61 protein-coding genes (1 of these 61 cut by a window edge) are annotated in these 55,837 nt (G+C 59.0%); 37 read left to right on the top strand and 24 right to left on the bottom strand.

The genetic code is table 11. The features are described 5' to 3' along the window. A protein-coding gene (gene def, locus DXY16_RS00310; RefSeq protein WP_115118423.1) for a peptide deformylase crosses the window boundary here: on the bottom strand, positions 1–526 show its 5' portion. Its footprint begins 80 nt before the window's first position; the window shows 526 of its 606 coding nt (coding positions 1–526); it begins with the start codon at positions 524–526; its stop codon lies beyond the left edge, outside the window. 146 nt (positions 527–672) lie between these two features. Between def and DXY16_RS00305 the strand changes: the two genes are divergently transcribed. Beyond that, a complete protein-coding gene (locus DXY16_RS00305; RefSeq protein WP_371410842.1) occupies positions 673–2,580 on the top strand; it encodes an alpha/beta hydrolase family protein in 1,908 nt (635 codons plus the stop codon). Here DXY16_RS00305 and DXY16_RS00300 read toward each other — a convergent pair. Then, complete coding sequence (locus DXY16_RS00300) at positions 2,565–3,263, bottom strand: class II aldolase/adducin family protein (RefSeq protein WP_115118421.1); 699 nt, start codon at positions 3,261–3,263, stop codon at positions 2,565–2,567. The genes DXY16_RS00305 and DXY16_RS00300 overlap by 16 nt on opposite strands. Next, positions 3,256–4,356 carry an S-methyl-5-thioribose-1-phosphate isomerase gene (gene mtnA, locus DXY16_RS00295; RefSeq protein ID WP_115118419.1) on the bottom strand — a complete coding sequence of 367 codons (1,101 nt, stop codon included), beginning with the start codon at positions 4,354–4,356 and terminating at the stop codon, positions 3,256–3,258. The genes DXY16_RS00300 and mtnA overlap by 8 nt, the downstream gene beginning before the upstream one ends. Before the next feature lie 40 nt (positions 4,357–4,396). Here mtnA and DXY16_RS00290 point away from each other — a divergent pair, with 40 nt between their 5' ends. Further along, positions 4,397–5,425: a metallophosphoesterase gene (locus DXY16_RS00290; RefSeq protein ID WP_244281458.1), complete on the top strand. Its 1,029-nt coding sequence runs from the start codon at positions 4,397–4,399 to the stop codon at positions 5,423–5,425. On the opposite strand, the gene DXY16_RS00285 is transcribed toward DXY16_RS00290, so the two are convergent. The 5 genes from DXY16_RS00285 to DXY16_RS00265 form a co-directional block, all read right to left on the bottom strand. Further along, positions 5,416–6,687, bottom strand: a complete 1,272-nt coding sequence (locus tag DXY16_RS00285; protein WP_115118417.1) for a SufS family cysteine desulfurase — start codon at positions 6,685–6,687, stop codon at positions 5,416–5,418. The two genes, DXY16_RS00290 and DXY16_RS00285, sit on opposite strands and share 10 nt — an antisense overlap. Continuing rightward, a complete protein-coding gene (gene sufD / locus DXY16_RS00280; protein WP_115118415.1) occupies positions 6,684–7,925 on the bottom strand; it encodes a Fe-S cluster assembly protein SufD in 1,242 nt (413 codons plus the stop codon). The genes DXY16_RS00285 and sufD overlap by 4 nt, the downstream gene beginning before the upstream one ends. A gap of 2 nt (positions 7,926–7,927) precedes the next feature. Further along, the gene (gene sufC, locus DXY16_RS00275; RefSeq protein ID WP_115017526.1) at positions 7,928–8,722 is read right to left on the bottom strand and encodes a Fe-S cluster assembly ATPase SufC; all 795 of its coding nucleotides are present in this window, start codon (positions 8,720–8,722) and stop codon (positions 7,928–7,930) included. A gap of 80 nt (positions 8,723–8,802) precedes the next feature. Continuing rightward, positions 8,803–10,242 carry a Fe-S cluster assembly protein SufB gene (gene sufB, locus DXY16_RS00270; protein ID WP_115118413.1) on the bottom strand — a complete coding sequence of 480 codons (1,440 nt, stop codon included), beginning with the start codon at positions 10,240–10,242 and terminating at the stop codon, positions 8,803–8,805. A 5-nt stretch (positions 10,243–10,247) separates the two neighbouring features. Continuing rightward, positions 10,248–10,607, bottom strand: coding sequence for a ferredoxin-thioredoxin reductase catalytic domain-containing protein (locus DXY16_RS00265; protein WP_115017530.1), 360 nt, complete (start codon positions 10,605–10,607; stop codon positions 10,248–10,250). A 224-nt stretch (positions 10,608–10,831) separates the two neighbouring features. On the opposite strand from DXY16_RS00265, the gene DXY16_RS00260 reads away from it, so the two are divergent. The 13 genes from DXY16_RS00260 to DXY16_RS00200 all read left to right on the top strand — a co-directional run bounded on the left by DXY16_RS00260 (position 10,832) and on the right by DXY16_RS00200 (position 20,215). Continuing rightward, positions 10,832–11,029: a hypothetical protein gene (locus DXY16_RS00260; RefSeq protein WP_115118411.1), complete on the top strand. Its 198-nt coding sequence runs from the start codon at positions 10,832–10,834 to the stop codon at positions 11,027–11,029. Further along, entirely contained in the window at positions 10,998–11,639 is a 642-nt protein-coding gene (gene sufR / locus DXY16_RS00255) for an iron-sulfur cluster biosynthesis transcriptional regulator SufR (RefSeq protein ID WP_115118409.1), read from the top strand. The genes DXY16_RS00260 and sufR overlap by 32 nt, the downstream gene beginning before the upstream one ends. Next, positions 11,632–12,015, top strand: coding sequence for a hypothetical protein (locus DXY16_RS00250; RefSeq protein ID WP_115118407.1), 384 nt, complete (start codon positions 11,632–11,634; stop codon positions 12,013–12,015). Before sufR ends, DXY16_RS00250 begins: the two co-directional genes overlap by 8 nt. Positions 12,016–12,069: 54 nt before the next feature. After that, the gene (locus DXY16_RS00245) at positions 12,070–12,672 is read left to right on the top strand and encodes a phycobiliprotein lyase (RefSeq protein ID WP_115118405.1); all 603 of its coding nucleotides are present in this window, start codon (positions 12,070–12,072) and stop codon (positions 12,670–12,672) included. Between the two features lie 104 nt (positions 12,673–12,776). Then, entirely contained in the window at positions 12,777–13,541 is a 765-nt protein-coding gene (locus DXY16_RS00240) for a phycobilisome rod-core linker polypeptide (RefSeq protein ID WP_244281457.1), read from the top strand. A gap of 169 nt (positions 13,542–13,710) precedes the next feature. Continuing rightward, positions 13,711–14,787, top strand: a complete 1,077-nt coding sequence (locus DXY16_RS00235) for a DUF4912 domain-containing protein (RefSeq protein ID WP_115118401.1) — start codon at positions 13,711–13,713, stop codon at positions 14,785–14,787. A 4-nt stretch (positions 14,788–14,791) separates the two neighbouring features. Next, on the top strand, positions 14,792–14,980 hold the full coding sequence (locus tag DXY16_RS00230) for a hypothetical protein (protein WP_115118399.1): 189 nt from the start codon (positions 14,792–14,794) through the stop codon (positions 14,978–14,980). A 143-nt stretch (positions 14,981–15,123) separates the two neighbouring features. After that, positions 15,124–16,488, top strand: a complete 1,365-nt coding sequence (locus DXY16_RS00225) for a phospholipase D-like domain-containing protein (RefSeq protein WP_115118498.1) — start codon at positions 15,124–15,126, stop codon at positions 16,486–16,488. Positions 16,489–16,774: 286 nt separating this feature from the next. Beyond that, the gene (locus DXY16_RS00220) at positions 16,775–17,047 is read left to right on the top strand and encodes a Nif11-like leader peptide family natural product precursor (protein WP_115118397.1); all 273 of its coding nucleotides are present in this window, start codon (positions 16,775–16,777) and stop codon (positions 17,045–17,047) included. Positions 17,048–17,637: 590 nt separating this feature from the next. Next, positions 17,638–17,892, top strand: a complete 255-nt coding sequence (locus DXY16_RS00215) for a Nif11-like leader peptide family natural product precursor (protein WP_115118395.1) — start codon at positions 17,638–17,640, stop codon at positions 17,890–17,892. Positions 17,893–18,227: 335 nt separating this feature from the next. Continuing rightward, the gene (locus DXY16_RS00210) at positions 18,228–18,479 is read left to right on the top strand and encodes a Nif11-like leader peptide family natural product precursor (RefSeq protein ID WP_115118393.1); all 252 of its coding nucleotides are present in this window, start codon (positions 18,228–18,230) and stop codon (positions 18,477–18,479) included. Between the two features lie 472 nt (positions 18,480–18,951). After that, complete coding sequence (locus tag DXY16_RS14225) at positions 18,952–19,566, top strand: hypothetical protein (RefSeq protein WP_137006985.1); 615 nt, start codon at positions 18,952–18,954, stop codon at positions 19,564–19,566. Positions 19,567–19,570: 4 nt separating this feature from the next. Beyond that, positions 19,571–20,215 carry an OmpA family protein gene (locus DXY16_RS00200; protein ID WP_170953759.1) on the top strand — a complete coding sequence of 215 codons (645 nt, stop codon included), beginning with the start codon at positions 19,571–19,573 and terminating at the stop codon, positions 20,213–20,215. A 33-nt stretch (positions 20,216–20,248) separates the two neighbouring features. Here the strand turns inward: DXY16_RS00200 and DXY16_RS00195 are convergent, their stop codons facing one another. Then, on the bottom strand, positions 20,249–20,677 hold the full coding sequence (locus DXY16_RS00195) for a hypothetical protein (RefSeq protein WP_115118387.1): 429 nt from the start codon (positions 20,675–20,677) through the stop codon (positions 20,249–20,251). A 47-nt stretch (positions 20,678–20,724) separates the two neighbouring features. Continuing rightward, a complete protein-coding gene (locus DXY16_RS00190; protein ID WP_137006984.1) occupies positions 20,725–21,201 on the bottom strand; it encodes a hypothetical protein in 477 nt (158 codons plus the stop codon). Between the two features lie 854 nt (positions 21,202–22,055). Between DXY16_RS00190 and DXY16_RS00175 the strand changes: the two genes are divergently transcribed. Both DXY16_RS00175 and DXY16_RS00170 read left to right on the top strand, forming a co-directional pair. Continuing rightward, positions 22,056–22,451, top strand: a complete 396-nt coding sequence (locus DXY16_RS00175) for a hypothetical protein (protein WP_115118378.1) — start codon at positions 22,056–22,058, stop codon at positions 22,449–22,451. A 125-nt stretch (positions 22,452–22,576) separates the two neighbouring features. Continuing rightward, on the top strand, positions 22,577–24,238 hold the full coding sequence (locus tag DXY16_RS00170; protein WP_115118376.1) for an alpha-D-glucose phosphate-specific phosphoglucomutase: 1,662 nt from the start codon (positions 22,577–22,579) through the stop codon (positions 24,236–24,238). 61 nt (positions 24,239–24,299) lie between these two features. On the opposite strand, the gene DXY16_RS00165 is transcribed toward DXY16_RS00170, so the two are convergent. Genes DXY16_RS00165 through DXY16_RS00155 form a run of 3 tightly spaced genes read right to left on the bottom strand, consistent with a single transcriptional unit; the run spans position 24,300 to position 29,131 of the window. Further along, on the bottom strand, positions 24,300–24,617 hold the full coding sequence (locus DXY16_RS00165) for a hypothetical protein (RefSeq protein WP_244281455.1): 318 nt from the start codon (positions 24,615–24,617) through the stop codon (positions 24,300–24,302). Continuing rightward, on the bottom strand, positions 24,617–28,027 hold the full coding sequence (locus DXY16_RS00160; RefSeq protein WP_115118374.1) for an efflux RND transporter permease subunit: 3,411 nt from the start codon (positions 28,025–28,027) through the stop codon (positions 24,617–24,619). The genes DXY16_RS00165 and DXY16_RS00160 overlap by 1 nt, the downstream gene beginning before the upstream one ends. 9 nt (positions 28,028–28,036) lie before the next feature. Continuing rightward, entirely contained in the window at positions 28,037–29,131 is a 1,095-nt protein-coding gene (locus tag DXY16_RS00155; protein WP_115118494.1) for an efflux RND transporter periplasmic adaptor subunit, read from the bottom strand. A 131-nt stretch (positions 29,132–29,262) separates the two neighbouring features. On the opposite strand from DXY16_RS00155, the gene DXY16_RS00150 reads away from it, so the two are divergent. Continuing rightward, the gene (locus DXY16_RS00150; RefSeq protein ID WP_115118372.1) at positions 29,263–31,479 is read left to right on the top strand and encodes an AAA family ATPase; all 2,217 of its coding nucleotides are present in this window, start codon (positions 29,263–29,265) and stop codon (positions 31,477–31,479) included. A 52-nt stretch (positions 31,480–31,531) separates the two neighbouring features. Here the strand turns inward: DXY16_RS00150 and DXY16_RS00145 are convergent, their stop codons facing one another. The 3 genes from DXY16_RS00145 to DXY16_RS00135 all read right to left on the bottom strand — a co-directional run bounded on the left by DXY16_RS00145 (position 31,532) and on the right by DXY16_RS00135 (position 33,523). Further along, positions 31,532–32,155: an alpha/beta hydrolase gene (locus tag DXY16_RS00145; RefSeq protein ID WP_170953758.1), complete on the bottom strand. Its 624-nt coding sequence runs from the start codon at positions 32,153–32,155 to the stop codon at positions 31,532–31,534. 198 nt (positions 32,156–32,353) lie between these two features. Continuing rightward, complete coding sequence (locus DXY16_RS00140) at positions 32,354–32,890, bottom strand: thymidylate synthase (RefSeq protein ID WP_115118368.1); 537 nt, start codon at positions 32,888–32,890, stop codon at positions 32,354–32,356. Beyond that, on the bottom strand, positions 32,891–33,523 hold the full coding sequence (locus DXY16_RS00135; RefSeq protein WP_244281454.1) for a 4'-phosphopantetheinyl transferase superfamily protein: 633 nt from the start codon (positions 33,521–33,523) through the stop codon (positions 32,891–32,893). It lies immediately after the preceding gene. A 47-nt stretch (positions 33,524–33,570) separates the two neighbouring features. Between DXY16_RS00135 and bcp the strand changes: the two genes are divergently transcribed. Next, complete coding sequence (gene bcp / locus DXY16_RS00130) at positions 33,571–34,038, top strand: thioredoxin-dependent thiol peroxidase (RefSeq protein ID WP_115118366.1); 468 nt, start codon at positions 33,571–33,573, stop codon at positions 34,036–34,038. On the opposite strand, the gene DXY16_RS00125 is transcribed toward bcp, so the two are convergent. Together DXY16_RS00125 and DXY16_RS00120 are read right to left on the bottom strand one after the other, a co-directional pair. Further along, entirely contained in the window at positions 34,031–34,636 is a 606-nt protein-coding gene (locus DXY16_RS00125; RefSeq protein WP_244281453.1) for a type III pantothenate kinase, read from the bottom strand. The genes bcp and DXY16_RS00125 overlap by 8 nt on opposite strands. A gap of 77 nt (positions 34,637–34,713) precedes the next feature. After that, positions 34,714–35,478 (bottom strand): phosphoadenylyl-sulfate reductase, encoded by a 765-nt coding sequence (locus DXY16_RS00120; RefSeq protein ID WP_115118490.1) that lies wholly within the window; start codon positions 35,476–35,478, stop codon positions 34,714–34,716. Positions 35,479–35,547: 69 nt separating this feature from the next. On the opposite strand from DXY16_RS00120, the gene DXY16_RS00115 reads away from it, so the two are divergent. From DXY16_RS00115 to DXY16_RS00090, 6 genes are read left to right on the top strand one after another with little or no spacing between them, the layout of a single operon-like run. Then, positions 35,548–36,750, top strand: a complete 1,203-nt coding sequence (locus DXY16_RS00115) for an NAD(P)/FAD-dependent oxidoreductase (RefSeq protein ID WP_115118362.1) — start codon at positions 35,548–35,550, stop codon at positions 36,748–36,750. Then, entirely contained in the window at positions 36,747–38,510 is a 1,764-nt protein-coding gene (gene hflX / locus DXY16_RS00110; protein WP_115118360.1) for a GTPase HflX, read from the top strand. The genes DXY16_RS00115 and hflX overlap by 4 nt, the downstream gene beginning before the upstream one ends. Beyond that, positions 38,498–40,342, top strand: coding sequence for an SLC13 family permease (locus DXY16_RS00105; RefSeq protein ID WP_115118358.1), 1,845 nt, complete (start codon positions 38,498–38,500; stop codon positions 40,340–40,342). Before hflX ends, DXY16_RS00105 begins: the two co-directional genes overlap by 13 nt. 3 nt (positions 40,343–40,345) lie before the next feature. Next, entirely contained in the window at positions 40,346–41,749 is a 1,404-nt protein-coding gene (locus DXY16_RS00100) for a TrkH family potassium uptake protein (protein ID WP_115118357.1), read from the top strand. A gap of 15 nt (positions 41,750–41,764) precedes the next feature. Next, positions 41,765–42,469 (top strand): TrkA family potassium uptake protein, encoded by a 705-nt coding sequence (locus tag DXY16_RS00095; RefSeq protein WP_115118356.1) that lies wholly within the window; start codon positions 41,765–41,767, stop codon positions 42,467–42,469. 5 nt (positions 42,470–42,474) lie between these two features. Continuing rightward, positions 42,475–43,635, top strand: a complete 1,161-nt coding sequence (locus DXY16_RS00090; RefSeq protein ID WP_115118355.1) for an anhydro-N-acetylmuramic acid kinase — start codon at positions 42,475–42,477, stop codon at positions 43,633–43,635. Between the two features lie 48 nt (positions 43,636–43,683). Here DXY16_RS00090 and DXY16_RS00085 read toward each other — a convergent pair whose 3' ends face one another. Then, a complete protein-coding gene (locus tag DXY16_RS00085; RefSeq protein WP_115118354.1) occupies positions 43,684–44,022 on the bottom strand; it encodes a hypothetical protein in 339 nt (112 codons plus the stop codon). A gap of 246 nt (positions 44,023–44,268) precedes the next feature. Here DXY16_RS00085 and DXY16_RS15060 point away from each other — a divergent pair, with 246 nt between their 5' ends. Together DXY16_RS15060 and DXY16_RS00075 are read left to right on the top strand one after the other, a co-directional pair. After that, complete coding sequence (locus DXY16_RS15060) at positions 44,269–44,607, top strand: hypothetical protein (protein ID WP_115118488.1); 339 nt, start codon at positions 44,269–44,271, stop codon at positions 44,605–44,607. Positions 44,608–44,677: 70 nt separating this feature from the next. Then, entirely contained in the window at positions 44,678–44,905 is a 228-nt protein-coding gene (locus tag DXY16_RS00075) for a hypothetical protein (RefSeq protein WP_115118353.1), read from the top strand. Between the two features lie 22 nt (positions 44,906–44,927). Here the strand turns inward: DXY16_RS00075 and DXY16_RS00070 are convergent, their stop codons facing one another. Continuing rightward, the gene (locus DXY16_RS00070; RefSeq protein ID WP_115118352.1) at positions 44,928–45,107 is read right to left on the bottom strand and encodes a hypothetical protein; all 180 of its coding nucleotides are present in this window, start codon (positions 45,105–45,107) and stop codon (positions 44,928–44,930) included. An 82-nt stretch (positions 45,108–45,189) separates the two neighbouring features. On the opposite strand from DXY16_RS00070, the gene DXY16_RS00065 reads away from it, so the two are divergent. Together DXY16_RS00065 and DXY16_RS00060 are read left to right on the top strand one after the other, a co-directional pair. Next, entirely contained in the window at positions 45,190–46,914 is a 1,725-nt protein-coding gene (locus DXY16_RS00065) for an ABC-F family ATP-binding cassette domain-containing protein (RefSeq protein ID WP_115118351.1), read from the top strand. A gap of 115 nt (positions 46,915–47,029) precedes the next feature. Then, positions 47,030–47,209 (top strand): hypothetical protein, encoded by a 180-nt coding sequence (locus DXY16_RS00060; protein ID WP_115118350.1) that lies wholly within the window; start codon positions 47,030–47,032, stop codon positions 47,207–47,209. Here the strand turns inward: DXY16_RS00060 and DXY16_RS00055 are convergent, their stop codons facing one another. After that, positions 47,210–48,340, bottom strand: coding sequence for a trypsin-like peptidase domain-containing protein (locus DXY16_RS00055; RefSeq protein ID WP_115118486.1), 1,131 nt, complete (start codon positions 48,338–48,340; stop codon positions 47,210–47,212). Between the two features lie 166 nt (positions 48,341–48,506). Between DXY16_RS00055 and DXY16_RS00050 the strand changes: the two genes are divergently transcribed. From DXY16_RS00050 to DXY16_RS00015, 8 genes are all read left to right on the top strand, one after another. Beyond that, positions 48,507–48,737 carry a DUF2973 domain-containing protein gene (locus DXY16_RS00050; RefSeq protein ID WP_115118349.1) on the top strand — a complete coding sequence of 77 codons (231 nt, stop codon included), beginning with the start codon at positions 48,507–48,509 and terminating at the stop codon, positions 48,735–48,737. Between the two features lie 60 nt (positions 48,738–48,797). Next, a complete protein-coding gene (locus tag DXY16_RS00045) occupies positions 48,798–49,181 on the top strand; it encodes a hypothetical protein (RefSeq protein WP_115017609.1) in 384 nt (127 codons plus the stop codon). A 227-nt stretch (positions 49,182–49,408) separates the two neighbouring features. Continuing rightward, complete coding sequence (hrpB, locus tag DXY16_RS00040) at positions 49,409–51,988, top strand: ATP-dependent helicase HrpB (protein ID WP_115118348.1); 2,580 nt, start codon at positions 49,409–49,411, stop codon at positions 51,986–51,988. A gap of 87 nt (positions 51,989–52,075) precedes the next feature. After that, positions 52,076–52,216 carry a chlorophyll a/b-binding protein gene (locus DXY16_RS00035; RefSeq protein WP_115118484.1) on the top strand — a complete coding sequence of 47 codons (141 nt, stop codon included), beginning with the start codon at positions 52,076–52,078 and terminating at the stop codon, positions 52,214–52,216. 58 nt (positions 52,217–52,274) lie between these two features. Continuing rightward, positions 52,275–52,517 (top strand): hypothetical protein, encoded by a 243-nt coding sequence (locus DXY16_RS00030; RefSeq protein ID WP_115118347.1) that lies wholly within the window; start codon positions 52,275–52,277, stop codon positions 52,515–52,517. Then, entirely contained in the window at positions 52,507–53,697 is a 1,191-nt protein-coding gene (gene xseA / locus DXY16_RS00025) for an exodeoxyribonuclease VII large subunit (protein WP_115118346.1), read from the top strand. The genes DXY16_RS00030 and xseA overlap by 11 nt, the downstream gene beginning before the upstream one ends. Positions 53,698–53,721: 24 nt before the next feature. Continuing rightward, positions 53,722–53,994, top strand: coding sequence for an exodeoxyribonuclease VII small subunit (gene xseB / locus DXY16_RS00020; protein ID WP_115118345.1), 273 nt, complete (start codon positions 53,722–53,724; stop codon positions 53,992–53,994). Continuing rightward, positions 53,991–54,350, top strand: a complete 360-nt coding sequence (locus DXY16_RS00015; protein ID WP_115118344.1) for a DUF2834 domain-containing protein — start codon at positions 53,991–53,993, stop codon at positions 54,348–54,350. The genes xseB and DXY16_RS00015 overlap by 4 nt, the downstream gene beginning before the upstream one ends. Positions 54,351–54,353: 3 nt before the next feature. On the opposite strand, the gene DXY16_RS00010 is transcribed toward DXY16_RS00015, so the two are convergent. The 3 genes from DXY16_RS00010 to DXY16_RS14970 form a co-directional block, all read right to left on the bottom strand. Beyond that, complete coding sequence (locus tag DXY16_RS00010; RefSeq protein ID WP_115118343.1) at positions 54,354–54,716, bottom strand: zinc finger Ran-binding domain-containing protein; 363 nt, start codon at positions 54,714–54,716, stop codon at positions 54,354–54,356. A 17-nt stretch (positions 54,717–54,733) separates the two neighbouring features. Next, positions 54,734–55,696, bottom strand: a complete 963-nt coding sequence (locus DXY16_RS00005; RefSeq protein WP_115118342.1) for a YihY/virulence factor BrkB family protein — start codon at positions 55,694–55,696, stop codon at positions 54,734–54,736. After that, positions 55,623–55,837, bottom strand: a 215-nt coding sequence (locus DXY16_RS14970) for a hypothetical protein (RefSeq protein ID WP_206749534.1), incomplete at its 5' end; no start/stop codon positions are given. The genes DXY16_RS00005 and DXY16_RS14970, both read right to left, overlap by 74 nt.

Below are 55,837 nucleotides of genomic sequence, written 5' to 3'. Positions count from 1 at the left end.
GGTCAACAAACAACACACCCTTGAGATGATCCATTTCATGCTGAATGCAACGGGCCATCAGGCCATCCGCTTTCATGCTCCGCGGGCGACCCATCTCATCGCGAAAACTCAACTGAATCGCCGTCGGACGCACCACGTCGAGATACACACCGGGAATACTGAGGCAGCCTTCTTCGTAGGTATCGACCGATGCACTGGAGGCTGTGATCTCAGGATTGATCAACACCAGCGGCGGCGAGGTGGCATTCTCAAGATCAAGATCGATCACAAGCAGCTGCTTGTGCACGCCCACCTGCGGAGCGGCCAAACCAATTCCCTTGGCGGTGTACATGCTGCGAAGCATGTCGCGCGCCAGCTCACGCACAGATTCGTCAACCTTGCTGATCCGACGAGCATCCTTGCGTAAGACCTCATCCCCGAGCGTGTGGATCTCAAGCGGAGAGACCTCAAGAGCTTCTTTGGCCACGGCCACGGAGGAGCTGCTCCGTTCAGCTGACCGTGCCAATTGAGCGAAGCTGCGGGCCAAGATCCTCTTCTCGCGATTGGATAGTGTCCGGCCACTTTAGGCAGTGCTGGCCGATACCAGCCCTGGCTGCCTCCACCCTCACCGTCCAGCCTCACCGTTCTGCCCTCCCCAACGCTGTGTCCAACGCTTCTGGTCCTAAGCAGGCCATCCCCCTCGCAGCCGACGTGGCGCTCGGCCGCAGTCCGGTGCTGCGCGATCCACAGCTGGTTGGGGACTGGGTGCTCTGGCTGGAGCAGCGCCCCCAGGAGAAGGGACGCACCACGGCCCTCATCCGCCCCTGGCAGGCAGGAGATCAACAGCCCCAGGAGCTGACACCTTGCCCTTGCAACCTGCGAAGCCGCGTCCACGACTACGGCGGCGGCACCCTTGCAAGCCATGCCGACGGTGACCTGTTGCTTTTGGTTTGGGTCGATGACACGGATGGCTGTTTATGGAGCCAGAGCTGGCAGGGCCTGAGCCAAAACAGGAACCCGCTGAACAGCCTGAAGCCAATCGCACCACCACGACGCCTCACCCAACCGGGATCCCCATTAGCCGACGGGATCATCGACCACCATCGCCGGCGATGGCTGGGGGTGATGGAAGCCGAGGGTCGTGACTGGCTGGTGAGCGTGGATCTTGAGCGCGCCGATCAGACGCCCGCCGTGCTGCATCAACCGCAGGACTTTGCCGGGTACATAACTCTGAGCGCCGATGGGGCTCGGCTTGCCTGGGTGGAATGGCAGCAGCCGGCGATGCCATGGGATTGCAGCACGCTTTGGTGCGCCTGCCTCAATGGAGAGGGGATGCCCGAGCAGCCCTTCCAGCTAGCCGGCGGCACCACGGAGTCCGGCGATCGGGTCTCCGTCTTCCAACCCCAGTGGCTGGAGGATGGACGCCTGCTAGTGGCGGAGGACCGCAGCGGCTGGTGGAATCTGATCCATTGCCGTCCGGAGGCTTGGTCATCAGCCCCGCAGTGGCAAAGACCATGGCCCATGCAGGCGGAAACGGCCATGCCCCAGTGGATCTATGGGATGAGCACCACCGCCTGGGATGGAGAGCAGGTGGTGGCGGCGATCTGCGATCAGGGGCGCTGGCAACTGAACTGTTTAACCAATGACGGGACGATCCAAGCCATTGAGCAACCGTTCGATGACCTGGCAGGGCTGCGGGCAGCAAACGGACGAGCCGTTGCCATCGCCAGCAATGGCAACACAGGCATGGGCCTGCTGGAGCTGGATCTCACCAACGGAGACTGGCGCCACACACCCGCCAGCCCGGCCGTGCTGCCCCCCGAGCAGATCAGTCGTGCGGAAGCGATCTGGTTTAACGGCGCCAATGGTGAGCGCACCCATGCCTGGTACTACCCCCCAACCGGGGCGCACCCCGGACCATCTCCCCTGCTTGTGAAGGGTCACAGCGGACCCACCGCTATGGCCAGAACTGGCCTCAACCTTGCGATCCAGTTCTGGACCTCACGGGGCTGGGGCGTGGTGGATGTGAACTACGGAGGCTCCACAGGTTTTGGCAGGGCTTACCGCGATCGACTGCAACAGGGATGGGGCGTGGTGGATGTTGAGGACTGCGCCGCAGCCGCCCAAGCCCTGATTGCCAACGGCCGAGCCCATCCCGATCAGATCGCCATGGAGGGAGGCAGTGCCGGCGGCTTCACCACACTGGCCTGCCTCTGCTTTACGGATGTCTTCCGGGCCGGGGCCTGCCGATATGCCGTCAGCGACCTCACCGCAATGGCCACTGACACACACCGCTTCGAGGCGCGCTACCTCGATGGCCTGGTCGGTGACTGGCCAGCAGAGCGGGAACGCTATGAAGCCCGTTCCCCCCTGCACCATGCCGACAAAATTCGCTGTCCCGTGATCTTCTTCCAAGGTCTCAAAGACAAGGTCGTTCCACCGGAGCAGACCGAGCGGATGGCCTCAGCCCTGACAGCAAACGGCATTCCCGTGGAAGTGATCACCTTCCCCGAGGAGGGCCATGGCTTCCGAGACAGTGCTGTGCAAGTTGCTGTGCTCGAGGCCACCGAAGCCTTCTTCCGCCGTCACCTGGGAGTTTGATCCGCCTGGCCGTAGTGGAGGCCTCGGAATTGGGCATGGACAGCCTGCATCTGTTCAGCAGTGAGAAGAGGTGGCTCTCCCAATTGCAAGGCCTGCAGATACATGCGCGCCAGTGTCTCCACCTCCACGGCGATGCGCAGGGCTTGGTCAAGGCTGTCGCCAAGGCTGACAAGACCATGGCGGGCCAGCAGGCAGGCCTGACGACCATGCAGCGCCTGAACCGTCATCCGCGACAACTGCTCCGTCCCAAAGGTGGCGTAAGGAGCACAACGGATGTCATCTCCCCCCGCCACAGCCGTCATGTAATGAAAGGGGGGGATGCCCCGGTCATGACAGGCGAGGGCAGTTCCATGAATCGGGTGGCAATGCAACACCGCCTGCACATCGGGGCGAGCCGCAAGCACATCAGCGTGCAGGCGCCATTCCGATGAAGGCCTACGAGAAGGCTCGTTGAGCGGCATTCCGCTCCAATCGATCGCCACCAGATCGGTGGGCTCCATCTGCTCGTAGGGCAGGGAGCTGGGAGTAATCAGCAGTCCTCCTGGGATTCGCTGGGAGAGGTTGCCAGACGTTCCCTGGTTGAGCCCACTGGCATTGAGGCGCCGAGCCACGGACACCAACTCTTGCCGCAAGGCCAGGTCATCGGCAGCGAGCCCATCAGCGCCAGAGGTGACATCAGGCATCGACATACAACCCCTTGAGAGCCTGCTCACTGGCCGGAGCCACGCCTCGATCAGTGATCAGAGCAGTCACGAGTCTGGCCGGGGTCACATCAAAAGCAGGATTGAATCCGTCGCTGCCATCCGGAGTCAGCTGCACGGAATTGACGGCACCGGCAGGATCACGCCCCTGGATATGGGTCACTTCAGCTGCCGCTCTGGCCTCAATCGGGATCTCGGCCACGCCGTCACCGATCGCCCAGTCGATCGTGGAGGCCGGAAGCGCCACATAGAACGGAACATCGTTGTCGTGGGCGGCGAGCGCCTTGAGATAGGTGCCGATTTTGTTGCACACATCGCCGCGTCGCGTTGTGCGATCTGTGCCGACAATCACCGCATCCACCTGACCATGCTGCATCAGGTGGCCTCCGGCGTTATCGACGATCACCGTGTGGGGAACGCCTTCGCGTCCCAGCTCATAAGCGGTCAAGGACGCCCCCTGGTTGCGCGGACGGGTCTCATCCACCCAAACATGAATGTTGAGGCCAGCACGATGGGCCTTGTAGATCGGTGCCAACGCCGTTCCCCAGTCAACGGTGGCCAGCCAGCCAGCATTGCAGTGGGTGAGGACATGCAACGGTTGCTCCTGTCGCTGCGGCGAACGTGCCCTGGCCAGCGTCTGGAGTAATCCCAGGCCGTGGTCGCCGATTGAAGCGCACATGGCCACATCTTCTTCCGCAATCAGAGCCGCTTCCTCCCTGGCCGCCGCGGCCCGCTCCGATGCGGGCAAGGGCAGCACACGTTGACGCACCCGTTCCAAAGCCCAGCGCAGATTCACGGCTGTGGGCCTTGTGGCGTTGAGCTGATCGAAAGCGGTGGCCAGGGCCTCATCCGAGGCATCAACCTGCAGGGCCAGCATCAGGCCGTAAGCACCGGTGACCCCGATCAACGGTGCGCCCCGAACCACCATCGTTTGAATGGCCTCCGCAGCGGCGTGACAAGTGGTGAGAGTGCGCGTGGTGAAGCAATGCGGGAGCAGGGTCTGATCAATCACCCCCACCGACCGACCATCCGCCTCGAGCCAGATGGTGCGCCAGGCCTGACCATCAATATTCATCAGCTGCGGATGCGCAGGGAATGGTCCATGCTGCCCTCCGATGGGGGCCTCCCTGATGCGCTGTGATCGCCGCCAGCTGCTGACGCTTGCCTCCGGGGCGCTTGGCCTGGCCGCGGGTCATTCACTGGCGGGACGAGCGCTCCAGGCCAATGCAGCCGCTGATGCACTCCGCATCGGCCTGATCAGCGACCTCAACAGCAGCTACGGCTCCACCTCCTACATCCCCCAAGTACAGCAGGGTCTCACCCATCTGTTAGCGCTGAAGCCAGCCCTAGTGGTCTGCGCCGGCGACATGGTGGCGGGCCAGAAAAAGGGCCTCAGCGCCCGCAGACTGGACCAAATGTGGGAGGCCTTTGCCCGCACGATCCTCCTGCCAGTGCGTCGACAGGGCATTCCCTTTCTGCCAGCGGTGGGGAATCACGATGGAGCCCCCGGATTCAGCGCCGACCGGCAGGCCGTTCGCCGCTTTTGGAAGCATCGTCGTCAAGCCCTGGGGCTGCGATGGGTCGACAGTGCCGATTTCCCATTTCACTACAGCGTTCTGGATCAAGACGTGTTCTGGCTGGTGTGGGATGCGAGCTCCAGCCGTGTTCCCGAGGCGCAACTGCTCTGGGCCCGCCGGCAACTGATGGGAGCTGAAGCCCGTCAGGCACGGCTTCGGCTGGTGGTGGGGCACCTGCCATTGGCAGGGATCAGTCAGGGACGCGACCGACCCGGCGAAGTGCTCACGGAGCACCACAGGATCAAAAGACTGCTGCAAGAGACAGGAGTCCAGGGGTACATCAGTGGCCATCAACACGCCTGGTACCCCGCCAGCGAGGCCGGACTCGATCTAATCCAGCTGGGGGCAATGGGAAGCGGGCCTCGCCTCTTGATTGGAGATCGCCGTCCGAGACCCCAAAGCTTCACCACCCTTGATCTCGACTGGCAGGAGCACACCCTCGAGGAAACCAGCTATGACGCCGCCACAGGCATGACGCTGGACTGGGATGCCTTGCCAGAGCAGCTACAAGGGCATCGGGGCACCTTGATGCGCAATCGCGCTTTGCGTCCACTCACTCAACTGTGAGCGCGGAGAAAATCCAGCGTGGACGTCAACTCATCAGCAAAGTGGTCGATCTCAGCAACAGTGGTCGTGAAGCTGAGACTGGCCCGCGCTGAAGCAGTCACGCCGTAGTGGCGATGCAGGGGTTGGCAGCAATGGTGACCACTGCGGATGCAGACACCTTCCAGATCAAGCATGGCCGCGATGTCATTCGCATGAACGCCCTCCACGAGAAAGGTGGCCAGGGCTCCTCGATCGGGCTGCTGCTCTGGGGTGGGCCCAAGGATGCGAACACCGTCGATGGCCTGTAGTCGGGAGAACAGATGGGCGGTGAGCTCAGCTTCCCAAGCCTGAATCGCCTCGAGGCCAACGGTCTCGAGGTAGCTGATCGCGGCGCCCATTCCAACCGCCTCACCAATGGCGGGGGTTCCCGCCTCAAATTTGTGGGGCAAGTCCGCCCAAGTGCTGTGATCGAGGAACACATCCTGGATCATTTCTCCACCACCCAGAAAGGGCGGCATCGCCTCCAGTAGAGCCTCTTTCGCCCAGAGGAAACCCATCCCGGTGGGACCGCAGAGCTTGTGGGAGGAGCCGACCAAAAAATCCACCCCGAGCTGATGCACAGCCACGGGTTTATGGGCCAGGCTCTGACAGGCATCGAGCAACACCAGAGCTCCATGCTCAGAGGCCAGGCTGACCACCTCATCCACAGGATTGCAGCAACCCAGGGTGTTACTGATATGCACCAAGGCCACCAGCCGGGTTCGACTCGTGAACTGACGGCGCAGGTCTTCTAGATCAAGGGTTCCATGCTCGGTCACACCGACATGACGGAGCACACATCCAGTGCGCTGGGCCAGCAGCTGCCAGGGCACCAGATTGCTGTGATGCTCCATCACGGTGAGCAGCACCTCGTCTCCAGGCTGGAGATTGGAATCACCCCAGGTGCGGGCTACAAGATTGATCGCCTCGCTGGCATTTCTGGTGAAAACGATCTCGCGGGGACTGGCCGCTGCAATGAAACGAGCCGTGATCAATCGTGCGCCTTCAAACGCCTCTGTGGCACGGGCGCTGAGCTGATGGGCCCCGCGATGCACATTGGCGTTGTCGTTGCTGTAGTAGCGCTGCAGAGCCTCTAGCACTGCTGTGGGCTTCTGGCTGGTCGCCGCATGATCGAGGTAAATCAGTGGCTGTCCCGAACTGGAGCGCTGCGCCAGGATCGGGAAATCGGAACGGGTCCGCTCTGCCAACGACCTAGACGCATTGCACTCAGGTGCTGCGGTCATCGCTCAAGGCCCTCAAGCAGGTGATCGATCACTGGCCAACGCTGCGCCAGAGGCGGCAGGCCATCCACCACCTCCTGGCAATAACCCCGCAGCAACAAAGCGGCAGCACGAGCACTGGAGATTCCACGACTGCGCAGATAGAACATCTCCTCCTCCTGCAACTGGGTCACGGTGGCCCCATGAGCACAGCGCACATCGTCTGCGACGATCTCCAGTTCCGGCTTGGTGTCGATGCGGGCACGATCTGACAACAGCAGATTGCGGCTGAGCTGTGCGGCATTGGTGCGTTGCGCCGCCCTCGGAACGTTGACTGCACCATTGAAGATGCTGTGGGAACGACCGGCGGCGACCGTCTTCTGCAGCTGATCAAGCTCTCCTTCCTCGCCCTCAAAGCGCATGGTCGTATGGGTCGCGAACTGTTGCTCGTCAGCCGTCAGCACGAGACCCTTCAGCACCGTGGAGGCCTGGCCATCCACTTGAACAACCTGAGGTTCAAGGCGCCCCAAGGCCCATCCCCGCGACACCGTGATGAGCTCATAGCTGCTGCGCGGCTCCTGCTCCACCGCCAAGTGGGCCATCAACGCAGAATCCCCCGATCCCTGGGCCACAACGCCATGTCGAACCCTGGCCTCCTGGCCAAGATGCATCTCGAATAAATGGCTATGGGCCGCACCCGAATCAGCCAGGAACACCTCAAGGATCTCCAGCTCTGCTTTCTCCTCAACCACCAACAGGATCCTGGTAGGGCTTAGGGATGCCTCAGCGGCGCCAACCAGCACCTCTAAAGGAGGCACAGAACCACGGATGCGAAGGGCCAGAACCTGCGACGCCAGTGAATGATTGAACTCCACGGGCCAGTGATGGGCCGAGCCGCAGCGCGCGAGGGTGTGACCCAGAGCCTGCTTCAACTCACTCCCGCTCAGCTCGCTCACGCCCTCAGGGAGGGTAACCCCTGCGAGGGGATCGGAGTGGCCATCGAGCACAACACGCCAGCCATTCTCAGGACGCCCGGGCACGTTTTGAGCCGACGCTGCTTCAGCCGAAGCATGATCCAAAGCGGCCAAGGGCAGCGTCAATAAACCCTGTAGGCGGGTCAGATCGGTGAGACGCCAGTCTTCCTGGCGGCGGGTGGGCAATCCAAGTTGGGCCAGGGCCTCTCGCCCGCGGCGCTGAATAGGCTCGAGGGCTCCTGCTGGAGCAGGCAGACGCGTCAACCAGTCGGTCGCAGTCGACACCATGGTTAGGCCACCCCCTGTCCGGTGGACGCCACCTCCTCATCCACCCAGTCGTAACCGGTTTTTTCCAGCTCAAGTGCCAACTCACGCCCCCCGGTTCGGAGGATTCGGCCAGCCGCCATCACATGGACATAGTCAGGGGTGATCTCATCCAGCAAACGCTGGTAATGGGTGATCAACAGCGTGGCGTTCTCAGGCGTGGCCAGCTGGTTGACTCCGCCTGCAACGATTCTGAGGGCATCGATATCAAGGCCGGAATCCGTTTCATCAAGGATGGACACCACCGGATTCAGAAGCGCCATCTGCAGAATCTCATTGCGCTTCTTCTCCCCTCCGGAGAAGCCCTCGTTCACGCTGCGTTCCAGAAAGGCAGGATCCATCTGCACAACGCTGAGGCGTTCGCGCACGTGATCGTCAAAATCGAAAGTGTCGAGCTCCTCAAGGCCCTGCTGTTGCCGGCGCGCATTGCTGGAGACCCGCAGGAACTCGAGATTGCTGACACCTGGGATCTCCACAGGGTATTGAAAGCCAAGGAAGACACCAAGCCTGGAGCGTTCTTCCGGCTCCAGCTCGAGCAGATCAGAACCTCGGTAACGGACGCTCCCACCGGTGACGCGATAGGCAGGGTGACCAGCCAACACCTTCGACAAGGTGCTTTTGCCGCTGCCGTTACGACCCATCACCGCATGGATCTCGCCAGCACGAACCTGCAGATTCACACCGTTGAGGATGGGCTGAGCCTCAACGGAAGCATGCAGATCGTTGATATCGAGCAACAGCTCGGCGTCAGGACGGATCACGGGTGAAAGCGAGTGAGTAAGAAAGAAGGTGTGGACAACAGCGATAAGTGGCAGGGGGGACCACTAACGGGATCAACGGTCTATCCGACAGATCCCTCAAGCTTGAGAGCCAGAAGCTTGTCGGCTTCCGCCGCAAACTCCATGGGCAGCTGATTGAAAACATCTCGGCAGAAACCGCTCACCATCATTGACACAGCCTCTTCGAAACCAATGCCCCGACTCTGGAGGTAGAAAAGCTGATCTTCGGAGATACGACAGGTGCTGGCCTCATGCTCGATTGCTGCCTGAGGCTGTTGGGAACGGATATAGGGATAGGTGTTGGCCGCCGCCTCATCGCCAATCAACATCGAATCGCACTGGCTGTAATTGCGGGCACCCTTGGCACCAGGAGCAATCTGCACAAGGCCTCGATAACTGTTACTGGAGCGCCCAGCACTAATGCCCTTGCTCACGATCGTGGAGCGGGTACGGGCACCGAGGTGAATCATCTTGGTGCCTGTATCGGCCTGTTGGCAGTTGTTCGTGAGAGCAACGGAATAGAACTCGCCGACAGAGTCGGCACCCTGCAAGACACAGCTCGGATACTTCCAGGTAATCGCTGAACCCGTTTCCACCTGGGTCCAACTGATGCGACTTCGTGCACCGCGACACTGTCCGCGCTTGGTCACAAAGTTGTAAATGCCGCCGACTCCGTTCTCGTCACCGGCATACCAATTCTGAACAGTGGAGTACTTAATCGAAGCATCGTCCAAAGCAACAAGCTCCACCACGGCGGCGTGAAGCTGATTGGTATCAAACATTGGCGCGGTGCAACCCTCAAGGTAACTAACGGATGCGCCTTCCTCGGCAACGATCAACGTGCGCTCGAATTGACCTGTATCACCTGAATTAATCCGGAAGTAAGTCGAAAGCTCCATCGGGCACTCCACGCCCTTCGGAATAAACACAAACGATCCATCACTGAAAACTGCTGAATTCAGCGCGGCAAAATAGTTGTCATTACTGGGAACAACTGTGCCGATATAACGCTCAACAAGCTCAGGATATTCCTTCACCGCTTCGCTGATCGAACAGAAAATCACTCCATGCTCAGCGAGCTTCTCGCGATAGGTCGTAGCGATGGAAACGCTGTCAAAAACGGCATCGACCGCGACGTTACTTAAACGTTTCTGCTCACTCAGAGGTATCCCCAGCTTGTCAAATGTCTCCAGAAGTTTTGGGTCAACCTCATCGAGACTTGCCTTCTTCTCTTGCTGGCGAGGAGCAGCGTAATAAATGATATCTTGATAGTCGATCGCGCTGTATCCCAAAGCAGCCCAATCAGGCTCTTCCAGAGTGAGCCAATGCTTGTAGGCACGCAGCCTGAAATCAAGCAGAAATTGAGGCTCCTCTTTCTTGGAGGAAATCAGGCGAACAACATCTTCACTAAGGCCTTTGGCAATCTTCTCAGTCTCGATATCAGTAACAAAGCCATATTTATACGGCTGACTGACAAGATCACGAGTGGAGACACTGGTCATAGGAGTCAACCTGCGGAGGCGTGGATCTCCTCGGTGCTGATCGTCTGCGCATCACCACGGAAAGCATTGTCCTCAGTGAGAAACAACATGCAGTGGCATTCTTTGCGCTCACGCATCGGCACACAGGGGCAGTTCCAGAACGCCTGGGAAACTTCAGCACCCTTGTCTTCGTAATGGCGGCACGGGCAGAGTGCGCCGCCGAGCTCGTCCTTGTGACGAGCCAGACCCTTGAGCACAACAGCAGTCACACCCGGATCACTGCAGAAATACGTTCCGGTGCGCTGGGCGTAGGTCTCAGCGAACTTACGGATCACCTCAAGGCTTTCCGGGGTTGGTTCAGCGGTGCCAGCAGGTGCGTCAGTCATGGACAGCGATGAGTTGAGCAGTCAACGGAAACAGGCCGTGGGCACGCAGGCTTCAGGAGATACGAAACCATTCGGTTTCGTATTTGGAGCCTAGGGCACAGTCACGACAGCTGCCGGTCAAGGCTCATTGTGCCCCCGCAACGCCCCGGATGAGGGGCCATGGACGAAGCTGCGCAACGTTCCTGTTAGCGCCAATCGCACCGACAAGGCCTATCAACGCGCCGGTGGAAGCTGGCGATCTGGGGCGCAAGGCCTGGGAAAAACCGCTTGATCAGGACGTCACCCTCGTCCAAGCCGGTCACGATGACGACCTTCATGCCGGGGGCACTCTGGCGAGAATCCGTCAGTCACCCAATTTGCGTGGCATCGTGATGGAATCACCACCGACCCATGGGCGCACACGCGCAGGCACCCACCCGTGAGACCACTCTCACCCTGCTGCTGAGGCAGGGTGAGACCAGTGCTGCGCATTTGGCCAACCAACTTGGGATTTCAGTGCAGGCCATGCGGCGACACCTGCGCAGTCTTGAAGATGACGGCTTAGTCGAATCAACGCCGATGCCAGCGGGACCCGGCCGCCCCTCGAACAGCTGGCGGCTTACAGACCGCGGCCACCAACATTTTCCCGATGGCAGCGAACACTTCGCTCTTGGCCTGCTCCACTCCATGGCCGCAACGCTGCCGCCCGAGACGATGGTCTCCCTGCTCACCCAACAAGCCATCGACAAAGCAGGCCATTACCGACAACAGCTGGGCTCAGCACCGTTAGAGGAACGCGTGGCCCTCCTAGCCGAACTGCGCCGCCAGGAGGGTTATGTCACCGAACTGCAAGATGCACCTGATGGCCAGGGCTGGTGCCTGAGTGAGTTCCATTGCTCCGTGCAACGCATCGCCGAGGAATACCCGGTGGTTTGTGATCAGGAGCTTGAGCTAATTCGCCAGACCTTTCCCGACTGCCAAGTGGAACGAGTGCACTGGCGACTGAAAGGAGAGCATTCCTGTGGTTTTCGGATCACCCCAGGCGATGACTGACCCATCGTCCACCTCCGCAGAAAGCCCTCTCACAAGGGAAATGGTGGAACAGATCGATGCGTCCATGCTGCCGAGTCTTGAGCGGCATCACCTACGACTGCTTGCCCACTGCCTGGCCAGCTTTCAACAGATGGCGTCGCCTGAATGCAAAGGCCCAATCCCCGCCTTGGCACAGCAACAACGTTGGTGCAGGGATCAACCTCTGCTGAAGAACGATCCCGAGTTTTGCGATCTACTCCTGCGTCAGTTCTCGACAGCGGCTGATCGGCTTGAGTCGATTGCGGATGCCCTGGGGATCACTCCGCTGGAACTGACCCTGGGCGCACTGATCGATCAAGCCGTTGTGGCCTTCAATGCAAGGCAACAGATCACGTAGGCCTGGTCGCCTGCGAACATCCAAAGACCCCCTGGGTCCCCTTCGGAGCTGAGCATGAGCCTTGTCATCCCCGATGCCCTCAGTTTTTTTCAGCTCAGCTGTGGTCGCTGGCGCTCGCAACGCAGCGTTCACCATCTACTGCATCGCCGGGCTGAGGCGGGTGGATCGCTAATTGTTGTCGAGGACCTCGATCCAAGCGATAGCCGCCTGGGCGAATTAGCGGTCGCGCATGGGAAGGAAGCCAGTCAGGTCATCGGCGGAAGCTATGTGCGCTGGAGCGCGTCGATGGCTTGGGACAGAAGCGAGGAGGGCCACGACGGCGAAACAGTGTTTGGGCTCATCCCCACCAGCGACGACGGTCGCAGCGGACTGATGCTGAGAACGATGGGCTACGCAGAAAAAGCGCCGGCGTCATCTCTGTTCGCGATGGATTCCGAGGATGGTCTGATCCTCGAAACGAGCTACGAAACCATGCGTGTGTGGGAACGGTTTAGCTTCATCGGCCCGGATGTGCGCGTTCGCAGCAGCACAGTCGAAGGGCTGTCGAACAACGCCTCGTTCTGTGTCGAGACCCGAGAGCAAGACCTGGGCGAAACCGCATCAGCCCCAAGGGCCCAAGCCTCCGCATCCCAGGCCCTGTCAGCCTTTGGCTGGTAGCAAGCTTGTAGCGAGTATTACGGTCTGTAATCCGTTCTCAGATTGAAGGGATTCGTTCCTGATACCTGCAATTACGATCCCCATCAGTGGACGCTGATGCTCGCGTGGCCATCCCTCTTCTTAAGTACGCACCAATCACTCAGAATTCTCTGAGGGCCGGTGTTCCGAACATTCGCGTCGGGTCCGAAGAGGAATCAAGGGCCTACTCCATGGACATCGCCATGGATGCAGACAATCTGACCACGGTGATCGAAAGCGGTTACCGCCAGATTTTCTTTCATGCGTTCAAGAGCGATCGCGACGTCAATCTTGAGTCCCAGCTGCGTGACGGTCAGATCACCGTCAGGGACTTCATCCGTGGCCTGCTGCTGTCCGAAACCTTCCAGCGCAGCTTCTACAACCTGAACAGCAACTACAAAGTTGTTCGTCATCTGGTTGAGCGTGTCTTGGGCCGCAAGACCAACGGCAAGGGCGAAGAGTTGGCTTGGTCCATCGTGATCGCCACCAAAGGCATCGTCGGCATGGTGGACGAGCTCTTGGACAGCCAGGAATACCTGGATGCTTTCGGATACGACACCGTTCCCTACCAACGCAATCGCATCCTGCCTGGACGCGACCTTGGTGATACCCCGTTCAACGTCAGCACCCCTCGTTACGACGAGTACTACCGCGGCATTCTGGGCTTCCCTCAGATCGTCTTCACAGGCACATCCAAAAGCATTCCGGCTCGGGCCAAGATCACGCGCGGAGGCTCTCCCGCCGATTACATGGCATGGGTGCCGGGGATTGCCATCAGGACAGCCCCATCAATTGGGAATGCCGACATGGACTACATGTCCAAAGTCCCCTATCGCAGCGTCGGCCGCTAGTCGACAGAATCCTTACCACCACAGCGAAAAAGGGGGCATCAAGCCCCCTTTTTTCATGGCCACGGGAAGGTCAGAGCAGTCAGAAGATGCTGACGTCAGCACCCCCTAGTGATCGAAATGCAGCTCTTTCACGCAGACTGATCCCAAAGAAACCTGGGTGAATCCGTCCGTGACGCAAGCACTGTCCTCTCTGGCCCGCCTCACGCTGCGTCAACTGCGCCAGATGGCCAGTGATCTGGGCGTGACTCTCTACAGCAGGAAGAGCAAGCAGGACCTCGTCACGGCCATTGCCAAACGCCAAGACCGCAAGAGCGGTGAGCCAAAGTCGATCGAATCAGGCGTCACAGCAGCAACGCGCTCCGACACGACGACACGGGTTGTGTTCCTCCCACGTGATCCCCAATGGGCCTATGTGTTCTGGGAGATCTCAGACAGCGACCGTAAAGCGGCACAAAACGAAGGCGCTGCTCACCTCAGCCTGCGCCTAGCCGACGTGACCGGCATCCAGGATGGCAGCTCCCATCCCCATACCCTCCAGGAAGTTCCTGTCGACAGCCACAGCACCGAGTGGTATTTGCCTGTTCCTCTCTGCGACCGCGATTACCGCGTTGAGCTGGGCTATCGCGCCGGCTCGACCTGGATCTCTCTGGCCCTCTCCTCTGTGGCGCGCGTTCCAGCTCTGCACCCGAGCGATCAGATCATGGATCAGTTCGTTCCCTTCAGCCTGGATGCAACCCCAGCAACCATTCCAGCCGCCGCTCCAGTTAGCGCTCCCGAGAGCACAGACAGTGGTCTGCACGAGCGCCTGTACCAAACTGCGACCACGCATTTCCGCAGCCGTCGCGTCGGCTCTGAGGTGCTCCATGAGCAGCAGGGCCTGAGCTCCGATCAGCGCGGCTTGAGCGACTCGGGAGCAGGCCTTTGGGCGAGTGGTCGCAATGAGTCCGGCCTGGGTGGAGTCGCTCCCCGCCAGCGCTCCTTCTGGCTCATCGCCGATGCCGAACTGATCGTCTACGGCGCCACCGATCCCTCCGCTCGTCTCACCATTGGAGGAGAAGATGTGCCCCTCTCAAGCGATGGCACCTTCCGCATCCAGGTGCCGTTCCGGGATGGCAAGCAGCTCTACCCCATCGAAGCCACCGCAGCTGACGGAGCCCAGAAGCGCAACATCACCCTCAACTTTGAGAGAGTCACTCCGGAAGACAACACCAATCCAGCCAGCGAAGCGCAGGTTGAATGGTTCTGAACCAATGACCAACGAGCGTTCAGGCTTGCGTTGGTTTGTCGCCATCACCCCCCTTGCCGGGGCGATGGCGTTTCCAATTGTTGTGCCACTCACCATTGCCCGAGTGGGTATTGGAGCAGGCGTGGGCGTGGCTCTCGTTCTGAGCACGCTTTGGTTTTTGGCCATGCTGCGCACTGCGGAGATGCCCCACTGAACCGGAACTGAGCTCAAACCAGATGGGATGTCAGTGCTGACAGCAGTCAGAACAAAACGGGGGAATGCTGGAGCAAGCTCTCGCGAGGATCGGTGATCAGACGTCAGCCGCCTGGACTCCGCATCTTGCTGGTGCTGCTGCCAATGCTTTGTGGATCCTGCAGCCAGGCCGGGGAGCTGCTGGGGGAACCGACAAAGGGGTTAGCTCAACTCCAGCACATTCAGGTCTCCTTCAACCATCGCGACGACGCCCGCTACCGCAGCCCGCTTAACGGCCGTTGGCGCAACGGTGACAACCTCGAGCAGCAACTGATCGAGGCCATCGATCAAGCCCAAGTGGAGTGCCTGGTCGCCATTCAAGAGCTATCCCTACCGGCGATCGCCAATGCCCTCGTCAGGGCCCATCAACGTGGTGTGCGCGTCCAAGTGGTGCTGGAGAACAACTACAGCAAGGCCTGGAGCCAGCAGCACGAGGCGGGCCTGACGCCACATGAGCGCAAGCGGCTTCAACGCCTCAAGCGACTGGCCGATCGCAATGGTGATGGCGTGCTCAGCGCGGAGGAGCGCCTACAGGGGGATGCGATCGCCATTCTTGCGCGAGGAGCTGTGCCTCGAATTGACGACACAGAAGACGGCAGCAAGGGCAGCGGCCTGATGCACCACAAATTCGTGGTGATCGATCGCAACCAGGTCGTCACCGGCAGCGCCAATTTCACAAGCTCCGGTCTGCATGGAGACGCCGATGCCCCCCGCACCAGAGGCAATGTGAACCATCTGATCACGGTGAAGAGCCCTGAACTCGCCTCCCTATTCAGCCAGGAGTTCGAGCGCATGTGGGGGGATGGCCCCGGAGGACAACAGAACAGCCGCTTTGGGCGCGCCAAAGACGCTCCCTCGATCGAGCAGGTCGATGTTGGCGAGGCCAGGATCAAGGTGCTCTTCGCTCCCCATGCCAAACGAAACAGCGAGCACGGCCTTGCACTGATTGGCCAGGAACTGAACAAAGCCCAACGAAGCATCGATATGGCAGTCTTCGTGTTTTCAGCCCAGGATCTGACCGACGCCTTACGACAGCGCGTGAATGAAGGCGTGAAGGTACGCCTGTTGGCTGATCCCGGCTTCGCCAGCCGGCCCTTTTCGGAAGTGCTGGATCTACTCGGTATGGCCATGCCGGATCGCTTCTGCAAACTGGAAGCCGGCAACAACCCTTTTCAAGATCCCCTCCAGACTGTCGGCACCCCACGCTTGGCACGCGGTGACAAGCTTCATCACAAGTTTGCCGTAATCGACAACAAAACCGTGATCACAGGATCCTTCAACTGGAGCCCCTCCGCCGCTCACACCAACGATGAAACCCTGCTGGTGATTGAATCACCAAAGCTCGCCGCGCACTTCACGCGCGAGATGAACCGAATGTGGCGTGGTGCGGAGCTGGGGATCACCGCTCGAATGCGCCGCAAGCTGGAACGGCAGCGCGCCAAGTGCGGGAGTGGGGTGGAGAGGGGGTGAGAAGGTCGAGAGATGAGAAGATTGGCTTGAGAAGTGGCTGGTGGTTTGCCGTCCAGAAATATGGCAGGATGTGCTTCGAATCGTTACATGTCAAGCCCCTTTTGCGGTTAGACTTGTGAATCCTATTTTCTCAAATCTCTTGCAATCTCAGAGAATTTTCATTGCTACAATCACGTCCACAAGCCCAGCAATCTGATTTCAATACCTGGCAACATCAACCACTAACTATCACTAAGGTATGAATTAGATTCCTCTGTTAACACTAAAGCAATCCACCTAAAGCCTGATGTCAGAAGAACAACTCAAAGCCTTCCTGAAAAAAGTCAAAGGAGACAGCAGTCTCCAGGAGAAGCTCAAAGCTGCTACTAATAGCGAGACTGTTGCGATCGTTGCGAAAGAAGCAGGATTCAGAATCTCTTCCGATGACCTGAATCACCCGATCATCACAGAGCTTTCAGAAGCAGAACTGGAGGTCATCACCGGAAGCAAGGGATGCGATCAGACTGGCAACACATGCAGAACTCGAGACACTGCAGACGCATCATGCGAGTTTGCATGAGTCAAAATGATGGATAAATATTGATGGAGTCACGCCCGCCCTGCAATTATAGTTTTTCACTTCTTTAGCCAAGCCCATAAACCCACACATTAGCTTCCAACACCTGCCAGCATTTCTCTTTTAGGGTAACTCATCTTTCTCATTCTGGAAACGAGCAGTATCCTTTCACAACCGCTTCAACAGTAACCCAGACGGGGACAGCATTGTCCACAGAAACAACCGTGATCTTATGAATACTGAAGGGAACAACACCGAGTACTCACTCACCCACGTATTCCAATCGCCAGTCAGGAGATTAATCGAGCAAATCGTTGAACCCATTTGAAAGTCATCCAGTCACACAAGCTCATCCACAACAAACCATAAGGCGCATCAGAGGTCCTTCCGCCAGCCATTTCACCAACCTACAGACCTCTAAGACAGGCCCCACCACCTCTACATGTCGGCAGGAAAGGTCTTACAGAGAGCCGAGAAACCTTTGGCAATGCGATCAGCGCCCATGGCAGTGGCTGGATTGTTAACCTTCTCCACTCAAGCCGGACAATAGTTCTTGCAGGAGGGACAATTGAAGAATAAAAACCCTTTTGCTGATGTCAGAAGAGCAACTCAAAGCCTTCCTGGAAGAAGTCAAAGTAGACAGCAGTCTCCAGGAGAAGCTCAAAGCAGCAAGTGATGCCAATGCTGTTATTTCTATTGCAAAAGAAGCGGGATTTAATATCTCTACCAATGACATTGCCAAGGCTCAATCCGACCTATCAGAAGAAGACCTGGAAAGCCTGTCTGGAGGAACTTGCGTTCAGTTAACTGGATGCGCAGCAAACACCCGGTTAAGCTTTAATTGCTAGTAGATACTTTGACGTTTCCCCATAACAAGCAAAGGCATTAATACAATACACTCAAGACTCCAACCTACAGAGCTTTGCATTCTCAACTGACCGGCGAAATACTTAAAATGCATCTGCATGCTGGTGACATCATATGCATGAACCTCATAGACAAGACCAAGCCAGATTTTGCTACAAAGACCCAAATACAAACAGACTCAACGATTCTGGGGGTAGGAGCTCTGCAGCGCAGAAGGGAGAAGGCCTTGGGCATCACTGGAGCGAATATTTCTTAACCTAAGCCTGACAACTCTGCTTGCTGAAGCGACAATAGAATCATCCAGACCTTATTGCACATGTCAGAACAGCAACTCAAAGCATTCCTGGACACAGTCAAAGGCAACAGCGATCTTCAGGAGAAACTTAAGACAGCAACTTCAGCCGAGATCGTTATTAGCATTGCAAAAGAAGCAGGTTTTATGTTTTCCGCTGAGGAACTCAAAAAAGTTTCTGGATTTGAAGTGCTTTCCGATGATGAGCTAGAAGGCGTCGCAGGCGGCAAATATTGCTCGAAAACGATCTGCGTCAGCCTATTTAGCTGCGCTTAATTCAGCAAGTAGAGGATACGGATCATCGCCTCAAAAGCTCCTGCTCAGGCAAGGGGCTTTTATTTTGACTTACGAAATCACATCAGAAGCGATCAAACAGAAGTCAGAATGGATAAAATAATCTAAATTAAATTTATAGACACAGTTGCCATGACTAATGTTGTCAAAAGGGATGATTGCCACCAATCCTGTTGATGCATTTGGCGTCTGTAGATTCACTGAAACCTCTGGAAAGAATGAAACGAATCTTCTTGACAATCCTATTCGCATTACAGTTTAACCATGCGCAGTCATACTCGTATGACCTTTCTGCTCCTTCTGCGAAGCCAATCACAAATTGAGAAAGCTCTAAACGAAGACGTAGCGCAAGAAGCTATCAGTAAATATTAAAATGTGAAACAGCCTTGAAGAGGCCGCTGCAGCCTGCTAACAAGAATCAGGAATCAACCGCCAACATCATCAAAACAGAATAATGATGAGAAACTGGAAAACTTACCTCCTTGCCATTGTGGTCTTCTCAACAGCTGCAATCGGGCTTGCAAGCTGCAATAACAACACGGGAACCACTCAAGCACCCGCTGATCCAGTCGCAGAGGGAAGAGAGGCGCAGGCAAGCGCAACACCTCAGGAGACCATTGGAGAAGAAGACAATGAAACAAAGCCCCAGAATCAAACAGAGAAATCTTTGGCCATTGAACCCTATGAAATTGAAGGAGTTGTTGTTTCTCTTCTAAACGTGAAGCGATCAAGTGGGAACACGTTGAATGTTTACTGGAAGATGACCAATACATCCGCAGAAGATAAGACACTGGTGAAGTGCTACGCATGGTATTGCGCCTACCAGTTGGCTGCAGGCGCACACGGCAACGGCACTTATATTATCGACAGCATCAATCAGAAGAAGCACTTAGTCGTTAGAGCCAACAAAAAGCCTGTAGCCAGCAGATTCAAAATGCCAATCATTCTATCTCCAAACTCAAGCATCAATGTCTGGGCAAAATTCCCAGCACCGCCTGCAGATGTCAAGACCGTATCGATCTATTTGCCTGGCGTTGCACCAATCGAAGACATTCGCATTACGGAATAAGGACATGCCAAAGCACTACCTTCATAGCCAACAAATGCCTCGAAACTTGCTCTTCCTTATTCTGCTGTTCCATCTACATCTGTTTGGATCAGCCAGTGCTGCGCGGGGCAATCCAACTTCAGGAACAGCCAGTGAAGCTGAAGCAACAAGAGCTCAAGATACGAAGCCCGATATTTCCAATAAAGAGAGAAAAGCATCCATACAAAACCTTGAGTTTGTGATTCAGGATATAGATTATCCTGTCATCAATCTGAACACAATCACCGAATCAGAGAATGAGATCGTAATCGAATTGGCGGCTGACATTCTCTTCGACTTTGATCAAGCTAAGCTAAAATCTTCCGCTTTGACATCCCTAAAAAGCGTCGCACAACGGATCAGCAATTCTGGGCGCGGTGAGATTCGGATTGAAGGACACACTGACTCAAAAGGATCAGACTCTTACAATCAAAATCTTTCAGAAAAACGCGCAAGGTCCGTTCGTGATTGGTTGATCAATCGTGGGGAGCTCACAGCATTTCAATTCGTCATCAAAGGTTTCGGTGAAACGAAACCAGCAGTGCCCAACGAAACAGAAAATGGCGAAGATGACCCATCAGGTCGCCAACGCAATCGCCGGGTTGAGATTATCATCAATACCAAAGGGTGAATTGATGGAAATACCTTCACTAAAGCCAAGGTTCTAGTCACTCACAACCCTGCATCCATCAAGGGTGACCCCTAAAGTTGTACCGCCAACGACACCAGCCACAACAACCCTTTGGCCCTTCCTGAGAGAAGAAGCACCCTCCACCTCTCCTGGCGTCAGGAAGCATTGAACAGAAGCAAAATCGTACTGACCAGTGATCGAAACATAAGGATTATCAAGGATATCTTTATCCACCGACCCCACCGGACCGCTCACATAGATCAACTGTCCATCGTATTTACTTTCAGCGGCAATTGAATTCTCATCAAATTCATCAGCCAAATCCTTATAATTCACCCTATAGGCGGGGCTTGAATAATCAAGCCCAGAATAATCAACCTCATCCTCAACAGAACCAGCAGCCAACAAAGAAAAAATGCCCAAGCCAGCAAAAAAGGCTGCAGATTGACGCAGTTTGCGCATGAGAAGAATTGACCAGTGCGACAATTTACAGCATCGATAAAACCAAGTCAAGCAGTCTTCGTGGTAGCACAAACAATGACAGAAGCGACGACAGCGAGAAGCACATCCGCAGGATCGGCAACACCACTCAAATAACCAGCCCACTGCAAGAGATCAGGCATCTGAGCCAACAAAACAAACCAAACCAAACGAAATCTCCAAGCCAAAGAAGCTCGGCCAAAAAAAGATCGCAGTCCCTGCTCAAGGAAATAACATAAGGACAAATGCCACAAAGCATTGGGCAGAGAGTAAACGATTAGCGCATAGACCTGGCCTTCACCAATCAGACTCAAACAAGCCGAATTCAATGTGGCTTTAACACCAAGCCAGCGCACACCAAACAAGACGAGCGCAAGCCTTTCATACAGAAGCACAGGAGTGCGACAAGAGGCGTAAAGAGCACCACCCAATGTGATTGGAAGTATATATTTTAAGAAGACTCGCCGTAAAGTTCTAGCCATACTCAAAGCAACAACTAACGCCATCGGGCCTTGCCTTAGCGTAATCACCACACCTCAATCGTTCAAAGAGAGGGCAGCCAACTCGGAGCCAAACCTCAGGGAGAAAAGCTGAAGAGCGCAGCTGAGCCGGGCAAGGGGAACAGTGCGGGAAGACCACCAAACGCGCCTAAAAACGTATGTTGCAGCGCGCAGCATGAAGCTGCAGCTCACCCTGATAAGCCTCAGATTCGGGGCGATAGAGAAACGGAGCCCTAATCCCAGAGGCCAATTCTCCTGCCGAACAATCCAAGCTGTTTTGATCAATCTCAATCTCAAACTGATCGAGACGGAGACCCTCCTGAGAAGGTGGTATGGGCCTCTCAATTTCAATCGGAGGCATCGGCGCAAGAGGTCCGGAAAAGAATCCTAAAGCTGTGAAACCCCACAGCAAAAAGCCACTCGGGCCTGGCCCATCTCGAGAGGGAAGCCACCTGACGTGGATGAATAGTGCCACGTGGAATTGAGCATGCCGAACAAACCTCTCCCGCCACATCAAACCATCTCATCACTGAACGAAGCAACGAACAACATGCTTACCAAGCACAACCCAGACACTCTCTCCGACCGAATCAGCCTGAACCGCCAATGTTGCGTCCAGCCCACCCACCAAGCCCCGCGATCTTTGCCTTCAAGCAACAAAGGTTCTATCGGAATGTGATCCAACTGAACACGCAAGATCGATACATTCAGCTGGCGAGGGGAAAGACGCCAACAACACTGGATGCGCCAACCGATGGGAGGAGGCATGCAAGGAGCGGTTGCATCCTCGTCTCAGCTGGCCATGCTGATCGGCTGTACGCCGATTCAGCCCCCAAAATGGCGAAAGGAACAGGATCCAGATGAGACGCCCACTGCAGCTTCTGATCGGCTTGAGTCTGGCCTGGCCATGCGGACTGCAAGCCAAGCCCGTCTCAATGCCGCTACCCACCCGCGAAGAGCTGCGGGAGATCCAGCTGCTGGCATACAGCTGTTCGAGGGAGAACCAGAGCGAGGCCTGCGAACGCACCCGAACACTCACGGATCCGCTGATGGACCACCCGCGGCTGCCAGCCTCTTGCAAGGACACACTGTGGGAGTTACTCCAAGTCGCGAAAGTGGTTTCCAGCAACAGCTTTCAAAGGCGCGACAGCATTGACAGGCCCGCTCGCAGGCTGACCGTGGTCTGCGGCAATCCGGTCAAACCCGTCAAACCAGCAACCCCTCCGATCGGAGGCTTCAATCCCAACCAAACCTGACGCTCTTCTCAGGGAATCAAGCCCAGCAATCGCGAACACTGAGCATGAGCTCAGAGAAGTGGTCATGACCACACGGCAGAGGCGGTTCCCCGTGTTTATCTGCTTGATACAAATTCGTTGTCGAGATGACCACCACGGCACCCGCGGAACCGAGCCAACACCAGATCATCCGCCTTGAGGCCCCCTTTACTGACCAGAAGCCAGGCACATCCGGTCTAAGAAAGAGCAGCAAGCAGTTCGAGCAAGCCCACTACCTGGAGAGCTTTGTCGAAGCGAGCTTCCGTACCCTCTCCGGCGTAGAAGGCGGCACCTTGGTGCTGGGCGGCGATGGCCGCTATGGCAACCGCCGCGCCATCGATGTGATCCTGCGCATGGCCGCAGCCCATGGCATCAGCAAGGTGATCACCACCACCGGCGGCATCCTCTCCACCCCCGCTGCGTCCCATCTGATCCGTAGCCGTCAGGCGATCGGCGGCATCATCTTGTCTGCAAGTCACAACCCTGGAGGGCCCGACGGAGACTTCGGCGTGAAGGTGAATGGTGCCAACGGCGGCCCCACCCCGGCCTCCTTCACGGACGCCGTGTACGAGTGCACCAAAACCCTTGATCAATATTCGATCGTTGATGCCACCAGCATCGATCTCGATGCCCCAGGGCAACATGCCATCGGAGCGATGACCGTCGAGGTGATTGACGGCGTCGATGATTTTGTGAAGCTGATGCAGCAGCTCTTCGATTTCGAGAGCATCAGCGATCTGATCCGCAGTGATTTCCCAATGGCCTTCGATGCCATGCACGCGGTCACCGGGCCCTATGCGAAGCGTCTCTTCGAAGGCATCCTTGGCACCCCAGCCGGCAGCGTGCGCAATGGCGTTCCTCTTGAGGACTTCGGCAAGGGTCATCCTGATCCCAACCTCACCTATGCCCACGACCTGGCGGAACTGCTGCTGAACGGCGATGACTTCCGCTTCGGGGCCGCCTGCGACGGTGATGGCGACCGCAACATGATCCTGGGCCAGCGCTGCTTCGTGAATCCCAGCGACAGCTTGGCCGTGATTACCGCGAACGCCACCCTGGCGCCCGCCTATGCCTCCGGCCTGTCTGGAGTCGCTCGCTCCATGCCCACCAGTGCCGCTGTGGATGTGGTGGCGAAGGAGCTGGGAATCGACTGTTTCGAAACACCCACCGGCTGGAAATTCTTCGGCAACCTGCTGGATGCCGACCGCATCACCCTCTGCGGCGAGGAAAGCTTCGGCACTGGCAGCAACCATGTGCGCGAAAAAGACGGTCTGTGGGCCGTGCTGTTCTGGCTGCAGATCCTGGCCAAACGCCGCTGCAGCGTGGCCGAGATCATGGCGGAGCACTGGAAACGCTTCGGCCGCCACTACTACTCCCGCCACGACTATGAAGCCGTTGCCAGTGAGGCTGCCCATGGGCTGTATGACCGCCTGGAAGCGATGCTCCCAAGCTTGATCGGTCAGTCGTTTGCCGGCCGGCTGGTCGCAAACGCCGACAACTTCAGCTATGTCGACCCGATCGACAACTCCGTGACCGAGGGCCAAGGTCTACGCATCCTGCTCGACGATGGCAGTCGTGTTGTCGTGCGCCTATCAGGCACTGGCACCAAGGGAGCGACGATCCGCATCTACCTTGAGAGCTACGTACCCAGCAGTGGTGACCTGAACCAGGATCCCCAAGCTGCCCTGGCCGACATGATCACTGCCATCAACCAGCTGGCAGAGATTCAGGAGCGCACCGGAATGGATCGCCCCACGGTGATTACTTAATCGAGGCTCCATCCACTTGATCCACAGAGCAGCAGCCCCCAATGGGGGCTTTTTGCTGACTTCAAGATTTGGGCGAACGCCGGCTCAGACGAGAATTGGGACGGCGGTAAACGGGATCGGTGGCCTGCTCCTGCAGCTGACGGGTTGATTCGATTGCAAATCCAGCCAGGCTGCAGGAGGTGATCACCATCAGAAAGAAGAGCCGCATCCGACGGATGTCGAGGTCGGCTGGGGTGTTCTCAATCAACACCTTGAGGAAGTAGGAGAGCGCCACACCAACAACTGCGCCGATGGCGATCGCCACCAGAACTCTCGATCCACTGAAACGCTTGTGGGCGGCGTACTCAGGCCGTGGCGGCATCTCGGAGGGAGGCAGCATCAGCTCACCTGGGGATCAACGGGAGGGCGGCCTTGATCCTGACCCAGCAGTGACTTCATCACCACGTAGAACACAGGCACGACCAGGGTGGAAAGAAAAGTGGCGACCAACAGCCCACCGAAGACCACAAGCCCAAGCGAGGACTGACTCTGGGCACCCGCACCACTGGCAAGCATCAGCGGCAGGAAGCCTGTGAGGGAGGAGATTGCCGTCATCAGAATCGGCCTCAGTCGCGACTGGGCCGCAAACCGAGCGGCATCGAGTGCTGACGCCCCCTCACCCATCTTCTGATTGGCGAGATCGACGATCAGGATCGCGTTGCCGCCCGCAAGACCAATCAGCATCACCAGACCCACCTGGGCATAAATATTGAGCACCTGTCCAGCAGCACCAAGAAACACCAGAGCGCCAAGCAGGGCTGTGGGAACGGTGAGCAAAATGATGATCGGGTCGGAGTAGCTCTCGTATTGGGCCGAAAGCACTAGAAACACAGCCAAGATTCCGAGAGCAAAGATCACCACCGCAAGAGACCCCGCTTTCACCTCCTCGCGGGAGATTCCAGTCCAGTCAAAGCTCAAGCCCTGGAAGTTCCCATCTCTAAAGATGGTTTTCATCGCACCAATCGCCTGACCTGAGCTCTTGCCCTCTGCCGGAGTGCCCTCGACCTTGATTGAACGATAAAGATTGAAATGGGGAATCACACTCGGGCCAGTGGTGGACTTGACCGTGAAGAATTCCGAAAGAGGGATCTGGTCACCCTTGAGATTGTTGACATAGATCGACGACAACTGCTCAGGAGTGGCTCTGCTGACGTCGTCCGCCTGGACATAGACCCGTCTCACCTTTCCTTCCTGAAACGTGTCATTGACATAGGCACCACCGAAATTGACGCTGAAGGCCTGCATCGCCGAACCAAAGTCGACACCGAGGCTGGCCATCTGTTGGCGGTCCACCTTGATTTCGATCTGTGGAGCTTCAGGGGAAAACAGCGAATAGACGCGATTCAGTACTGAATTGGCATTGCCCGCCTGAATGATCTGCTCGGCAGAGCCGAAGAACTGATTCAAGGAATAGGAGCCGCTGCTCTGATCGAGAAGTTGGAACTCAAAACCGCCACCGGATCCGTAGCCAGGAATCGACGGGGGCTCGACCACGAATACCCGTGCACCATCCACTGCCATGAAGAGCTTCTTGTTCAGACGTTGAACAAGTGCCGCCACGTTGTGGTCACTGCCTTTGCGCTCATCCCAGTGCTTGGTGCCGAAAAAGAACAGACCTTTATTCGGAGCATTGCCATCGAAGCTGGCACCACTGAAGAGAGCTGCAGCCTTGATGTCCTCCTCACTGCGCAGCACCGCTGCCACCTTGCGGTTGATGTCCAACGTGGTCTCATTGGAGGCCCCTTCTGGGGCCTGCACAAAGCCAATCGCATAGCCCTGGTCTTCTATCGGCACAAACCCGCCAGGGATACGGGTGAATGCGAAGCCAGTGAGAAGGATGCCGGCCGCCAAGGCCGCCATCACCAGCGGCCTTGCCTTAAGCACCTGATCAAGCAAGGTCGAATAACGCTCTTCAAAGGCCGCATAGCAGCGATTGAAGTTGGTGAAAATCACGGGAATGAACCAGCCCACCCCAACGCCGATGGCGCTGAAAAGAAGCACCGGGATCAGATTGGTCACACCAAGCACCACCAAGCCCACCACAGCACCTCCAACCGCACCTGGCATCCGAAGGGGACGACCGGTGAGTTGCATGGCAACAAAACCAAGCAGTGCTCCCACCACCACAGGCAGCAGGACCAAGGGCGCACCATCGCCAGCGTTCAGCAGGCCATAGACGAAACCAAGACAAATGCCAGCCGTGGCGTACTGCTCTTTGCTCAGCTCCTTGGTGTCACGGGAGAGCAGCAATGCCGCCAACATCGGGGAAAAGGTGAGGGCATTGAACGTGGAAATACCGATCGAAAACAGGATGGTTGCAGCGAACTGTTTGTAGATCGTTCCAGTCGCTCCAGGGAAAAACAGGACCGGCAAAAACACGGCCATCTTCACCAAAGAGGTGGCGATGACTGCACTGAACAGTTCATCCATCGTGGCCATCGCCGCTTGGACGGCGGTGAGGCCCTCCGCCTTCTTCGCCGATGTGTCTTCCACCACGGTGATTGCATCATCCACCACAAGACCGGTGGCCAAAACAAGACCAAAAAGGGTGAGCTGATTAAGAGAAAAGCCAAAGGCCAGCACCAGACCGAAGGTACCGATCAGGGCAACAGGAATGGCGATAGCGGGCACCAAAGTGGCCTTCCAGTTCTGAAGAAACAGGAACAGGATCAGCACCACCAGAATCACAGCATCCCGCAGGGAATTGGTGACTCCCTTGATCGACTGATTGATGAAGTCGGTGGTGTCGTAAATCACCTCAGATTCCAAACCCACCGGCAGAGTTTGCTCAAACTCAGCAATGACATCCTTCACCGCGTTCGACACCTGAATGGCGTTACTGCCTGAGAGCTGATAAACAGCAACCCCAACAGACGGTGAGCCCTTGAGATCCATGGCGTCAATGCCGTAAGTCTCTCCACCGAGACTGACGCGACCCACATCGCGCAGCCTGATCAGACCTCCTGCATCGGTGCTCTTGAGCACCAGATTTTCGAACTCCTGTTCCGTGGTCAGACGACCTCGGAGTTGAACGGTGAAGGTGAATTCTTGCCCCTTAGGAGCTGGTGCGCCGCCGACCTTTCCGGCAGGGACCAGCCGGTTCTGGCTCTTGAGCTGATTGACAACATCGGTGGATGTGAGCCCGTAAGACGTGAGCTTGTCAGGATCCAACCAGAGACGAAACGCCACTTTGCGGTTGCCGAAATAGGTGACATCGCCAACACCAGGAACCCGCTTGATGTTGTCTGTGAGGCTCTTATCGAGATAACCGCTAATGGTCTCAACGCTGTATTCCGTTTGGGCTGGATCGGAATTGACGAAGTTGTAAACCAGAAGAATCGAGTTAGAGGCCTTGTTCACCGTGACGCCGGCCTTGCGCACCTCCTCCGGGAGCTGAGGTTCAGCCAGGGAGACACGGTTCTGAACGTTGACCTGATTGATATTGCCGTCGGTGCCGCTGTTGAAAGACACCGAAATCGCACTCACCCCATCTGAGGAACTGGTGGAGGTAATGAAATCCATCTCCTCCACACCATTGATCTGCTGCTCGAGCACCGAGGTGACGCCCTGCTCCACCGACACAGCATCAGCACCCACATAGGTGGCCTGTACCTTCACTGTTGGCGGTGCAATATCCGGCAGGTTCTCAATCGGGAGGATCGGGATCGCGATCAAACCAACAATCACAATCAGCAGACTGCAAACCGTGCTGAGAACCGGCCGTGTGATGAAGGTATTGGAAGCAGACATGGCTCAGCGTCAGTTCCGAGCTGCGAAGCCAGCCGACGCGCTCACTGCTTTGACCTGCACCGGCATGCCGTGTTTGAGGTTGAGGAGATTAGTGGTGATCACCTTCTGATTGAGCCTTAATCCCTTCGTGATCGGGTAACGATTGTTCTGCAATTCGCCAACAGTGACCGGTGTTTGCAGCGCAAAGAGGGTGTTGGCAGGCAATTTGTTGTATTTGATGCCCTGACGGATGCGATTGAGATCGACCTTGCCTGGGTTGGCTTCAAGCTCCTCGAAACGACCGATGCGAAACACGAAGCTTTGGCCTGAGGTTTGGGTCACCGCCGCGAACGGCACGGACGGCAGATTGAGCGACTGCAACTGCACACGCGTGCGCAGGCGCTGGCCACTGCGTAAACGCCCATCCACATTCGCAAAAAGAGCTTTCACCAACAGGCCCTGGGTTTGAGGGTTGACCTGTGGATCGATCGAATCAACCTGACCGGTGGCCAGCACCTTGGAGCTGCCGGGCGCAGTGAGAATCACGGGTTGACCAAGAGCAAGCCGGTCTCCGAAGACAGCTGGCACTTCAACGCGTGCTTCCAGAGCGTTGTTCTGCACCACGCTGGTGAAAGGTTGGTTCTGTTGCACCAGATCACCCACCTTCACCTGCACATCAGCCACCGTGCCGGCCGTCGGCGAACGCAGATTCCGATAGCTGAGCGTGGCCTCCAATGACTTGACCTGCTCTGCCGCTGCGAAGTATCGCGTGCGATAGGAGTCACGCTGACGCAGGCTGGATGCTCCCACCCTGGCCAGAAACTCTTCACGCTCCCACTCGGTCTTTGCCGTTTCCGCTTTAGCCCTCTGCTCCGCTAGAGCAGCCCTCTGCTGAGCCTGATCAAGCACCACCAGCAATTGTCCGGGCTCGACCTGATCACCTTGGCTGATCTTCAGCTCCATCACCCGACCGGAAGCCTGAGCCGCCAGCTGGACCAACTCGAAGGCCTCCAAGGTGCTGACAGTATCGACATCATCGGTGAACTGCGCCTCCTGAACAGTCGCCTGCTGCACCGCAACCGGTGGGCGTCTTGGTGCAGACGAAGCACAGGCCGTCAGGGACATTGCCAGGGCCACGACACCAGCCACTCGGGCGCAACTGTTCACAAGCACTCACCTCACGGAGCAGATTATGGGTGGATTTGCGAAGGCCGTGGCTGCGCAAAGGGTCAAAATTGGCGAATGGAAATTGAGCCATGACGGCTGACCTGTTCTCCCATCACGGCGATCAGCTACGCCAACGCCAGGCTCCCCTGGCAGATCGAATGCGGCCCCGCACGCTGGAGGAATTCGTGGGTCAGGGAGCGATCCTGGCGGAGGGACGGCTGCTGCGCCGCGCCATTGCCGCTGATCGTGTCGGGAACCTGCTGTTGCATGGCCCGCCCGGGGTAGGGAAGACCACCTTGGCCCGGATCATCGCCAACCACACCCGAGCCCATTTCAGCAGCCTCAATGCGGTGCTCGCTGGGGTCAAGGAGCTGCGCAGCGAAGTGGATGCTGCGCGACTGCGCCTCGAGCGCCATGGCCTTCGCACCATCCTGTTCATCGACGAAGTCCACCGCTTCAACAGCGCGCAGCAAGATGCCCTACTCCCCTGGGTCGAAAACGGCACACTCACCCTGATCGGGGCGACCACAGAAAACCCTTATTTCGAAGTGAACAAGGCATTAGTGAGCCGCTCACGCCTGTTCAGACTCCAAACGCTCGAGGTCGACGACCTCCGTGATCTACTGCAACGCGCCATCGACGATCGGGAGCGCGGCTATGGCGAGCGCCAGGTCACGATCAGCCCCGAGGCGATCGACCATCTCGTCGATGTCGCCAATGGTGATGCCCGCAGCCTGCTCAACGCCCTTGAGCTGGCCGTCGAAAGCACCCCCCAAGATTCCAACGATGCGATTCAGATCGATCTCACCATTGCCGAAGAGTCGATCCAACAGCGGGCTGTTCTGTACGACAAACAGGGCGATGCCCACTTCGACACCATTAGCGCCTTCATCAAATCACTGAGGGGCTCCGACCCTGATGCCGCTCTGTTCTGGCTTGCCCGCATGGTGGAAGCCGGAGAAAATCCGCGATTCATTTTCCGGCGCATGCTGATTTCCGCCGGCGAAGACATCGGCCTGGCCGACCCCCAAGCGGTGGTGGTGGTGGAAGCGTGTGCCGCTGCCTTCGAACGCATCGGCTTGCCCGAGGGTCTCTATCCGCTGGCGCAGGCTGCTCTGTACTTAGCCAACACGGAGAAGAGCAACAGCACCATCGGCATCTTCGAAGCGATCAAGCACGTACGCGCCAGTTCCCGCCAGGACGTTCCCAGCCATCTCCGCGATGCCCATCGCGACGGTGATGCCTTCGGCGATGGCAAGGGATACCGCTACCCCCATGCTTTTCGGGAGCACTGGGTCGCCCAGCAATACCTGCCAACAGCCCTGCAGGGAGAGGTGTTCTGGACGCCAAGCAACCAAGGCTGGGAAGGCGAGCGACGGCAACGCATGCTGGAACGCCGCGCGGCCCAGCTGGCATCGGCAGCCGAAGCCGTGGATGAACATCCTCTGCTGGTGAGCAGCGGCCCGGAAGTCCCTGACATGGAACGCTGGCTTCAGCGTCAGCTCAGTCAGGACGGCGCACGTTTGCAACGCCTCAGGGAGAAGCTCTGGCAAGGAGTGCAATGGAAACGGACAGACCGGGTTCTGATGCTGGGGGGCTCGTCATTGTTGTGGAGCCTGGATCCTCTTGGCGCTGTTGCGGATGGGGGCCTCACCATCCACTGCCAATCTGCCCTGGAGCAGGACCGTCTCGAAGCCCAGTTGCAACTGTTGGATCCTCTGCAACGCCCCGCGGTGATCGTGGGAAAGCAGGCCCTGGCGAAGCTACCCATCGAGCATCAATTCGAAGTTGTGGGCGGACGCCTCAACCGCCATGAACTAAGGCATGGCAGCAGCGCTGACCTGCTTCAACACTGCAACGACCGCTGCAGAGGCGACGCGCAGCTGCGCCTCCTGCTCACGGATGCCGGACTGGGCCCCGCAGCCGCTCTGCTTGAGCTCTGCGAACACGCGCAACAGCTCAATGACAAGGAGCGAAAGGCCCTCACTCCATTACTGAAACGAGAGGAGGCCTGGCTGAATAGCCAAGCAGAACAAGAGGAGTTTCTAGACCAACTGCGCGCCCAAGGTTGGCAACTGGACAGCGAATGCTGGGACGAATCCGTCTATCTACCTGTGGACGCCTCCTTTCAGGAGCGGTGGCTGGGAGAAGAGCGACCCTACCGGCAGGTGCTTGCCTCTGGGGCGCAGCAGCGAACCGAAATAGCGCTGCTCAACCGCCTGCTGAAGCATGTGCAGGGAAAGCAACTGCCGCAACGACTCCTGCATCGACGCATCATTGGCCGCAAGCCATCAACGTCACCATGAAAAAAGCCCCGGCATGCCGGGGCTGAAGGAACACCCAGTTGGGCGTGAGTGATCACCAGAGGCCGCGAACGGGCGCCTGACGAACAGGAGCAGCAGGCAGGATCTGGTTGGCCTGCACGCAAGCGGGCAGGAACACGTACCACGACAGCAGGGAGGTGTCGCGAGGAGCGTCGAGACCAGGCTTGCAAACGTTCTGAGCACCATCGGAAGCACCGTTGTCCGCCAGGGCGAAGTCAACAGGCAGGTTGTCCATGATGCCGGCTGAAGACAGCTGGCCATCGACGGAGTCGGCGATGATGGCGGAACGAAGAGCGACCACAGCAGTCTTCTTCTTCATCCAGTAGGGGAAGTAGCTGCGGGTCTGATCATCAAGGAACTTCTCCCCGTCATCTGAATACAGGAAACGGGACACCCCGATCAGATCAACGTTGTAGTTCTTGGTCATGCCTTCGCGGATTTCATCAGCGGTCCATCCGGAACCGTTGATGCCTGCTTCCAGGGCACGATCGGTGATTTCACCGTTATTGAAGAACGTTTTGAAAGCACTGGATTTGGTGGTCCAGACAGCGCCACCGGTTTCCCAACGCACAGGGCGCGAGGTGCCAGCTTCGGCTGCTACAGCCAGGGTTGAAAGAGAGGCGCCAGCGAGAAGACCGGCTGCAAGACGAGTGAACACGGACGGCGAATTGAAGACGTCAATCCTTTTTTAGTCAGAGCGGATAAAACTGCCAACACATTGGTCAGAGAGGTCACTGCTGCAATGGCAATTTCGAGCCGATAGGGATCATTCGAACGCCAACGCAAGGCATCAAAATGAGCGCTGCCAATGAGCATCAGCAAAAGAAAGCAATTACATCAGTTGCTTAAGCCGTGATCAGGGCTGGGGCATCTCGATCTCAACCCAACCTGCCGGGCAACCCCGCACAAGACTGAGCCGTAAGTCTTTCTTAGGTAGCGGTCCACGACACTGCCATCGCACCACCCTTGGTCCCTTCTGACGCACAGCCGCTGCATACGCCTCGCCTCCACGTCGAGGGGTGAGCCAAAGCTCCGTTCCTGTCGGAGAGGAGATCACCCGTGCTCGCAAATGGCTGCCGCTATCGAGGCCAAGGTCGATCAGGGAAGAGGCGAAATGCCCCCAGTAGTGCCGAGTCATCTGGCCGCGGATGAACTGACCAAGCAAGGCTTCTGCTTCTCGCCGCTGATGCAAGGTGATTTCACGCTCTTGCAGTGCCGCATCCACGGCCGCTAGATCAGGACGCCCAGACGATGCCAGACGTTGATTCTCAGAGAGCTGCAGCGGCTGACGCATCCCCACCAGCCCGAGACCAAACAGTGCAGCCGCTGCCAACAGCGAAGGGATCGAACGAGCACTGATCCACACCACAACAACCCGTTTCTGAGCGGTCAATCACGCTAGGCAGAGCATCGCTGTGTGCATGGGATTGGCACCATTGCCCACATCCCCCTGGCCTGCCACCATCGCCAGGCACCAAGGTCCCTGCCGCCAGCGACTGGCTGAGAGCACTGCGCCATCTCCCCGATGGATCACAACACTTCGGTCGCGACTACAGCACCACTGGGTGAGATCGCGGCCCAAACTGCCCCGTTGCCATTTGATCGCCGACTCTTTCAGCAACCAGTGCGCCAACACCGCCTGGCGTAGGGCTTCTGGCACCAGCCCGCTCAGGTGTTCTTGCTCCTCGGCACAAAAAAAGCGCTTGAGGATGGATTCGGCGGGAATGACACGGTCGCATCGCTCCAGATCCACCCCAACCCGCCACGGCGCCCAAGCCAGGAGCAGTGCATCCGGACAATGACTGAGACTGACAAACCCCCATCCCTCCGCCAGCTTGGGCGGCTGTCCAGGAGGAGCGTCCAGGGGCAAAACTTCCTGCGGCAGCCCTAGCAAGTCCGCAAGCAGACTTCGCATCCAACGGCGTGACCACACGTACTGTTGCCGGCGTTTTGACGGCAAACCATCTGCCCAGGCCTGCTCCTGGGCGGAGAGGTTCGTTGTCGGAGCGGTTCGCGAGAACGGCACCAACCAAAGGGCGGGTACGCTGCGCTGCGGCCTTTTTGCATTGCGCCATGCCACTTCAGATCGGAGATCCAGCACCGGATTTCACTCTCCCGGACCAGAACGATGCATCGGTGCAGCTTTCATCCCTGAAAGGGAAGCGAGTTGTGATCTACTTCTATCCCAAGGACGCCACCCCTGGCTGCACCAAGGAAGCCTGCAATTTCCGAGACCGTTGGGACGCTTTTAAGCAGCACGACATCACCGTTCTGGGCATCAGCAAAGACAACGCAGCCTCACACCAGCGCTTCATCACCAAACAGGAGCTGCCCTTCACCCTGCTGACCGATGTGGAGCCATGCGCTGTGGCCACCAGTTATGAGAGCTACGGGCTCAAGAAATTCATGGGCAAAGAGTTCATGGGCATGATGCGCCATACCTTCGTTGTCGATGCTGAAGGCAAGCTCGAACTGATTTACCGCAAGGTCAAGGCCGAGAGCATGGCGGATCAGATCTTGGAGGACCTGGGCCTCAGCTGACCAAAGTCACCATCCCCTCCATCACCAGATCAGGGGCATGGATCACTTCAGCCCCCTGCTGACGCAGCGAATCGATCAGCAGGGGAGCATCGCCTCCGCAGATCCACAACGGCCAAGAACAGCTGCGCTGCGCTTCAAGAAGCAGACCCAGGAGCGATTGGATGGCACCCTGCTGCATCGCCGCAAGCGTGGCGTGGGGGAAAAGCTCTGAGGGCAACTGATGCAGCGCCCCCGGTGCAGGCAGGTCACGGGTCCCAGCAGCCATCGCCCGCAGCTGCAGACCGAAACCAGCCGCCAGTTGCCCTCCTGCGAACTCCCCCTCCGAGGTGACCCGGGTGAGGCTGAGCACGGTGCCGGCATCCGCTACCAGTAACCCCCCTTGCGTTGGCAACGGCACCGCTCTGGTCGTGGCAGCCCAGGCCGCCAACGCACGATCCACGCCGAGCCAAGGGGGCATGCCCTTCAGGGGCAGATCCTCCAAACCAAGCCGCGTGGTCTGAGACAGGACTGGATGAACGGGCACCGGGCCAACTGCTGCCCAACGCACCAGCTCAAGTCCGTCCAATCGCAAAGGATCCGGATTGGTGTGCGCAAACACCCACCCCTCCGCAGTACGCGTTGCCCAGTGCCACCGACTGTTCCCGATCAGCAAACATGTGCAGCCATTGGGCATGCCTAGATGCCGTCACCCATCACACCCGGCAGGTGGATTCCACATTCCTGCTTGAGCCCACCGAAACGGGTCTGGCGTCCGGATTGCTCAGCCCCATCAGGCGCACTGGAATGCCAATCACCCACCGTCGAATATCCCTGTTCGAACAAGGGATGCTGGGGAAGATCATGCTCCTGCATGTAATAAAAAACATCCCTGGGCGTCCAACTCAAAAGAGGCCTCAACGACAATCGCCCGCGCATCGGCTCCAGCCAGCCCATCGTCTTGCGGTGGTCTGTCTGACCACGCCGCACACCACTAGCCCAGCAGGTCACATCCAGTGCGGCCATGGCCGCTTCGAGGGGCTCCACCTTGCGGAGTTGGTGATAAAGCTCGAGATCTTCCACCTCTCCGGTCTCCCACAGGCGGCCATGAAGGGCCTCCATCCGAGCCGGTGAGAGCGTGCTCTGGGCCACATGCAATTTCAGATTGAAACGCTCACTGAGCTGATCGGCGTAGCGATAGGTCTCCGCCGGCAGATAGCCCGTATCCACCCAGATCACAGGCACGTTGTCTGAATCCTGGAGAGTGCTGAGCATGTGCAACAGCACCGACGACTGGATCCCAAAACTGGTCGTCAAAGCGAATCCAGACCCAAACCGCTTCCGGGCCCACCCCAGTCGCTCTGGAGGCGTCATTGCCTCCAAAGCAACCGCTTCTGCGGATGAACTGGCGGCCGCTAGCGATGCGGTCCCGTCGGCGGCGTTGGGATTGGGGCCTTCAGTCATCACTCCATCCTCCAATGTCGGCGGCCGTGATGGCATGCCTATGGTCAATTCCACTGCCAACCTGCGCCCATGTCCGCCCCATCCAACGGCCTTGAGGCGGCGCCGTTCCAGCCTGTTGTGATCGTCGGCGGCGGATTTGCCGGCCTCACCCTTGCCCTCAAGCTCAGCCGTCAGCACCCCCGGCCACCGATCGTGCTTGTGGAACCCAGGGAGCAGTTCGCCTTTCTTCCACTGCTCTATGAACTTCTCAGCGGTGAGCTACAGCCCTGGGAGGTTGCCCCTCGCTACGACACGCTGCTCAACAGTTCCGGAATCTCTTTGATCAAGGACCGGGTCAACAGCATCAACTGGCAGTCGAAGACAGTGATGACCGCATCCGGGCAGAACCTCTCCTATGGCCAACTGGTTCTGGCGACAGGCTCAAAACCAAATGATTTCGGCATTCCGGGAGTGAGTGAGCATGCCCTGCACTTCCATTCCCTGGCCGATGTGAGCAGCCTGCGTCAACGGCTGCGCACCGTGCAACGGTTAAACGGCAACCAGATCAATGGGACGTTACCGGCCCTGATCATTGTGGGAGCAGGAGCGACAGGCGTGGAGCTGGCCTGCAAACTCGCCGACCTGGTGGAAGGACGGGTGGCACTTCACCTGATCGAGCAAGGGGATCAGATCCTGCCCCTAGCCCGCGCCTTCAACCGAGAACAAGCGGAGGCCAGCATCCGCCAAAAGGGCATCCAGTGCCACCTCAACGCCAGGGTGGAGACCATGACCGACAACAGCGTGACCTTCACAGGCCAAGGTCGAACCACCACCCTGGCCCACCACGGCCTGATCTGGACCGCTGGCACCAGGTCAAGCCGACCCACACTCACCCCAGAACTCTCAGAGACAACCGACAGGCTCGCCGTCGATGACAGTCTTCGCAGCCTGTCGATCCCCGATTGCCTGGTGATCGGGGATCTGGCCATGCATTCCCAGGCCGATACCAAAACCAGCAGCTGGCCGAGCACCGCTCAGGTTGCGATGCAACAAGGTGAGGCAGCGGCAGCCACCGTGATGGCCATGCGTCAAGACCAGGCTCCGAAGCCCTTCCATTTCAACGACCTTGGCGAGATGCTCAGCCTGGGCAAGGGCGACGCCACCGTGACAGGCATGGGCCTAACCATGGCCGGCCCTCTCGCCTTCAACCTGCGCCGGCTGACCTATCTAGCCAGGCTCCCGAAAGCATCCCTGGGGCTGCGTTCGGCCGGAGCGTGGTTACTGAGCCGTTGAAACAAACCCACCTGGCGGGACGAACCAAAGGCCTGCGTCCCTCCCAACTGCGCCAAGCCGAACGACTCGGGCATCGCCGGCATCCTCAAGGCACTGGGGCTGATCCCCTCACCCTGGAACGCCTCGCGGAGTTAGTGCTGGATCTGGAGCAACCCCTGCATTTGCTGATTGACAGCAGGGGACTCTGCCGTCTGCTCTGGGTGGGGCCACTGAGCGAATCGGGCCAGTTGCTCTCCCATGTGCCAGGCAGCTCTCGACGACGCTCCGGAGATCAACGCCATTGGCGACTGATCAGCTGCTTGAAGGTCAATAGCAAGGCACCACTCAGCCCCGACTCCCGCGAGGCCGTCGTCGCTCTTGATCTGCGCCCAGACAGTTGGTTGCGTTACCCCTGTCAAGCGAAGGCGGGGGGGAACTGGACAGCAGCAGCCTGGCGCCCTGACCCAACGGCGCCCCTGGGATGGTCTGCCGTTGGCGGCGATCAGCTGCACCAACTCTGCCGTGAAGAACTTCCAGGAATCCGAAGCACTGATCCAGCGGCGTTGCCGGTTCCGGCCGCCACCGACGAGGAGCGTGTGTTGCTGCTCACCCTCAGCGGCTCCGATCCTCATCGCAACGAACGGGACCTGGCGGAGCTGGAGGGGTTGGTGCGCAGCGCCGGAGCACACCCCGTGATGATGTGCCAACAAAAGCAATCAGCAGCCAACCCACAAACCCTCTGGGGCACTGGGAAACTGCAGGAGGCGGCCCTGGAGGCTCGACGGCATAACGCCTCCTTAGTGATCACCGATAGAGAACTCTCCCCTGTGCAGGCCAGAAATCTTGAACGCTGGCTCGACTGCCCGGTGATGGATCGAAGCGAGCTGATCCTCGACATTTTCGCCCAACGCGCTGCCAGCGCTGCCGGACGAATCCAGGTGGAACTGGCCCAACTGCGCTATCGGCTGCCCCGTCTGCTGGGGCGGGGACGCAGTCTGTCCCGACAAGGGGGCGGCATCGGCACCCGAGGGCCAGGTGAAACCCAGCTCGAGAAGGATCGCCGTGCAATCAGCCGCCGCATTGAAGCGCTTCGACGCTCGACGCGACAACTCCAAGAGCATCGCGCTCGCCTGCGCGACCGCCGTGAAGGCCTGCCGAGGCTGGCCTTGGTGGGCTACACAAACGCCGGCAAATCGTCTCTGCTCAATGCCCTCTGCTCACGCCATGAGCACAAAAAGGTGTTGGCGGAAAACAAACTATTCGCCACCCTCGATCCCACCACACGCCGTCTCACCCTGCCCCAACCTGCTGCTGCTGCTCGAGAGCTGCTGATCACTGACACCGTGGGCTTCATTCGTGATCTGCCCGACGCCTTGGTGGAAGCCTTTCGCGCAACCCTGGAAGAAGCGCTGGATGCCGACCTGCTGTTGCTGGTGGTCGACCTGGCGGATCCGGACTGGGAGGCCCAGTTGAAAGCAGTGCAAGGACTGCTGGATCAACTGGGATGCAACAAGCCCCGACAGGTCGTGGCAAACCAAATCGACCGCTGTCATGCGGAGGCGATCACCGCAATGATCGACCTGGAGCCGCAGGTGATTTTCATCTCCGCAACCGACGGCACGGGTCTGAAGGGCCTCAAGCAACGCCTCGAGCGAACCTTCTGGAATGATCCAGCTGCCGAGGAAGACAGAGAAGTCGTGCCTGAACTTCCCACAGAAACGAGCACAGATACGGTGGCCTTGCAGACGCCAAATGAGCACGCCCCTCCATGGCCGAATTGAGTGCGGCGCTCCAGCACCCCGAGGCCCTGATCACCCTGGCCGTGCTCGGGCTAGCGGTGGTGTTGTTCATCACCGGTGCTCTCGCCCCGGAACTGACCGGTCTGCTCAGCGTGGCCCTTCTGGTGAGCACCAATGTGCTCACTCCCGAGCAGGGGCTCGCCGGGTTCGGGAGCCCCGCCCTGATCACCCTGATGGGACTGTTCGCCGTCTCCGCAGCACTGTTTCGCAGTGGAGCACTCGACCGACTTCGCGAACTGATCGCCTCCGAGCGCATCCGCACCCCCCGGAGGATGGTCGGTCTACTCGCACTGGTGGTCGGGCCGATTTCGGGAGTGGTGCCCAACACACCAATTGTGGCAAGCCTTTTACCGGTTCTGGAAACCTGGTGTCAGCGGCGGCGCATCGCTCCATCCCGGGTGTTGCTGCCCCTATCGTTCGCCACCCTGTTGGGCGGCACCCTCACCCTGCTGGGCAGCTCAGTGAACCTGCTGGCCAGCGACATCAGCCAGCAGCTTGGTTACGGCGCTCTCGACCTCTTCAGCTTCACCGCCATCGGAGTACCGGTCTGGCTGGTCGGTTCGGCCTACATGCTGCTGGCGCCAGGCGTGCTCCTTCCCAACCGCAGTGCCCCCGACGATCAGCTTGGGACCACTCCTTCCCAGACCGGCTATTTCACCGAGGTCACCATCCCAGGCGATTCCATGCTGGTGGGGCAGACCCTGCGCCACAGCCGCCTGCAACGGCGCTTCGATGTCGATGTACTCGAATTGCAACGGGGCAATGAACGGATCCTGCCGCCTCTCGCCGACCGCCAGATTGAAGCCTGCGACAGGCTTCTACTCCGTGTCACCCGTGCCGACCTGCTTCGTCTCCAGCAGGAACACACCGTGCAGCTGGCCGACGCCGACAGGCCACCCACAAACCAGACTCCTCTTGGACCGGTTGATGCCCCGTTGTTTGGAGGCGATGCGGGAGGGCAGAAAACCGTCGAGGTTCTCTTGCCTGCCGGATCCACCTTGGCTGGCGCCAGTCTGCGCGAACTACGCTTCCGTCAGCGCCACAACGCCACCGTGCTGGCTCTACGCCGCGGCCAACAGACCGTGCAGGAGCGCCTAGGGCAAGCGGTGCTGCGTGAGGGTGATGTGCTTCTGCTCCAGGCTCCACTGGATGCAATCCGCGGGCTGCAGGCCAGCAACGACCTGTTGGTGCTGGACCAACTGGAAAATGACCTGCCCACCATCAGGCGTAAACCTCTGGCCATCGCCATCACCCTGCTGATGTTGCTGGTGCCTTCGGTCACCACAATCCCTCTGGTGGCATCGGTGTTGTTCGCAGTGGTTCTGCTCGTGCTGGTGGGCTGCCTGCGACCTGGTGAAGTGCAACGGTCGATACGCCTCGATGTGATTCTGCTGCTGGGATCACTCTCCAGCTTCAGCATTGCGATGCAGACCAGTGGCCTGGCGGATGGACTCGCCGCCGACATGGAGCGGTTGCTGCTGCACTGGCCGACCTATTGGGCCCTACTGCTGATTTTTCTGGCCACCAATCTGATCACCAGCGTGATGAGCAATGCCGCATCCGTTGCGCTGCTCATTCCAGTGGCCACCCAGCTGTCAGGACCGCTCGGCATTCCGGCCCAGGCTTTGCTGCTTGTGGTGTTGTTCGGCGCCAGTCAGTCCTTTCTGACACCCATGGGCTATCAAACAAACCTGATGGTGTTCGGACCAGGGCGCTATCACTTTCTCGACGTTCCCCGTTATGGCGCTGGTCTCACTCTGCTGATGACGCTGTTGGTTCCCGCTCTCATCCTTTGGCAGTACGGCGCCGCCTGATCGATGCCGATTCCCGCCGCCCTGCATCGAACCCAAGCCTGGTATCGCCGGCTCACAGTGCCCCAGTTCACGGTGGTGACGGGCCTGCTGGTCGTGGCCATCGGCACGGTGATGCTGGCCACTCCATTGTGTTCGAGCCCAAGCGTCGGCCTGTGGGAAGCCTTCTTCACCGCCACCTCGGCGGTGACGGTGACGGGACTGAGTGTGATCGACGTGGGCCAAGATCTCACCGGGTTTGGACAGGGTGTGTTGGCCCTGATGATTCTGGTTGGTGGTCTCGGTCTGATGGCCATCACCACCTTCCTGCAGGGATTTGTGGTGCGGGGAACAGCATTGCGCCGGCGGCTCGACCGTGGTCAGACCCTGGATGAATTTGGCGTCGGCGGTGTGGGAAACACCTTTCGCGGCATCGCCCTGACAGCGGCCGTGCTGATCGTGCTGGGAGCTCTGGTGCTCTACTTCTACGGGTTCACCGATCTGCCTCGCGGTAGTGGACGGCTTTGGGCTGCGCTGTTCCACAGCATCTCGGCCTACAACAACGCCGGCTTCGGGCTATGGAGCGACAGCCTGGAGCACTACCGCACGAACAAGGTGGTGAATGCCGTGGTGCTGCTGCTCATTGTGCTCGGTGGACTGGGATGGAGGGTCACCAATGACCTCTGGACCAATCGCCGACGCCTTCAACGTCGCAACCTCAGTCTGCACACCCGTCTCGTTCTGCGCGCCACGATCATCTTGATCGCGATCGGCACGCTCGGGCTGCTGGTGACTGAAAGTCTGACCCAAGGGCAACTGCTAACGAAACTGGCCTGGCCGGAGAGGTTGATGAGTGCCTTGTTCGAATCGGTCAGCTCCCGAACCGCAGGCTTCACCACGGTGCATCTGTCCCTCAACAGCGTGTCCGATTCAGGGCTGTTGCTGCTGATGACCTTGATGTTCATCGGCGCCAGCCCAGGCGGCACAGGTGGCGGTGTCAAAACCACCACCGTGGTAGCGCTGATGGCCGCCACCCGCTCCACCTTGCGTGGCCGTGAGGAAGTGGTGATCCGCAACCGACAAATCTCCGACAAGGTGGTGCTTCGAGCCGTGAGCATCACAGTGGCCTCGCTGTTGTTTGTGCTCGCCATGGCGCTGCTACTCGCGCTCAACAGCAACCTCAAGGGAGATGAACCATTCACCTTCCTCGAATTGCTATTCACTTGTATTTCCGCCTTCGCCACCGTCGGTTTGGATCTGGGGGTGACCGAAAACCTCAGCCGCTTTGGACAGCTTGTGCTGGTGGTGGGAATGTTCGTCGGACGGCTGGGGATCCTGTTGTTGCTCAGCGCCATCTGGGAGACTCTCAACCGCGACAGGCTCAATCGTCAGAATCGGATTGGTTTCCCACGCGAAGATGTGTATGTCTGAGCAGGAACGAAGGCCATGAGGGAGTGGTGGCATTGGTCTCCCACCCAGGGCGATCAACTTGAGAGCTTCGGGATTGTGGGAGTGGGCCGTTTTGGCACTGCGGTCTGCCAGCAACTGCTCCAAAACGGGGCTGAGGTTTTAGCGGTTGACCGGTCTGCAAGGGCAATTGAAGAACTGAGGCAGCAACTTCCCTCCGTGGAAGCTCGGGTCGTCGACTGCACCGATGAGGAATCGCTGAGGGAAGCCGGCATCCTCGCCATGAACACCGTGGTGATTGCGATCAGCGAACCCATCGAAGCCAGCATTACGGCCACGCTGATCGCCAAAGACAGCGAAGGAACCCGGGTGCGTCGGGTGATCGCCAGGGCGACCAGTGATCTGCACGAGAAGATGCTCAAACGCGTCGGCGCAGACCGGGTTGTCTTCCCGTCACGCATGCAGGGAGAGCGTCTTGGCTTGGAACTGGTCCGGCCCAACCTGATGGAGCGGTTGGAATTGGATGAACGGCATTGCATCGAAGAGATCAAGGTGCCCAGTCGATTTGTTGGACGTTCCCTACGCGATCTCAATCTGCGCAAGAACTACCGCGTCAACGTGCTCGCTGCAGGGCCTGCCAAGGAGCTAACGGTGAACCCGCCGGCCTCGCACATGCTGGTGGAAGACAATGTCTTGGTGGTGATGGGCCTGATCGACGATCTGCAGGATCTGCCAAAGGACTAAGCAACATGCACGTTGTGGGCCTCATGAGCGGCACAAGCGCCGATGGGGTGGATGCAGTGCTGGCCTCGTTCAACGGTTCCCCCCAACACCCCCGCTGGTCGCTCATCCAACAAGCGTCGATCGCCTATCCAGCACCGCTCCAGGAACGAATCCTTGCTGTAGGCCAGGGGGTGCCGCACACGGCCTCCGATCTACTCGACCTCACGGAAGCCATCACCGAGCATCAGGCAGCGGCCGCCCAGGCCTGTGATCCTGAGGGCCGAGCCGCGCTGGTGGGCTGCCATGGCCAGACGGTTTGGCATCGCCCCCCAGCCTCCACAACCAACCGTGACGGCCGCAGAGGGGCCAGTTGGCAGATGCTGCAGGCACCTCTGCTCGCCCAGATCCTCAAGCGACCTGTGGTGCATGACTTCCGCGCCGCCGACCTCGCCCTGGGTGGACAGGGGGCACCTCTGGTGCCGATGGCGGATGCCGCGCTGCTTGGAGCGGCAACGGGCTGGCGGGCATTACTCAACCTCGGAGGCATTGCCAATCTCACCCTGATCCCTCCGGCCCAAGGCCCGGATCGCAAAGCCGATGTACTCGGATGGGACTGCGGACCTGCCAACACGCTGATTGATCTGGCGGTGGAGCACTTCAGCGGCGGCAGAGACCGCGTCGACAAAGACGGTCAGCGAGCCAGTCGAGGACAGGTGGATGAAGCGGCTTTACATCGCTGGCTTGAAGAGCCCTACCTGCATCAGCCCCCACCGAAATCCACGGGCCGTGAACTCTTCGGCCGCCAGGATCTCCAGCGCCGACTCAAAGACCTAAACCCCAAGAACGCTGACGACTGCATCGCCACTCTTACCGCCTTCTCGGCAGCGGTGGTCGCCCAAGACATCAATCAGATGGTGGAGCGAGGCTTACCGCGACCCCAGGAGTTGGTCGCCGCCGGGGGGGGCTGTCGCAACCCCATCCTGATGCGCGAACTGGAACAACGTTGTCGTGGCACGCGCGTCCGCTGCAGCGACGAACTGGATCTACCGGCGGACAGCCGTGAAGCCCTTGTGTTTGCGCTCTTGGCCTGGTGGCACCACCAGCAGCACCCTGGCAATGCGCCTGCGGTAACAGGCGCCCGAGGACGCAGCGTGCTTGGCGTGATTGCGAATCCTCCTGGCTTCTGAATCCGGAGAACACGAACGCATCAGCTAGGACCCATCAGCTCCGCCGCATCAGCTGGGTTTGTAAAGGCGCAACCGACGAGGAGCCCCGCGCAATCGACGGGGGGGCTGAGCTTCTAACTCTGAGCGGATCTGTTCAGCATTGCGAGGCAAGATCTGCGCTGACGCAGGAGGCACGACCGAGGCCTGGGCACTCGCTGGCGGTGTCGAGACCTCGCCCTGCTCCAAGCGCTGGAGGCCCTGCTGAATCAGCACCTTGGCCATGTTGCTCACCGTGCGCGATTCCTGGTCGGCCAAGGCCGACAGGCGCACACACAGCTCCTCAGGCAGCACGACCTGGATTCGAGGGGACTTCGTCTTCCCACTCGATGAGGTTTGGCGGGTGGCCATGCCCCAGAAAGCATCACAGCTACTAAAAAGTGTACTGAGATGCGCAAGGGTAGTATCCAGCACTATGCTGTGGTCATTCTTCAGCACACCGCTCACCCCTCCGGAGAGCCCATGCCCCGATCAGCCAGCCAGGCGTCCAGCGCCGGGGAAACAACCCAAACCCCAGCTGTCCAAAAGCCAAAAGCCAGCGGCATTCAGGTCCCTGAACTACCAAGCAGGCCTCCCCGTCGTCGCGCAACCCGCGCCATCACAGCGGGGGCAGACAGCGCCCAGCCAGCACGGTCACCCGCACGGTCCAAAGCGAAAGCCGCCGGCCAAAGCAGCAGCCAAAACAGCAATGCCAGGCGGCCACGCCGCAGCCAGGAACACAGCGATGTGCTGGTGTCAGCCGTGATCAGCACCTATCTGCTCACGCACCTCCACCATGTGTTGCAACGGGCTGAGTACAGCGCTGTCCAGGAAGGGCGTCGTTCACAGGCCGCGAACTATGCCCAGTTGAGAAAGGTTCTGTGCATGGACGCCCGCAGCATGGAAGACGCATCAGCCACTGGCCTACGCGATGCCGATCTCGACCTTGCAGCCTGAGCAGAACGCAACAGCCTCAGCCCAAAACCATCCAGGAGGAATAGCGTTGAGTCGAGCTAATTCCGCCTCCATGAGCAACGCCGCTGAGCTCTATCGCCGGATCGAGAGCGACCATGCGCTCACCAACGGGCTCTTCCGCCAAGCCTTACAAAACCCCTCAGGCGCCATCTCGGCGATCTGCGAACTCGGCGAGTCCATGGGGCTTCCCGTCAGCCCGGAAGACGTGAAGGCTCACATCAAGAGCCTGGATGACGACTCCACCAAGCAATGGCTGATCAAGGCCCGAGGAGGCCTCTGAGGCGCAACCCAAGGCTCGTGGATCACGGAAGACCGCCCTGATCCTTGTCAGGCATTGTGCGTTCCTGGTTTGCCGTTGGATCCGACAGCTGTTTGTTGCGGCGGTAGCCACCACCGTCGGCCCAGCTGAAGAACAACCAGTAGCTGACGATCGCCAGGCCGGCAGCCACCACCACTGCGGTGATCTGTTCGAGTCGGCGCATGGCCCACGGGATCCCTTCTCGGCTTCCCAGTCTGCATCGCACCCCCCGCACGGGATGATGAGAACCGCCTGCCCCCTTCCCTGTGCTGAGACTGGAGCGCGTCAGCAAGATCTATCCCACTGGGGAGGTGCTGCGTGATGTGACCTGGGAGGTCAAGGCCGGCGACCGGATTGGCCTGGTTGGCGTCAACGGCGCGGGGAAATCCACACAGCTGCGACTGATCGCTGGGCTGGAAGAACCCTCATCCGGACAAGTCGTCCGCCAAGGGGAACCCCGGATCGCCTACCTCCAACAGGAATTCGATGTGGACCTCAAGCGCACAGTGCGCGAGGAACTGTTCCAGGCTTTCGGCGAGGCTGCAGCCGTCCTCAATCGCCAGCGCGAGGTGGAAACAGCGATGGGATCGCAGCAGGCCCAAGACGATCCTGAGCAACTTGACCAGCTGATCCACGAGCTCGGCCGGCTGCAGGCGCGCTTCGAAGGCCTGCACGGCTATGAGCTGGAGGCGCGCATCGACAAACTTCTGCCCACAATCGGCTTCACCCCGGAGGGTGCCGAACGCACCGTGGCCGACTACTCAGGCGGCTGGCAAATGCGCATCGCCCTGGGGAAGATCCTGCTTCAGGACCCAGACCTACTGCTTCTCGACGAACCCACCAACCACCTGGATGTGGAAACAATCCAATGGCTGGAGGGTTACCTCACGGAACAGACGGCGGCCCTTGTGGTCATCAGCCACGACCGCACCTTCCTCGACCGGATCTGCAATCAGATCGTGAGCACAGAGCGAGGGATCTCGCGTTCCTACCTCGGCAATTACACAGCCCACCTCGAACAGAAAGCACAGGAACTGGAAGCAACGCAGGCCGCCTACGACCGACAACAAAAAGAGCTCGCCACCCAACAGGCCTATATCGACCGCTTCAGAGCTAGCGCCACCCGCAGCACCCAGGCCAAAAGTCGTGAAAAGCAGCTTGAGAAGGTTGCACTCGTGGATGCACCAATCGAAAGCATCAGTGGCCCCAGCTTTCAATTTCCCGCTGCGCCTCGCTCCGGCCGAGAGGTTGCTCGCATTGACAATCTCACCCATTCCTACGGAGATCACATCCTTTTTTTGGGGGCAGAACTGGAAATAGAGCGAGGTGACCGCATCGCCTTCGTGGGCCCCAACGGGGCCGGCAAATCCACGCTGCTGCGCCTGGTGATGGGACTGGAGACACCCGATGAAGGCAGTGCAAGGCTCGGCGAGCACAACATCATTGCCAGTTACTTCGAGCAAAACCAGGCCGAAGCCCTGGACCTGAGCAAAACGGTGATTGACACCTTGTTCGAAGCCGTGCCCGACTGGACTCAGACCCAAGTGCGCTCACTGCTGGGCAGCTTCTGCTTCAGCAACGACAGCGTCTTCAAGGAGGTAGGGCAACTCAGCGGGGGCGAAAAAGCACGCCTAGCCCTGGCGTTGATGCTGCTCAGCCCCTGCAACCTGCTGGTGCTTGACGAACCCACCAACCACCTGGATATTCCAGCCAAGCAGATGCTGGAGTCGGCTCTTTGCGACTACGAAGGGGCAGCGCTTCTCGTCTCGCACGACCGCTATTTCATCTCCCGCGTCGCCAATCGGATTGTTGAACTGCGCGATGGCGAGCTCATCCTCTATCGCGGCGATTACGACTACTACCTCCAGAAGAAAGACGAGGAAGCTGCGCAGGCCAAGCAAGCCCAAGCTGCTGCTGATCGAGACGCCAAACGCAAAGCCAATCAGCAAAAACAGAAGCAGAAACAGGCGAAACGCAAAAAGGGCCAGTAACAGAGAATCTGGCCAACGCAAGACGAAACTTCATGCTTGGTTAGGCAGGAAGACTTATTTCGCTTTACCCACAGGTTTTGTGTACATAGGCTGATTTCATTGTTCGAGGCCTGTCATGACAAGCATCCAGCCCAACCATGACGGCCTGAACAACCGCGGCAGCGACGCCGATCAGCAGCATGAGAACACATGGGACTCCGTGGAGACCTATTTCCAGTGCATCACCACTTGCTCCCTTGATGACGGGGAATGCATCACCCGCTGCGTGGACCAATTACGCGATTCTGACGCCTGATCAAGGTTGCAGGCCGCTCATCTCGACCGGCGTCATCGTCACCTGAAGGGCCTGACCATCACGGTCGACAACCAGATTCAACGGCCGATCCACGCCATGACGGTCCACCGCCGAGACGACATCAGCGGGTCCACTGACCCGTGATCCGCCGATCGAAACGATCACATCCCCCAACTGCAGGCCAGCCTGGGCAGCAGGACCAGCAGGCACCAACGATCGGACCACAGCGCCTAGCGGAGCAGGAGCACCGGGTTGCGGTGAGGGCACCGAGGACAAGCCGATCCCCACCATCGGATGACTGGCGCGCCCAGTGCTGACCAACTGGCCGGCAATGGTGCGAGCCCGATTGATCGGAATGGCGAAGCCGAGGCCAGCGCCTGGACCAGAGCGGACCAGGGTGTTGATCCCAACCACTTCACCCGCTGCATTGAGCAGGGGGCCACCGGAATTACCGGGATTAATGGCGGCATCCGTCTGAATCAGATCTAAGCGCTTTCCGGAAATTCCCAGCTGGGACACATTGCGATTGAGGTTGCTAATGATGCCGAGCGTCACGGTGTTCTCAAGACCAAAAGGATTGCCAACAGCGATCGCCCAGTCTCCGACCAGCAATTGATCAGAGTCTCCAAGAGGAGCGATGGGCCAGGGGCCCTCCTGATCAAGACGCACGACTGCCAGATCAGTGAGGCTGTCTTGTCCGAGCACTTGGCCGGACACCCGACGACCATCGGGGAGGCCCACCATCACTTGGTCGGTGTTCTCGACCACGTGAGCATTGGTGAGGACAAGCCCTGACGCATCAAAGATCACGCCACTTCCCTGGCCCCTCTCAACGCGAGACCGCGGAGCAGCAGATCCCTGAAGGCCGAAAAAACGCCGGAAGAAAGGATCCATCAGCAGCCCCTGTGGCAGGCCGGGGATCCCACCGCCGGTTTGCACGGTCCGCTGGGTTTCCAGGGTGACAACGGCAGGCCCGCTGCGCTTGACCGCCTCCGCCACAAACGATCTTGGGGCAATCAGAGCCTGAGCGGCCGAGCGCGCCAGCACTGGAGAGGGAGTCGCCAATGGGAGCAGAGGTATCGCCAGGGCGGCAGCAGAGACGATCACCGGCAAGGAACGGAGTCCCGTCATGAGCGACAACTCAGTGGACACGATCGACTGACGGTAGAAGGGATGTAGACGAAGATCCGCGAGCTTCGACGCCGCAGACGTGACCGGATGCGACCAGAACGGCGATGATTGAGACACGCCCCGATCCCAGTCCTCAGCCTCGGACAGCTCGCCTCGACTCTTCACCATGCTGAACAGCCTGTTTCCCCTGATCTACGGCACCGTTTTTGTGCTGCTGCTTTGGCAGGCCTTCAAGGTGATGGGCCAAGGATTCAAGGCTGCCAACCCTGATAAGGATCGAACCGGGAAGATCACGGTGCATCCCGAGTTGCTCGACCAAGACGGTCGCCTCACTGACGAAGATCTGCTGACGGTGCGATTCAGCGGCGACCAAGAGCCCTCAGAGAACGCCGACTGAATAAGGTTGGTGCAAAGGCTGCCATGAAAGCGCCGATTGGACTCGTAGGGGGACTCCCAGGTGGATCAACGAACACGGATCGTGGCAGCGGTGATCAAATCCGTGAAATTGCCTCCGCGCTTTCGGCTGCACATGCTCAAGGATGACCCCGTGCGCCTTGAGCTGAGCCTCACCCCGTCCTATGGCAAGGAGCCAATCCAGGTGGGCCTAGTGGAATCCCTTGACCTGGTGGCCCGCCGTGACCGCGAAGGCCGCATCCCTCGCGACCTCCAGGGCACCTGGGACTGGACAGTGCGCCACGGTCAAGTGAGCACCGGAGGCTGGAACCCTTATCTGAAGGAAGCCCTCCAAACAATGTTTGAGACAGGACTCCCAGCCATTGTTTATGAAGAGCTCACTGGCGAGGAATACCACCCCGTCGATGGCGCTCGCCACGTGCGCTAAGCCCTAGGAAGACACCCACGCCACCCAATCCTGTGAAGGCGTGCGAATGACTACGGCACACCGCATCCAGACAAAGTAGACAGAAGGAGTACGGCCCTTAAGGTTTTCTTTATGGCCACGCTCAAAGCCTCTCTCGGTCCTCTTGTGCGGCTGCTGGCCGCCCTCGGTGCCGTCAGCAGCCTGCTGCTCGTCGGCCTGCTCAATCTCTTCAGCTGACTGCAAACCCGTTGCCTCACGCCCCATCGGGTTCGTTCCCAATTGACTCCCTGCTGCCGGAGCTGCGTCAGCACCTGAGTCCAGGCTCCATTGTTCTTCTGCAGGCCCCCCCGGGAGCCGGCAAAACCACACGGGCACCCCTGGCCCTGCTCGGATGCTGGCCGAACCTGCCCCCGATCAAGGGCAAGCTGCTCATGCTTGAGCCGCGGCGACTCGCCACCAAGGCGGCAGCCACTCGCTTGGCGGATCAACTGAACGAGCCATTGGGAGAGCAGGTCGGCTACGCCGTACGCCACGAACAGCAGCGCAGCAGCCGAACTCGCCTCGAGGTGATCACCTCAGGGCTGTTTCTACGTCGTCTGCAATCCGACCCGGAGCTGGAGGGCATCGGTTGCGTGATCTTCGACGAATTCCACGAACGGGGACGCGACAGCGACCTAGCCCTGGCTCTGGTGCGGGACACGCAAGCCCTGGTGCGTCCTGACCTCTCGCTGCTGTTGATGTCAGCGACGCTGGACCTCAGCGACCTGCAAGCGCGATTACCGAAGGCCACCGTCCTCACGAGCCAAGGGCGCGCCTATCCGGTGGAGACCCACCACCTTCCGCCCCGCCCCGATGAACAGCTCAACCGCACGGTGCTCCGAGCCATCGAAAAGCATGGCCTCGACCTGGGAGACCCTGACTCTCCTCCCACCCTGCTGGTGTTTCTGCCTGGCCTCAGGGAGCTTGAGCGCTGCCGAGAGCAACTCACCAAAGCCCCTTCCCTTGAGGGTTGGGAGATCTGCTGCCTCCACGGTCAGCAGCCCCTGGCAAGCCAAGGCCAAGTGCTGCGCCCCTGCCGCCGCGATGTCGATGGTCGGGTGGTGCTTGCCACGGCAATCGCGGAGAGCTCTCTCACGATCGACGGCGTCCGTCTCGTGATCGACAGCGGCCTCAGCCGCCACAGCCAATACTCCCCAGGCAGTGGCATGGCAGGACTGATCACCGTGCCCTCCAGTGTGGCCAGTGCTGACCAACGCCGAGGCAGGGCCGGACGTCAGGGCCCTGGCCACTGCATCCGCCTCTGGTCGCAGGCAGAACAACAGCGCAGACCGCGCCATGATCTTCCCGAACTCCTGAGAAGTGACCCACAACCCCTAGTCCTCGACCTGGCCGCTTGGGGCGCCGGGCTGGGGGATGGACTGCATTGGCTCGACCCGCCACCACGCCCAGCCCTTTTGGAGGGGCAGCAACAACTGCAGGCTCAAGGAGCCCTAACAGCCTCCGGCAACCTCAATGCGGCAGGCCGTCAACTCGCCCAACTCGGCGCCCACCCACGCTTGGCGATGATTCTGCTTCAAGCCCGCGCCTGGGGGTGCAGCACGCTTGGCGCTGACCTCGCCGCACTCCTGAGCGAGCGCGACCCTCTCAACCCGCGGGAGCACGGGGTCGACCTCGGGGCCCGCCTACAGCTGCTGCGAGAACGCAAAGGAGAACGCGTCGGCGCCATCCGCCGGCTCAGCAAGCAACTGCAGCAACAGGTCAAAGCACTTCCGGAGTTGCCCGAGACCGAGCTGCCGGGCTGGGCCAGCGCCCCCTCCAGTCAAGACGGAGACGAGGCCATCGCCGCCAGCCTGATCGCGGCAGCATTTCCAGAGTGGCTGGCTCTCCAACGCGCGCAACAACCGGGTCGCTACCAATTGCGTCAGGGACGAGGGGCACTCCTGCATCCACAGGACCCCCTGGTCGGCCAGGAGGCACTGGCCGTGGCTCGCCTTGATCTTGGCCACAGCAATGCCCAGATCCAACTGGCCCTGCCCCTAGCGAAAGCCTGGTTAGTGGAGCGAGCTGAACTGGAAGGGGATTGGCAGACGACTGTGTTCTGGGATGAGGCCAACGGCAGCGTCCGCGCCCAAAGCACCCTGCTGCTCGGAGGTCTGAGACTGCAGACCAAAACGCGACCGAAACCATCTCCCGAGGCCGCCTGCCAACTCTTGCTCGAATGCATCAAGGAGCAGGGGCTGAACCTTCTGCCCTGGGGAGAGGCCAGCGAACAGCTGCGGGCCCGCCTACAGCTGCTCCACCTTCAGCGCGGAGAGCCCTGGCCCTGCAGAGATGTCGACCATCTGCGCCAGGCACCCGAAACATGGCTGAGCAGTGCACTGATGGGCTGCATGGCCTGGCGTGATCTTCAAGAAGACGGGCTGATCGAGGCGCTCTGGGGCGGGCTGGACTGGAGTGAACGACAACGCGTGGATCGCCTCATGCCAACCACAGTGATGATCCCCTCCGGCCGCGCAGCGCGCCTGCGCTATACCGATCAAGAAGTGGTGCTGTCCGTGAAACTGCAGGAAATGTTCGGCTGCGATCAAGGGCCCCATCTGCTCGATCACGCCCTGCCCGTCACCATCGAGCTGCTCTCCCCAGCCGGTCGCCCCCTACAACGAACCCAGGATTTAGAAGGGTTCTGGCAAGGCAGCTATCAAGACGTCCGTCGCGAAATGAGGGGGCGGTATCCGAAACATCCCTGGCCCGACGACCCCCGCACAAGCGCGGCGACGGCCATGACCAAAGCGAGACTGCATCGCGACGGAGGCAAGCCGAGGCCATGAATTAAGCGACCCCAAAACGACTCATCGCCACCTCGTCAAGCGATCTCAATTTTTTGTTACCTTTAGCAAGTCTTGGAGCTGCCACCCATGTCTGACAACACTCGCTTTGGTTTCGTCAACTTTGCTGAAACCTGGAACGGACGTCTAGCCATGATGGGTTTCGTCATCGGCCTTGGCACCGAACTGCTCACCGGTCAGGGGATTCTGACCCAGATCGGCCTGGGCTAATCACCAGGACAGCTCAGCCACTCAGCCCATCTGAGTCGCCCAACCCCGCCAAGCCAAGGTGGGGTCTTTTTATGCCAAGGAACCGACCGCGCTGCGCGAGAGTATCGCCATCCGCCCACTGGCCTTGTCCCGACTTTTTGTCGATAACCGCCGTGACGGCGCTCGGTTGATCAGCAGTGCTTTGGTGCTGTTCACCATCAGCGCCACCCAGATCCTTCAACCCTGGGGATTGCTCCTCACCCTGTTCTTCGCCGTGCTGTGTCTCTACTGGGGCATGGCCTATCGACGCCTTGACCGCTGACGCACCCCCGACCTATTCCGTTCAGGAACTCAACGGCGCCATCGGCTCTCTACTGGAACGCGGTTTTGCTCCTCGTTTTCTGGTGCAAGCCACAGCGTCCCGTCCCCAGGTCAAAAAAGGCCACCTCTGGCTGACCCTCACCGACGGTGAGGCAAGCATTACGGCAGTGGCCTGGGCCTCCAAACTCAAGCAACTCAACTACGTCCCTGCCGATGGCGAAGGGGTCACCGTGGTTGGCAAGCTCAATTTCTGGGCAGCGCGCGCCAGCCTCGCGGTGCAAGTCCTGGATATGCGTCCGAGTCTGAGCACGGTGCTCCGCCGTTTCGAGGCCGTCCGTTCGCTCCTGGAAAGCGAAGGGGTGATCGATCCCAACCGGCGGCGGCCTCTACCCCAAAGCCCCCAGCGCGTGGCGGTGCTCACCAGTGTTCCCAGCTCGGCCCTCGCCGACATCTTGCGAACCGCCAGAGAACGTTGGCCCCTAACCGAATTGGTTGTGATGGCCATTCCTGTTCAGGGAGACGTCGCGGATCGCATCAAGGCTGCTCTCCAGCAGCTGCGCAATGCATCAGCAGGCCTACAACCAGACGCCCTGGTTCTTGCACGCGGAGGCGGCAGTCGAGAAGACCTGATGGTGTTCGACGATGAAGAGCTCTGTCGCAGCCTGGCCAGCTTCCCCTTACCAGTGGTGACCGGGATCGGCCATGAAGACGATCTCACCGTCGCAGACCTCGTGGCGGATCACCGCGCCGCAACACCCACAGCCGCCATGGTGGCTCTGCTGCCCTCGCGGGACACAGCCCAGCTACAGATCAGTGAACGAAGACGGCAACTCACCAACCATCGCAGCTGGTGGACGGAACGACAGCGACAGCGTCTTGCTGAACGCCAGCAAAGCTGGCAGGAACTCAGCCTTCCCAGCGTTCTGATCCAGCGTCGCAGCCAACTGGAGCAGCGCAAGCAACTGTTGCAGGCCCTGTCTCCCCAGCGCTGGCTGGCCCGCGGGTTTGCCATCCTCGAATCACCGAGCGGCGCCGTCATTCGCAGTGTCAACGCTGTAGAGGCCGAGCAAGAGCTGGTTGTTCGACTCAGTGACGGCTCGATTCGGGTGAAAGCGCAAAGCACAGAATGCGATCCGCAGTCAGTGCCAGACGTCGCGCCGAGCGACTCTTTGACCCCCTAGCGTTAAGCCAGAGACGCCACTCTCATGGGCCCGAGGACAACCAAAGACCCGTTGAAACAATGGCGGAAGGATGCGGAGGCCCTCAGCTACGAGGAAGCTCTACAGGCCGCGGATCTCCTCCTGAATCAACTGCAGAACGACAGCATCCCCCTGACGGAACTTCAGCAGACCTATCAACGAGGCCAGATCTATCTCGACCGCTGCGAGAGGCTTCTGGAGGAGGTGGAGCAAACGGTGCTTCAGCTCGATCCAAAGACCATGACAACAGCACCCCTTGATGCCGGTGGCACTCGATGACGAAAGGACTGCGATGGGTCTATCTACTCCTGGCGCTACTGGGGGCTGTTGCTCCCTGGCAAGCCAACCTTGAATTCATCCAGGCCAGCGGAGGCAACGGCTTTGACATCCAGCAATTCATTGCTGATGCAAACATCAATCCTGCAGCCCGCTCCCTCAGTCGTGATCTTCTGATCGGCGCTTCAAGCATCACCATCTGGATCGTTGCAGAAGCGAAAAGGCTGAAGGTGAAACGCTGGTGGATTGCCCTGATAGCCAGTTTCAGCATCTCCTTTGCCTGCGGGGCACCGCTGTTCCTGTTCCTGCGGGAATGCCGGCTGGCTGAACTGCAGCAACAGGAACAGGAAACGGCCTAACCGTCAGTCCACATCCTCAGCGCTGATGTCGATGGTGGCCGAACTTGCAGGCACAGACACCTCCTGTGTTCGTTGTGTCGAGGCTCCATCAGCAGGCGTGCCTCCTGAGCCAGAAGGCAGTTCGGTGCCGCACATCTGACAGACCACAGCTGGGGCAAAGTTCACGGTGCCGCAGGCAGGGCAGGTGCGCATCCGACTCTGCATCAACTTCCAGCCGATCCAACCAACCCCACCCAGCACGAACGGCAAGGCAAGCATCAAAAGCACAAACCCGCCGGCAAGATCAAGCAAGACCCGCCCGGCTGCCGTCGGCAGCAGCACCAGCGCCAACAATGCGATCCAAACCAGGGGAATCGGAGAACGCAAGGGATCAACGGCTCAGATCAGACTTCAGTGTCGCCGATTCCTGCGGGCACAGAGGCCAACCTCACGTGCGGATCTCCGCTTCTGCGCAATCGCCCTTTGGCCATCTCCACACTCCAGCACTGTCCGAAATAGATCACCACACCGATCATCCAGACCCAAAGCGTCAGTACCAACACACTGCCGATCACGCCATACGCCTGGAAGCGAGATCCAAGCGAAAGAATACTGCGACTCACGGCCAGGTTGAGCACCGTCAACAACACACCAATCAAGACAGCACCTGGAATTAACGGCCGGATCGGAACACGACGGCTGGGCAGCAAAAACTGCAGCAAGAGCGCCATTCCCGCAAATCCAAGACAAGGAATCAAAAAGCGACCGAATGTCAAGACAGGGACATAGCGCAAAACTCCTTCGAGCCAGGGAACAGATTGCACGAACTCAGCTAAAGCCGCCGCTGGGATCATGCGCAGATTCGCACTAATCTGATCAACCACAATCAGTAAACCAATTAACAACACCACAACAAACGCCTCAAGGCGCACTTTGATGAAAAACCATACCTGTTGCCGCCAAGGACGATCATCCTGCTGCTGAGGCAAAACACCTTGCCAAATACGATCAGCACCGCGCTGCAAAGTGAGATAAACGTTGGTTGCCGTTACCAACAAGACACCAGCACCTAGCAAACCAGCACCAACACCCTGACGCATGAGCTTATCCAGCGTTTCCTGGACAAGAGCAACAACGGAAGGGGGGAAAATGCCAGCCGTGTAATCAACAATTTGCTCAGCAAGCCCAGCCTGGCGGCCAAGCAACCAAGAGGCAATCGAAAGAACAATCAGCAGCAGCGGGAAGATCGATTGCAGGGTGTAATAGGCAAATGCCGCACTGAGATCCACACAGTCATAACGACACCAACGCGCATAGGCCCGCCAGAGTGAGCCCAGCAATCGTTTCCATCTGGATCGTCGACTCATTCAGACAACTTTTGCCATAGCAAACGCTAGCAACATGAAGCAACTTCTTTCGCTCAGGGAGAAGACGCCAGGCGATGCGCCGCCGTTGCGCGGCCATCGCCTTGACTGAAAGCACAAAAAAAGCCGCCCCATCAGGAGCGG

The sequence above is a fragment of the Synechococcus sp. UW105 genome, from assembly GCF_900473935.1.
Taxonomy (GTDB): domain Bacteria; phylum Cyanobacteriota; class Cyanobacteriia; order PCC-6307; family Cyanobiaceae; genus Synechococcus_C.
This window is presented reverse-complemented; position numbering and strand designations above follow the sequence as displayed.

Bases quoted from the DNA above. Each gene is read 5' to 3' on its own strand.
- DXY16_RS00190 (WP_137006984.1), bottom strand. From the start codon at position 21,201: ATGGCGTTAGTTGTTGCTTTGAGTATGGCTAGAACTTTACGGCGAGTC.
- DXY16_RS00150 (WP_115118372.1), top strand. From the start codon at position 29,263: ATGACGGCTGACCTGTTCTCCCATCACGGCGATCAGCTACGCCAACGC.
- DXY16_RS00120 (WP_115118490.1), bottom strand. From the start codon at position 35,478: ATGACTGAAGGCCCCAATCCCAACGCCGCCGACGGGACCGCATCGCTA.
- mtnA (WP_115118419.1), bottom strand. From the start codon at position 4,356: ATGAATATTGATGGTCAGGCCTGGCGCACCATCTGGCTCGAGGCGGAT.
- DXY16_RS00095 (WP_115118356.1), top strand. From the start codon at position 41,765: ATGAGGGAGTGGTGGCATTGGTCTCCCACCCAGGGCGATCAACTTGAG.
- bcp (WP_115118366.1), top strand. From the start codon at position 33,571: ATGCCACTTCAGATCGGAGATCCAGCACCGGATTTCACTCTCCCGGAC.
- DXY16_RS00225 (WP_115118498.1), top strand. From the start codon at position 15,124: ATGCTTTGTGGATCCTGCAGCCAGGCCGGGGAGCTGCTGGGGGAACCG.
- DXY16_RS00245 (WP_115118405.1), top strand. From the start codon at position 12,070: ATGAGCCTTGTCATCCCCGATGCCCTCAGTTTTTTTCAGCTCAGCTGT.
- sufR (WP_115118409.1), top strand. From the start codon at position 10,998: ATGGGCGCACACGCGCAGGCACCCACCCGTGAGACCACTCTCACCCTG.
- DXY16_RS00155 (WP_115118494.1), bottom strand. From the start codon at position 29,131: ATGTCCCTGACGGCCTGTGCTTCGTCTGCACCAAGACGCCCACCGGTT.
- DXY16_RS00265 (WP_115017530.1), bottom strand. From the start codon at position 10,607: ATGACTGACGCACCTGCTGGCACCGCTGAACCAACCCCGGAAAGCCTT.
- DXY16_RS00055 (WP_115118486.1), bottom strand. From the start codon at position 48,340: ATGACGGGACTCCGTTCCTTGCCGGTGATCGTCTCTGCTGCCGCCCTG.
- DXY16_RS00100 (WP_115118357.1), top strand. From the start codon at position 40,346: ATGCCGATTCCCGCCGCCCTGCATCGAACCCAAGCCTGGTATCGCCGG.
- sufD (WP_115118415.1), bottom strand. From the start codon at position 7,925: ATGGTGTCGACTGCGACCGACTGGTTGACGCGTCTGCCTGCTCCAGCA.
- DXY16_RS00290 (WP_244281458.1), top strand. From the start codon at position 4,397: ATGGGGGCCTCCCTGATGCGCTGTGATCGCCGCCAGCTGCTGACGCTT.
- DXY16_RS00160 (WP_115118374.1), bottom strand. From the start codon at position 28,027: ATGTCTGCTTCCAATACCTTCATCACACGGCCGGTTCTCAGCACGGTT.
- DXY16_RS00090 (WP_115118355.1), top strand. From the start codon at position 42,475: ATGCACGTTGTGGGCCTCATGAGCGGCACAAGCGCCGATGGGGTGGAT.
- sufB (WP_115118413.1), bottom strand. From the start codon at position 10,242: ATGACCAGTGTCTCCACTCGTGATCTTGTCAGTCAGCCGTATAAATAT.
- DXY16_RS00115 (WP_115118362.1), top strand. From the start codon at position 35,548: ATGTCCGCCCCATCCAACGGCCTTGAGGCGGCGCCGTTCCAGCCTGTT.
- DXY16_RS00175 (WP_115118378.1), top strand. From the start codon at position 22,056: ATGAGACGCCCACTGCAGCTTCTGATCGGCTTGAGTCTGGCCTGGCCA.
- DXY16_RS00215 (WP_115118395.1), top strand. From the start codon at position 17,638: ATGTCAGAAGAGCAACTCAAAGCCTTCCTGGAAGAAGTCAAAGTAGAC.
- DXY16_RS00105 (WP_115118358.1), top strand. From the start codon at position 38,498: ATGGCCGAATTGAGTGCGGCGCTCCAGCACCCCGAGGCCCTGATCACC.
- DXY16_RS00060 (WP_115118350.1), top strand. From the start codon at position 47,030: ATGACAAGCATCCAGCCCAACCATGACGGCCTGAACAACCGCGGCAGC.
- DXY16_RS00220 (WP_115118397.1), top strand. From the start codon at position 16,775: ATGTCAGAAGAACAACTCAAAGCCTTCCTGAAAAAAGTCAAAGGAGAC.
- DXY16_RS00200 (WP_170953759.1), top strand. From the start codon at position 19,571: ATGCCAAAGCACTACCTTCATAGCCAACAAATGCCTCGAAACTTGCTC.
- DXY16_RS00195 (WP_115118387.1), bottom strand. From the start codon at position 20,677: ATGCGCAAACTGCGTCAATCTGCAGCCTTTTTTGCTGGCTTGGGCATT.
- DXY16_RS00035 (WP_115118484.1), top strand. From the start codon at position 52,076: ATGTCTGACAACACTCGCTTTGGTTTCGTCAACTTTGCTGAAACCTGG.
- DXY16_RS00165 (WP_244281455.1), bottom strand. From the start codon at position 24,617: ATGCTGCCTCCCTCCGAGATGCCGCCACGGCCTGAGTACGCCGCCCAC.
- DXY16_RS00075 (WP_115118353.1), top strand. From the start codon at position 44,678: ATGAGCAACGCCGCTGAGCTCTATCGCCGGATCGAGAGCGACCATGCG.
- DXY16_RS00230 (WP_115118399.1), top strand. From the start codon at position 14,792: ATGACCAACGAGCGTTCAGGCTTGCGTTGGTTTGTCGCCATCACCCCC.
- DXY16_RS14225 (WP_137006985.1), top strand. From the start codon at position 18,952: ATGATGAGAAACTGGAAAACTTACCTCCTTGCCATTGTGGTCTTCTCA.
- DXY16_RS00005 (WP_115118342.1), bottom strand. From the start codon at position 55,696: ATGAGTCGACGATCCAGATGGAAACGATTGCTGGGCTCACTCTGGCGG.
- xseB (WP_115118345.1), top strand. From the start codon at position 53,722: ATGGGCCCGAGGACAACCAAAGACCCGTTGAAACAATGGCGGAAGGAT.
- DXY16_RS00070 (WP_115118352.1), bottom strand. From the start codon at position 45,107: ATGCGCCGACTCGAACAGATCACCGCAGTGGTGGTGGCTGCCGGCCTG.
- DXY16_RS00050 (WP_115118349.1), top strand. From the start codon at position 48,507: ATGCTGAACAGCCTGTTTCCCCTGATCTACGGCACCGTTTTTGTGCTG.
- DXY16_RS00085 (WP_115118354.1), bottom strand. From the start codon at position 44,022: ATGGCCACCCGCCAAACCTCATCGAGTGGGAAGACGAAGTCCCCTCGA.
- DXY16_RS00015 (WP_115118344.1), top strand. From the start codon at position 53,991: ATGACGAAAGGACTGCGATGGGTCTATCTACTCCTGGCGCTACTGGGG.
- DXY16_RS00210 (WP_115118393.1), top strand. From the start codon at position 18,228: ATGTCAGAACAGCAACTCAAAGCATTCCTGGACACAGTCAAAGGCAAC.
- DXY16_RS00170 (WP_115118376.1), top strand. From the start codon at position 22,577: ATGACCACCACGGCACCCGCGGAACCGAGCCAACACCAGATCATCCGC.
- DXY16_RS00250 (WP_115118407.1), top strand. From the start codon at position 11,632: ATGACTGACCCATCGTCCACCTCCGCAGAAAGCCCTCTCACAAGGGAA.
- DXY16_RS00300 (WP_115118421.1), bottom strand. From the start codon at position 3,263: ATGCCTGATGTCACCTCTGGCGCTGATGGGCTCGCTGCCGATGACCTG.
- DXY16_RS00285 (WP_115118417.1), bottom strand. From the start codon at position 6,687: ATGACCGCAGCACCTGAGTGCAATGCGTCTAGGTCGTTGGCAGAGCGG.